The 57,255-nt window shown below is 69.0% G+C and carries 55 protein-coding genes (2 of these 55 running past the window's edge); 33 read left to right on the top strand and 22 right to left on the bottom strand.

Features of this window, described 5'->3' with window-relative positions; genetic code table 11:
- From RM423_RS11080 to RM423_RS11035, 10 genes are all read left to right on the top strand, one after another.
- A protein-coding gene (locus tag RM423_RS11080) for a nucleoside 2-deoxyribosyltransferase (protein WP_311423092.1) crosses the window boundary here: on the top strand, window positions 1-68 show its final stretch. It extends 424 nt beyond the left edge of the window; 68 of the gene's 492 nt are visible here — the last part of the coding sequence; its start codon lies off the left edge, out of view; it ends in the stop codon at window positions 66-68.
- A 299-nt stretch (window positions 69-367) separates the two neighbouring features.
- On the top strand, window positions 368-2,467 hold the full coding sequence (locus RM423_RS11075; RefSeq protein WP_311423091.1) for an iron-containing redox enzyme family protein: 2,100 nt from the start codon (window positions 368-370) through the stop codon (window positions 2,465-2,467).
- Window positions 2,464-3,393 (top strand): phosphotransferase family protein, encoded by a 930-nt coding sequence (locus RM423_RS11070; protein WP_311423090.1) that lies wholly within the window; start codon window positions 2,464-2,466, stop codon window positions 3,391-3,393. The genes RM423_RS11075 and RM423_RS11070 overlap by 4 nt, the downstream gene beginning before the upstream one ends.
- 6 nt (window positions 3,394-3,399) lie before the next feature.
- A complete protein-coding gene (gene menC / locus RM423_RS11065) occupies window positions 3,400-4,518 on the top strand; it encodes an o-succinylbenzoate synthase (protein WP_311423089.1) in 1,119 nt (372 codons plus the stop codon).
- Window positions 4,515-5,231 (top strand): TenA family protein, encoded by a 717-nt coding sequence (locus tag RM423_RS11060; RefSeq protein ID WP_311423088.1) that lies wholly within the window; start codon window positions 4,515-4,517, stop codon window positions 5,229-5,231. Before menC ends, RM423_RS11060 begins: the two co-directional genes overlap by 4 nt.
- Window positions 5,171-6,193: a cupin-like domain-containing protein gene (locus RM423_RS11055; RefSeq protein ID WP_311423087.1), complete on the top strand. Its 1,023-nt coding sequence runs from the start codon at window positions 5,171-5,173 to the stop codon at window positions 6,191-6,193. The genes RM423_RS11060 and RM423_RS11055 overlap by 61 nt, the downstream gene beginning before the upstream one ends.
- Entirely contained in the window at window positions 6,190-7,611 is a 1,422-nt protein-coding gene (gene hydA / locus RM423_RS11050; RefSeq protein WP_311423086.1) for a dihydropyrimidinase, read from the top strand. Before RM423_RS11055 ends, hydA begins: the two co-directional genes overlap by 4 nt.
- Window positions 7,612-7,618: 7 nt before the next feature.
- On the top strand, window positions 7,619-8,794 hold the full coding sequence (locus RM423_RS11045; protein WP_311423085.1) for a hypothetical protein: 1,176 nt from the start codon (window positions 7,619-7,621) through the stop codon (window positions 8,792-8,794).
- A 46-nt stretch (window positions 8,795-8,840) separates the two neighbouring features.
- Complete coding sequence (locus tag RM423_RS11040) at window positions 8,841-9,734, top strand: HAD family hydrolase (RefSeq protein ID WP_311423084.1); 894 nt, start codon at window positions 8,841-8,843, stop codon at window positions 9,732-9,734.
- Window positions 9,735-10,289: 555 nt separating this feature from the next.
- Entirely contained in the window at window positions 10,290-11,435 is a 1,146-nt protein-coding gene (locus RM423_RS11035) for a C40 family peptidase (RefSeq protein ID WP_311423083.1), read from the top strand.
- Between the two features lie 21 nt (window positions 11,436-11,456).
- Here the strand turns inward: RM423_RS11035 and RM423_RS11030 are convergent, their stop codons facing one another.
- Window positions 11,457-12,134 (bottom strand): NADPH-dependent F420 reductase, encoded by a 678-nt coding sequence (locus tag RM423_RS11030; protein WP_311423082.1) that lies wholly within the window; start codon window positions 12,132-12,134, stop codon window positions 11,457-11,459.
- A 276-nt stretch (window positions 12,135-12,410) separates the two neighbouring features.
- On the opposite strand from RM423_RS11030, the gene RM423_RS11025 reads away from it, so the two are divergent.
- Complete coding sequence (locus RM423_RS11025; RefSeq protein ID WP_311423081.1) at window positions 12,411-13,439, top strand: helix-turn-helix transcriptional regulator; 1,029 nt, start codon at window positions 12,411-12,413, stop codon at window positions 13,437-13,439.
- Window positions 13,440-13,478: 39 nt separating this feature from the next.
- On the opposite strand, the gene RM423_RS11020 is transcribed toward RM423_RS11025, so the two are convergent.
- Entirely contained in the window at window positions 13,479-14,000 is a 522-nt protein-coding gene (locus tag RM423_RS11020) for a PH domain-containing protein (protein ID WP_311423080.1), read from the bottom strand.
- Window positions 14,001-14,044: 44 nt separating this feature from the next.
- The gene (locus RM423_RS11015) at window positions 14,045-14,848 is read right to left on the bottom strand and encodes a biotin--[acetyl-CoA-carboxylase] ligase (protein ID WP_311423079.1); all 804 of its coding nucleotides are present in this window, start codon (window positions 14,846-14,848) and stop codon (window positions 14,045-14,047) included.
- Between the two features lie 73 nt (window positions 14,849-14,921).
- On the opposite strand from RM423_RS11015, the gene RM423_RS11010 reads away from it, so the two are divergent.
- Together RM423_RS11010 and RM423_RS11005 are read left to right on the top strand one after the other, a co-directional pair.
- Window positions 14,922-16,550, top strand: coding sequence for an acyl-CoA carboxylase subunit beta (locus RM423_RS11010; protein WP_311423078.1), 1,629 nt, complete (start codon window positions 14,922-14,924; stop codon window positions 16,548-16,550).
- A complete protein-coding gene (locus tag RM423_RS11005) occupies window positions 16,547-16,795 on the top strand; it encodes an acyl-CoA carboxylase subunit epsilon (protein WP_311423077.1) in 249 nt (82 codons plus the stop codon). The genes RM423_RS11010 and RM423_RS11005 overlap by 4 nt, the downstream gene beginning before the upstream one ends.
- Window positions 16,796-16,880: 85 nt before the next feature.
- On the opposite strand, the gene RM423_RS11000 is transcribed toward RM423_RS11005, so the two are convergent.
- Window positions 16,881-17,696, bottom strand: coding sequence for an S-methyl-5'-thioadenosine phosphorylase (locus RM423_RS11000; RefSeq protein WP_311423076.1), 816 nt, complete (start codon window positions 17,694-17,696; stop codon window positions 16,881-16,883).
- Between the two features lie 114 nt (window positions 17,697-17,810).
- On the opposite strand from RM423_RS11000, the gene RM423_RS10995 reads away from it, so the two are divergent.
- Both RM423_RS10995 and RM423_RS10990 read left to right on the top strand, forming a co-directional pair.
- On the top strand, window positions 17,811-18,959 hold the full coding sequence (locus RM423_RS10995) for an acyl-CoA dehydrogenase family protein (protein WP_311423075.1): 1,149 nt from the start codon (window positions 17,811-17,813) through the stop codon (window positions 18,957-18,959).
- A 42-nt stretch (window positions 18,960-19,001) separates the two neighbouring features.
- Window positions 19,002-19,616, top strand: coding sequence for a Maf family protein (locus RM423_RS10990; RefSeq protein WP_311423074.1), 615 nt, complete (start codon window positions 19,002-19,004; stop codon window positions 19,614-19,616).
- 49 nt (window positions 19,617-19,665) lie between these two features.
- On the opposite strand, the gene RM423_RS10985 is transcribed toward RM423_RS10990, so the two are convergent.
- Window positions 19,666-21,147: an acyl-CoA carboxylase subunit beta gene (locus RM423_RS10985; RefSeq protein WP_396327686.1), complete on the bottom strand. Its 1,482-nt coding sequence runs from the start codon at window positions 21,145-21,147 to the stop codon at window positions 19,666-19,668.
- Window positions 21,148-21,248: 101 nt separating this feature from the next.
- The gene (locus RM423_RS10980; protein ID WP_311423072.1) at window positions 21,249-22,433 is read right to left on the bottom strand and encodes an acyl-CoA dehydrogenase family protein; all 1,185 of its coding nucleotides are present in this window, start codon (window positions 22,431-22,433) and stop codon (window positions 21,249-21,251) included.
- A 64-nt stretch (window positions 22,434-22,497) separates the two neighbouring features.
- Between RM423_RS10980 and RM423_RS10975 the strand changes: the two genes are divergently transcribed.
- Both RM423_RS10975 and RM423_RS10970 read left to right on the top strand, forming a co-directional pair.
- Window positions 22,498-22,896, top strand: a complete 399-nt coding sequence (locus tag RM423_RS10975; RefSeq protein WP_311423071.1) for a MerR family transcriptional regulator — start codon at window positions 22,498-22,500, stop codon at window positions 22,894-22,896.
- Between the two features lie 109 nt (window positions 22,897-23,005).
- Complete coding sequence (locus tag RM423_RS10970; RefSeq protein ID WP_311423070.1) at window positions 23,006-24,769, top strand: acetyl/propionyl/methylcrotonyl-CoA carboxylase subunit alpha; 1,764 nt, start codon at window positions 23,006-23,008, stop codon at window positions 24,767-24,769.
- 92 nt (window positions 24,770-24,861) lie between these two features.
- On the opposite strand, the gene RM423_RS10965 is transcribed toward RM423_RS10970, so the two are convergent.
- From RM423_RS10965 to RM423_RS10955, 3 genes are all read right to left on the bottom strand, one after another.
- Complete coding sequence (locus tag RM423_RS10965) at window positions 24,862-25,419, bottom strand: YceI family protein (protein ID WP_311423069.1); 558 nt, start codon at window positions 25,417-25,419, stop codon at window positions 24,862-24,864.
- 192 nt (window positions 25,420-25,611) lie between these two features.
- The gene (locus RM423_RS10960) at window positions 25,612-25,959 is read right to left on the bottom strand and encodes a hypothetical protein (protein ID WP_311423068.1); all 348 of its coding nucleotides are present in this window, start codon (window positions 25,957-25,959) and stop codon (window positions 25,612-25,614) included.
- 8 nt (window positions 25,960-25,967) lie between these two features.
- Complete coding sequence (locus tag RM423_RS10955; protein WP_396327685.1) at window positions 25,968-27,389, bottom strand: NAD(P)H-quinone dehydrogenase; 1,422 nt, start codon at window positions 27,387-27,389, stop codon at window positions 25,968-25,970.
- Between the two features lie 85 nt (window positions 27,390-27,474).
- On the opposite strand from RM423_RS10955, the gene RM423_RS10950 reads away from it, so the two are divergent.
- Window positions 27,475-27,927 (top strand): gamma-glutamylcyclotransferase family protein, encoded by a 453-nt coding sequence (locus tag RM423_RS10950; protein ID WP_311423066.1) that lies wholly within the window; start codon window positions 27,475-27,477, stop codon window positions 27,925-27,927.
- A gap of 20 nt (window positions 27,928-27,947) precedes the next feature.
- On the opposite strand, the gene RM423_RS10945 is transcribed toward RM423_RS10950, so the two are convergent.
- From RM423_RS10945 to RM423_RS10930, 4 genes are read right to left on the bottom strand one after another with little or no spacing between them, the layout of a single operon-like run.
- The gene (locus RM423_RS10945) at window positions 27,948-29,147 is read right to left on the bottom strand and encodes an amidohydrolase (RefSeq protein WP_311423065.1); all 1,200 of its coding nucleotides are present in this window, start codon (window positions 29,145-29,147) and stop codon (window positions 27,948-27,950) included.
- Between the two features lie 60 nt (window positions 29,148-29,207).
- Window positions 29,208-30,191: a methylmalonyl Co-A mutase-associated GTPase MeaB gene (gene meaB, locus RM423_RS10940; protein ID WP_311423064.1), complete on the bottom strand. Its 984-nt coding sequence runs from the start codon at window positions 30,189-30,191 to the stop codon at window positions 29,208-29,210.
- Window positions 30,191-32,380, bottom strand: coding sequence for a methylmalonyl-CoA mutase (gene scpA, locus RM423_RS10935; protein WP_311423063.1), 2,190 nt, complete (start codon window positions 32,378-32,380; stop codon window positions 30,191-30,193). Before scpA ends, meaB begins: the two co-directional genes overlap by 1 nt.
- The gene (locus RM423_RS10930; protein WP_311423062.1) at window positions 32,377-34,269 is read right to left on the bottom strand and encodes a methylmalonyl-CoA mutase subunit beta; all 1,893 of its coding nucleotides are present in this window, start codon (window positions 34,267-34,269) and stop codon (window positions 32,377-32,379) included. The genes scpA and RM423_RS10930 overlap by 4 nt, the downstream gene beginning before the upstream one ends.
- 76 nt (window positions 34,270-34,345) lie before the next feature.
- On the opposite strand from RM423_RS10930, the gene RM423_RS10925 reads away from it, so the two are divergent.
- Genes RM423_RS10925 through RM423_RS10915 form a run of 3 tightly spaced genes read left to right on the top strand, consistent with a single transcriptional unit; the run spans window position 34,346 to window position 37,700 of the window.
- Window positions 34,346-35,167 carry a purine-nucleoside phosphorylase gene (locus tag RM423_RS10925; protein ID WP_311423061.1) on the top strand — a complete coding sequence of 274 codons (822 nt, stop codon included), beginning with the start codon at window positions 34,346-34,348 and terminating at the stop codon, window positions 35,165-35,167.
- Complete coding sequence (locus tag RM423_RS10920) at window positions 35,164-36,021, top strand: NAD-dependent epimerase/dehydratase family protein (RefSeq protein WP_311423060.1); 858 nt, start codon at window positions 35,164-35,166, stop codon at window positions 36,019-36,021. The genes RM423_RS10925 and RM423_RS10920 overlap by 4 nt, the downstream gene beginning before the upstream one ends.
- Entirely contained in the window at window positions 36,021-37,700 is a 1,680-nt protein-coding gene (locus RM423_RS10915) for a phospho-sugar mutase (protein WP_311423059.1), read from the top strand. The genes RM423_RS10920 and RM423_RS10915 overlap by 1 nt, the downstream gene beginning before the upstream one ends.
- Before the next feature lie 80 nt (window positions 37,701-37,780).
- On the opposite strand, the gene RM423_RS10910 is transcribed toward RM423_RS10915, so the two are convergent.
- Window positions 37,781-38,074, bottom strand: coding sequence for a hypothetical protein (locus tag RM423_RS10910; RefSeq protein WP_311423058.1), 294 nt, complete (start codon window positions 38,072-38,074; stop codon window positions 37,781-37,783).
- A gap of 126 nt (window positions 38,075-38,200) precedes the next feature.
- Here RM423_RS10910 and RM423_RS10905 point away from each other — a divergent pair, with 126 nt between their 5' ends.
- On the top strand, window positions 38,201-38,488 hold the full coding sequence (locus RM423_RS10905) for a hypothetical protein (protein WP_311423057.1): 288 nt from the start codon (window positions 38,201-38,203) through the stop codon (window positions 38,486-38,488).
- A 101-nt stretch (window positions 38,489-38,589) separates the two neighbouring features.
- On the opposite strand, the gene RM423_RS10900 is transcribed toward RM423_RS10905, so the two are convergent.
- The 3 genes from RM423_RS10900 to upp all read right to left on the bottom strand — a co-directional run bounded on the left by RM423_RS10900 (window position 38,590) and on the right by upp (window position 41,456).
- Window positions 38,590-39,381 (bottom strand): hypothetical protein, encoded by a 792-nt coding sequence (locus RM423_RS10900; RefSeq protein WP_311423056.1) that lies wholly within the window; start codon window positions 39,379-39,381, stop codon window positions 38,590-38,592.
- A gap of 152 nt (window positions 39,382-39,533) precedes the next feature.
- Window positions 39,534-40,520 (bottom strand): hypothetical protein, encoded by a 987-nt coding sequence (locus tag RM423_RS10895; RefSeq protein ID WP_311423055.1) that lies wholly within the window; start codon window positions 40,518-40,520, stop codon window positions 39,534-39,536.
- 312 nt (window positions 40,521-40,832) lie between these two features.
- Window positions 40,833-41,456, bottom strand: a complete 624-nt coding sequence (gene upp / locus RM423_RS10890) for a uracil phosphoribosyltransferase (protein ID WP_311423054.1) — start codon at window positions 41,454-41,456, stop codon at window positions 40,833-40,835.
- A 103-nt stretch (window positions 41,457-41,559) separates the two neighbouring features.
- Here upp and deoC point away from each other — a divergent pair, with 103 nt between their 5' ends.
- The 6 genes from deoC to RM423_RS10860 all read left to right on the top strand — a co-directional run bounded on the left by deoC (window position 41,560) and on the right by RM423_RS10860 (window position 47,360).
- Window positions 41,560-42,525 (top strand): deoxyribose-phosphate aldolase, encoded by a 966-nt coding sequence (gene deoC / locus RM423_RS10885; RefSeq protein ID WP_396327684.1) that lies wholly within the window; start codon window positions 41,560-41,562, stop codon window positions 42,523-42,525.
- A 49-nt stretch (window positions 42,526-42,574) separates the two neighbouring features.
- Complete coding sequence (locus RM423_RS10880; RefSeq protein WP_311423052.1) at window positions 42,575-44,008, top strand: aldehyde dehydrogenase family protein; 1,434 nt, start codon at window positions 42,575-42,577, stop codon at window positions 44,006-44,008.
- Window positions 43,998-44,909 (top strand): aldehyde dehydrogenase family protein, encoded by a 912-nt coding sequence (locus RM423_RS10875; protein ID WP_311423051.1) that lies wholly within the window; start codon window positions 43,998-44,000, stop codon window positions 44,907-44,909. The genes RM423_RS10880 and RM423_RS10875 overlap by 11 nt, the downstream gene beginning before the upstream one ends.
- 24 nt (window positions 44,910-44,933) lie before the next feature.
- Entirely contained in the window at window positions 44,934-45,599 is a 666-nt protein-coding gene (locus RM423_RS10870; protein ID WP_311423050.1) for a hypothetical protein, read from the top strand.
- Window positions 45,596-47,011, top strand: coding sequence for an amidase family protein (locus RM423_RS10865; RefSeq protein WP_311423049.1), 1,416 nt, complete (start codon window positions 45,596-45,598; stop codon window positions 47,009-47,011). Before RM423_RS10870 ends, RM423_RS10865 begins: the two co-directional genes overlap by 4 nt.
- Before the next feature lie 136 nt (window positions 47,012-47,147).
- Entirely contained in the window at window positions 47,148-47,360 is a 213-nt protein-coding gene (locus RM423_RS10860; protein ID WP_311423048.1) for an ANTAR domain-containing protein, read from the top strand.
- Window positions 47,361-47,387: 27 nt separating this feature from the next.
- Here RM423_RS10860 and RM423_RS10855 read toward each other — a convergent pair whose 3' ends face one another.
- Window positions 47,388-48,497, bottom strand: a complete 1,110-nt coding sequence (locus RM423_RS10855) for an adenosine deaminase (RefSeq protein ID WP_311423047.1) — start codon at window positions 48,495-48,497, stop codon at window positions 47,388-47,390.
- A gap of 50 nt (window positions 48,498-48,547) precedes the next feature.
- Between RM423_RS10855 and RM423_RS10850 the strand changes: the two genes are divergently transcribed.
- Window positions 48,548-50,071, top strand: a complete 1,524-nt coding sequence (locus RM423_RS10850) for an aminopeptidase P family protein (protein ID WP_311423046.1) — start codon at window positions 48,548-48,550, stop codon at window positions 50,069-50,071.
- A 13-nt stretch (window positions 50,072-50,084) separates the two neighbouring features.
- A complete protein-coding gene (gene arfB, locus RM423_RS10845) occupies window positions 50,085-50,555 on the top strand; it encodes an alternative ribosome rescue aminoacyl-tRNA hydrolase ArfB (RefSeq protein WP_311423045.1) in 471 nt (156 codons plus the stop codon).
- A 20-nt stretch (window positions 50,556-50,575) separates the two neighbouring features.
- On the opposite strand, the gene RM423_RS10840 is transcribed toward arfB, so the two are convergent.
- Complete coding sequence (locus RM423_RS10840) at window positions 50,576-50,851, bottom strand: hypothetical protein (RefSeq protein WP_311423044.1); 276 nt, start codon at window positions 50,849-50,851, stop codon at window positions 50,576-50,578.
- Window positions 50,848-51,717: a mycothiol conjugate amidase Mca gene (mca, locus tag RM423_RS10835; RefSeq protein WP_396327683.1), complete on the bottom strand. Its 870-nt coding sequence runs from the start codon at window positions 51,715-51,717 to the stop codon at window positions 50,848-50,850. The genes RM423_RS10840 and mca overlap by 4 nt, the downstream gene beginning before the upstream one ends.
- Window positions 51,718-51,938: 221 nt before the next feature.
- Between mca and greA the strand changes: the two genes are divergently transcribed.
- Genes greA through RM423_RS10820 form a run of 3 tightly spaced genes read left to right on the top strand, consistent with a single transcriptional unit; the run spans window position 51,939 to window position 55,861 of the window.
- Window positions 51,939-52,433 carry a transcription elongation factor GreA gene (gene greA / locus RM423_RS10830; protein WP_311423042.1) on the top strand — a complete coding sequence of 165 codons (495 nt, stop codon included), beginning with the start codon at window positions 51,939-51,941 and terminating at the stop codon, window positions 52,431-52,433.
- Between the two features lie 3 nt (window positions 52,434-52,436).
- Window positions 52,437-53,912, top strand: a complete 1,476-nt coding sequence (locus RM423_RS10825) for a sigma 54-interacting transcriptional regulator (protein WP_396327682.1) — start codon at window positions 52,437-52,439, stop codon at window positions 53,910-53,912.
- Window positions 53,909-55,861 (top strand): VWA domain-containing protein, encoded by a 1,953-nt coding sequence (locus tag RM423_RS10820; protein ID WP_311423040.1) that lies wholly within the window; start codon window positions 53,909-53,911, stop codon window positions 55,859-55,861. Before RM423_RS10825 ends, RM423_RS10820 begins: the two co-directional genes overlap by 4 nt.
- Before the next feature lie 94 nt (window positions 55,862-55,955).
- Here the strand turns inward: RM423_RS10820 and RM423_RS10815 are convergent, their stop codons facing one another.
- Window positions 55,956-56,714, bottom strand: a complete 759-nt coding sequence (locus RM423_RS10815) for an HU family DNA-binding protein (RefSeq protein WP_311423039.1) — start codon at window positions 56,712-56,714, stop codon at window positions 55,956-55,958.
- A 304-nt stretch (window positions 56,715-57,018) separates the two neighbouring features.
- Window positions 57,019-57,255 carry the end of a bifunctional acetate--CoA ligase family protein/GNAT family N-acetyltransferase gene (locus tag RM423_RS10810; RefSeq protein WP_311423038.1) on the bottom strand. It continues 2,424 nt past the right edge of the window, so the window shows 237 of its 2,661 coding nt (coding positions 2,425-2,661); the start codon falls outside the window, past its right edge; the stop codon is at window positions 57,019-57,021.

Genomic DNA, 57,255 nt, shown 5'->3' with positions numbered 1-57,255 from the left:
TTCTGGACCGCGCGATCGAAGAGCTTCTTCTGGCGGCGTCCGACCGCCAGAGCAGCACGGTCGGCTAGCCGCAGGGTTTCAGGGCCGGTCGAGCGGATTCAGCAACCGCAACAGAATCGATTGGACAGCGTGAAAATGGATTGGAATAGCAGCGTCATCATCCCGACGGCGGACCGACCGGACTCGCTGCCGTACACGCTGGCTGGCCAACTACGTCCCGTCGGCGGCCCTCACCATGCGGCGCGCCTGCCCCGACGGCCCGGTTCCACACCAGCATTCAGCCCGCCGAGTCGGAGGTGGACACCGCCCCGCTCAAGGCGGTGTCGGGTTGGACAAGGGCCGGCACGTGCGCAAAGGAGCAATATCCATGATCACAGCTAGCGACACACTGACTCGGCTCTACCGCGGGCTCGCAGCCGTTGAGCCAACGCCCGAGGACGTGGGGCTCGGCGATGCCTTTCTCGACACGGTCATCGCACGGCCGATCGTCGCGGGCGACGCGCTCGATGCGCTGGAGGGGAACTTACGTGGTGTGGCGCCACGGTTCGCCGACCTCGGCCCGGACGAGATCCGGGTGGTCGCCGCGGCGGCCGCCCGGCACCTGGCCGTCCTGGCCGATCAGGACGGCGTCTGGCTGGCGCCGTTCGCCCGAGCGCCGTACTGCCACATCGCCACCGGCGCGCGCCTGGGCGAACTGAGCCACGAGTACCGGCGATCGCCGGGGCAGGAGGGCCGCTTCAAGCGCATGGCCGACGGACTGCTGCACGTGCTGGGCCAGCCGAGCGGCGACGTCGGCAGCAAGGCGTATGTGCAGGCCCTGCGCCTCGGCGAGGCGGCGTACGTCCTGCCAGACATGCTGCTCACACTCTCGGTCTCGCCGAACAGGTACGTCCCCGAACTGCTGGCGGCCGTCGAGCCGACTCTGACCGGGGCTCTGCTCGAGATGCCGGAGTGGGTCGCCGAGTGCGTCCGGTCAGCCGCTGCCGGCAGCCCCGGCGTCGAGTGGCCCACGCTGTCGTGGAAGGGGACCGAGGATGTCACCGGTCACGTCGACGCGGCGCTGCGGCAGTTCACCGAACTCGGTCTCGCCCCGCACGGAGCCGAGCGTTTCGCAGCGTTCGGGCAGTTGCTGCGCGACGCGATCCGTCTGCACCGGGCTGAGCTGGAACGGTCCTGTCTGAACGCGCTGCGGACACCCGTACTCGGCATGATCAACCTGGTCGAGAGGAAGACGCCCTCGGCGCGCCGGGCGCACGGCACCGCAGTGCTGGACGGCAAGCTGCTGGACGACCTGTTTGCCGCGTCCCCGGAGAAGAGCCGCGACGTCGTGGAGGCGCTCGGCAAGTCGCGTTGGATCGAGCCGGGTGCCCCCGACCGCAGCTTGTTCGTTACGTCCCTTACCCAGATTCCCGGGCCGATGGGCAAGATCTTCAGCGCAGAGGACACCAGCATCATCCGGCGCTGGATCACTTGGCTGGCCGAACCCATGCAGGTTGCACCCATCGGCGCGGCACCCGTCACCGTCCCGGACCTCGACGCTCAGCCGGACGAGCCGGCGCCGTCCACGTTCACCGGTCCGCAGACGCGCGAGCTGTTCTACGACCTCGTCGCAGGCCGGGAGCGGGCCCGGAGCCTTCGTCGGGCAGCCGCCTTCGTCGAGTGCTGGCTGGACGCGGCTCAGGTGATCGAGAAGCCGGTGTTCAGCTGGGAGCTGCCGGAGCGCTACGTCGCCGACGAGTTCCCGGAGTGGATGCACAAGACCTACCAGGACATGGCCTCGGCGCCGGTTTCCCCGGTGGCCGACGACGGCAAGTCGCACCGGGACCGCTCCTTTCACGGCGCAGCCGACAACCTGGTCGACGGCGCGTGGCTGCAGGGCCTGACTCGCCGCGTCGTGCTGTCGGAGGCCGAGCAGTTGCTCTACGACATCTACTGGGACGAGATCGGCAACGGCAAACCCGGCCACAGCCACGGGGTGATGTACGAGGACCTGGTCACCGGGCTGGGCTACCAGCTGCCGAAGTTCTGGACGCGGGCGTTCATCGACGAGGTTCCGTTCCTTGACGAGGGTTTCGTTGCTCCGGTGTTCCGCCTGGCCATCGCGGACTTCCCGGTGAGCCGGTTTCCCGAAATCGTAGGTGTGAACATGGTGTGCGAGTTCCACGGCCTCGGCACTGCAGGCATCTCCAAGGCCGACGGTCTGACCGACCTCGGGTTCGACACCAGCTTCACCCGGCTGCACATCGCCGACGACAACGTCGAGATGGGGCACTCCGCGCGGTCCCGTGACGCCGTCGTGTTCCTGATGGCCCAGGCGGCTCGTCTCGGGGTGACCGACGAGGTGTGGGAGCGGGTTCGGCGCGGCGCCACCGCGATGCGCATGGCGTACGTCGTGCTGATGCAGGGCAGGCTCGGGATCGCGCCGACGCAGGTGCCGGCGCACCTGCTCAATGCGAGCGGGCGGTGACGGCGATACCGACCGACGTCGAGACCACGATCCGGGGCCTCCTGGAGCGGGCGTGCCCCGGCGTACACATTGAAGCGGTGTATCCCCTGCATGCGGGTTACACCAGCAGGCAGTGGGTGGCCGACACCGACGAGGGCCGGCTGCTGGTCAAGGTGCCTCAGCGCAACCGGGATCCCCAGCACTTGCGGCGGCTCATGGCCAGCGTGCAGGTGGCCGGCGAGCATGGCATTCCGGTGGTGCGGTACAGGCGGCTCGTGCCGCATGACGACGCGCTGGGCGGCCCCGTGCTCATTCAGGAGTTTCAGGACGGTGACGCGGCGGGCGACCTGTGGGAGTCCCTCGACGAGGGGCAGCGGAAGGTTCTGTGCCGCGACCTGGGGGACATCGTCGGGCGACTGCACCTGATCACGGGGCCCGCGTTCGGCGACGTGCTGGGCGGCGGCAGGGCCGCGATGCTGGAAGAGGCGGTCGACGCCGAGCTGACCGGGCTACTCGAGGCGGCCGACTCCGACATGCTCGGCGATCCCGCGGCCCTGCGAAAGGTGGTCAGGACGGCGGTGTCGCGGCTGGACGGCACGGCGAACCAGCCGACGCTGAATCACGGCGACCTGTGGCTGCCGAACTTCCTGGTGACCGGCGGACGAATCACCTGTGCACTGGACTTCGAACATGCCACCTACACGGAACGGTTTCGCGACTTCGGCAAGTTGAACGAGCACGTCTTCGACAAGTTCCCGGAAGGGCGCGGCGCTTTCCTCGAGTCGTACGCCGCCGCCTGCGCGCTGCCGGCCGACTGGGAGCAACGCGTCGACCTCGCCAACGTGCTGCACGCCCTGACCATGCACGTGTACTTCCTGCAATGGAACCCGGAGTGGGCGCCGCAGTACGCCCAGCAGGCCCGGGATTGGCTGGCACAGCGTGCGTGACGGCCGATGAAGATTGCTTCCGCGCGTGTGGTCGCGCTACGGATGCCCTTGAAGGACCCGTGGAAGACGTCCTTCGGCGCGCAGCCCGACATCACCACGGTGCTGGTGCGCCTGACCGGTTCCGGCGCAGCCGGCTGGGGTGAGGCCGCACCGGGCACCTGGCCACTGTTCTGCGGCGAATGGGCGAGCTCGACGTTCACGTTGGTGCGTGAGCTCATGCTCCCCCGCCTGGTCGGCGCAGACATCGACGACGTCGGCCGGTTGACCGAGATGTTTGCCGACATCCGTGGCAACACGTTCGCGAAGGCGGCGGTGGAGACGGCGTGGTGGTCGCTGCGCGGAGCTGTCGAGCAGTACCCGCTGAGCCACTACGTCGGCGGCAGCCGGTCGGCGGTGACCGCGGGCGCAGACTTCGACCTGCATGCCGATACCGACGAGCTGCTGGCCAAGGTCGGCGACGCGGTCGGCTCCGGATGCCCGCGCGTGAAACTGAAGGTGGGCCGCCAGACGAGGATCGAGCAGTTGAGGCAGGTGCGCAGCGCCTTTCCGGACGTTCCGCTGCACGTCGACTGCAACGGCGTCTTCTCCCGCGACGATGCGGATTTTCTGACGCTGCTGGATTCCCTGGAACTTGCCATGATCGAGCAGCCTCTGGCCCCGGACGACTTCCTGGGCCACGCCGAGATTCAGCGACGACTGCATACGCCGGTGTGCCTCGACGAGTCGATCCGCTCCTCGAACGATCTCGAACTCGCGCTGCGGCTCGGGAGCTGCCGCTTCGTGAATGTGAAGCCTGGCCGGGTCGGCGGCTTCTGGAACGCTGCGGCGATCGGGCAATTGGCGCAGCGGGCGGGCATCGGCGCAGTCGTCGGCAACATGCTCGAAAGCCCCATCGGGGCACACGTATGCCTCGCTCTCACCTCGTGCGAATGGGCGACCTACCCGGCCGACCTCTTCCCTTCCGAACGATTTTTCCCCCTGCAGCTCACCGACAACGACATCCCACGGTCCGCCTCCGATGGCTGGACGTTCGACGTGCCAGAGACCCCCGGCAATCCCGCTGTTCCACTCGACGACGTGCTGTCGCAGTGGCTCGTGGCAGATAGCAGAGAGATGACGACGTGACCTTCACTGACCAATGTCGGGCCGCTACGGCGGACGGATGGAAAGCGTACGAAGAGCACCCCTGGCTCACCGACCTCGAACAAGGCCGCTTGACCGTCGAACGGTTCCTGGCTTTCCAGAACGACGACGCACCGTTCATCCCGTACATTCACCGCACCCTCGCCATGGGGCTGGCGAAGGCGCCGAGCGGATCCGCATGGTCCCGGACGGCCGCGAACCTGCTGTCCAACTACTTCGTTTCGGCGGAGACAGACTTCAAGCGCTCACTGCTCGAAAGCCTCGGACGAGCCTCGGTTCGCTTCGACGCGGGAGCCCTGACACCAGCCCGCGAGGCGTATGCCAATCACCTGCTGCTGAACGCGTTCGACGGCAGCATCGGAAGCATTGCCGCGGCGCTCTATCCCTGCGCCATGTTCACCCGAGTGGTCGGTGAGCGGTTCAGGGACGTCGACATTCAAGGACCGCCCGCCTTCGCCGCATGGGCCACCTACTACGCCAACAAGCAGGGCAGTCAGATGGCCGAGGCCCACGCCGACGTGATGAACGAGATGGCAACGACGGACGAGGAGCACGCGAAGATGATGTTCGCTTACGCGCGAAGTCTGCAACACCAGATTCGCGTGTTCGACGCGGCATATCGAAGCTATCCCGGATGGCCGGCGACGGGCTGGGCCGCAGTGGACGACGACGCCGAAGAGAGGACGATGCCTTGACTTCCCCAGAAGCCACCCGTGTCGACGCACTGCCCCTGCGGGGCGGCACGGCAAACCGACCGATGATCGGCGCGGCGCCCCTGCTCATCACCGGGGTCGCAACGAACTGGGCGTGCTGCGGCACCTGGGACCGCGCATCGCTCACCCGGCGGCTGGGGGAGCTCGACGTCGCCCCGTTCATAACCGGGAACGGACCGCGCAACACGGTGTTGAAGCAAGTCAATGCGACCAAGTCCATGACGTTCGGCCAGGCCCTCGCGCACCTGTTCGGCGTGCAACGAATCGTCGATGGGTCTCTCTACCTGCGCATCGGGGCTGAGTCGCCTGGCTTCGACGAGCTGGCGCAGGACTTCGTGGTGCCGGATGTCGGCGTCGAGTACGAGGCCGCCGCCACCGGTGTCTGGTTCAGTCAGACCGGCAACGTCACCCCTGCCCACCACGACTGGTGGCACAGCTTCCTGATCCAGGTGCGCGGCTCGAAACGTTATACGCTCATCCATCCGCTCGACGCCGTCAGCGTCCAGCAGAATTGGCAGGCGAGCGAGCGTTTCGACCTTTCCCCCGCGCCCGAGCTCAGTACGGCGGCCACTCCTGACTGGGACGGCGAGGTCCGTTACGAGGGAATCCTTTCGGCGGGGGAAATCCTCTACATACCGCCGTTCTGGCTGCACGAAGTCGAGACGCTGACTGAGGGCAACATTTCTATCCCGATGCGCTTCGCCACCACCCAGTCGGTGGCATCGAACCTGCACCAGCTCAGTCAGGACGGCCTGCTGCGCAGCGTTACCAACACACCCACCCGGAACGTCGCGACGATCATCAACGTGCTGCGTCGTAATCGCCGGGTATTCCTTGCCCGGGAGGAAGAGTTCGTTCGTGCCCTCGTTGCCACGCGAGAAATCGATGTCGATGCCGCGCGTCTGCTGGCCGACGTGCGGCACGGCGACGGTGTCGACCGATGACCACATCGGTCGTGCGGGGCGGCACGGTCCTGTCCGTATCGGGGGCACACGTTCTGGACCTGGTGATGCGCGACGGCCTCGTCACATCGTGGTGTGCGCTGGGGACGGTGACCGCTGCCGACGAGGTCATCGACGCCACGGGAATGCACGTGGCGCCCGGTTTCGTCGACGTACACACGCACCTGGAGACCGTCGTCGCGGGCATCTCGACCGCGGACGACTTCGTGACGGGCACCAGGGCGGCCGCCTTCGGCGGCACTACGACGGTGGTTGACTTCGTTCGCCAAGGCCCCGGGGAGGATCTGCTGGAGAGGCTCCAAGACGCCGGTGCGCGCGCCCGCGGACGCTGCGCGGTCGACTACGGGTTCCATCAGATCGTCGGCGACGTTCGGGAGTCCTCACTCGCGCAGTTCGAGAAGCTCATGGCGGCCGGGGTTCCGAGCATCAAGCTGTTCATGGCCTTCCCGGGCGATCTCTACAGCGACGACACCCAACTGCTCAACGCGATGGAGCACGCCGCCGGTCTCGGCCTCACGGTTATGGTGCACGCAGAGAACGGCCTGGCGATGGAGTTCCTCAGGCGCCGTGCCCGGGACCGTGGACACGTCTCGCTGCCTTGGCACGCCAGGACCGCGCCACCGGCCGTGGAGGGCGAGGCCACTCGCCGGGCCATTTTCCTGGCGGAGCTCGCCGGAATGCCGACTCTCTATTTCGTCCACGTGTCGTCCGCTGAGGCGCTGGACGCCATCGCGGACGCCCGCAGACGCGGACTTCCCGTCTTCGCCGAGACCTGCCCGCACTATCTCTACCTCGACGTCGCCGAGCTCGACCGTCCCTGGGAGGAAGGCACCGACTTCGTCTGTGCGCCACCGCTGCGCACCCGGGAACATCGCGACCGGCTGTGGTGGGCCCTGTCGGCGGGCGATCTGTCTGTCGTGTCGTCCGACCACTGCCCGTTCTGCCGGTCCACGCTGTTCTCCCCGGATCAGCGAGACTTCTCGAAGCTGCCCGGCGGAATCGCCGGGATCGAATATCGCGTACCGCTGATCTATGACGCCGCGCTTCGCGGAAGGCTGTCGCTATCGCGCTTCGTGGATGTCACAGCGACGTCCCCGGCGCGCCTGTTCGGCCTTTCCCCCGAGAAGGGATCGCTGGAGCCCGGATCGCACGCCGACTTCACCATCCTCGATCCGAACGGGGTGACGCCCACCGGCGCCAAGGATCACCACATGAACGTCGACCACTCGGCGTTCGAGAGCGTGACCTTGCGCGGTTCCGTCCACGCGGTCTACCTCCGGGGCCAGCGGCTGGTTGACAGGGGCCGGTGGGTCGGGCCGGACGATCTCGGCCAATTTCTCCACCGGCGGCCGGGCACGGACCTTACGTCCGGCGTTCTCCGACCGGCCACGACGGCGTGATCACGTCGTGACCGTCGTGGTGGCCCTGACTACCCGGCTCAGTGAGCTTGCGCTGGGAGCCTTGCGCGAGGTGCTTCGCGAGCGAGGCCTTTCCGTCTCGGACGACGCAGAGCTCGTCGACCCGGCTTCGGCTTCGGTCGAATCCGGCTTCGCAGTGATCCCGCCGGTTCTCGACCGCCTGGTGCGAGAAATGCAGAAGTACGACGTCGTCGTAGCGACGTTGGCGAACCCGCGCGAGTGGTCCCGTGTCCTCGATACTTTCCTCGGGCCCGACTTCCGTCTGTGGGCCTGCTCCGACGAGCCGCCGGAGCAGAACCTCGCGTTGGCCGCGACCGACTTCGTCGTCGACCTGACGCTTGGCGTCCGGTCCGGGCTCGACCCCGCGGTCGCAACGCTCGTCGGCGGGCCGGAGCTACGGCCCAACCGGTACGAGCTGGCGCTGTTTCTCGCGGAGGCACAGGCGAGTCGGTCCGCCGGCCTGCGCGGTGGCGTCGGTTGCGCCCTTCTCGACGGCGTCGGGGACGTCGTGGCGTTGGGAGCCAACGAGGTTCCTCGTGCGGGCGGTGGGCAGTACTGGGCGGACTCCCCCGACGACGCCCGTGACGTGCACAACGGCATGGACCCGGCCTGGACGTCGAAGATGGCACTGGTCCAATCCGTCCTGCAGTACACCCAGGGAGAACGGGGTGCGGAGTTCGGCGACTTGACGTCGTTGGCCGCGCGTTTCCTTGATCACCTGGACGGCGACCTGCCGAGTCACCACCGCGCCGCGCAGACGTTGGAGAGCCTGGGCAGGGTGGTCCACGCCGAGTTGGCGGCCCTGGCGTCGGCGACCCGACACGGCGCCGCCGTCGTGGGCTGTGAGGCCGTGGTCACCCGGCCTCCGTGCCGCCAGTGCCTGCGGCAGCTCATCATCAGCGGTGTGTCGACGGTCCGCTTTCTCGGCCACGCCGACGCAGCGCACTATCCGTTCCACGCGGACGCCATCACGCTCGACGGCACGACACCGGCCAAGGTCCATGTCGCGCCGTTCTGCGGGGTGACGCCGCGTGGCTACGACAAGGTCTTCGGGACCGGGCGCTCCGGCTCCGTCACCCTGGGATCCGCGCTTGCCGCGGTGATGGCGGGGGACGCACCCGTATCACTGGCCACCCTGTTGGGCACGCTCGTCGATCGGCCGTGATCGGCGGACACCCCGTCTGGCACCTCGGACTTGGAGAGTATGAACCGTGACACGACAGGAATGGCGGCCGCGGCTCGTGGCGATCGACGTCGACGGCACGCTCCCGGCGTGGGCCGAGGTCGAAGAGCAGGCGCCGGAGCCACCCGGCAGTAGGTTAGGCCGAGCATTGCAGGGCGCCCTGGACGCCGGCGCCCACGTCGTGCTCTGCTCCGGTCGTTCGCCGCACGGCATCACGCGCGTCGTGGATCGCCTTCGGCTCGTCGGCCAGAACGGCGAACGGATGTGGATGGTGGCCAGTAACGGGTCGGTGGTGTGCCGCTATTCACCGTTGGAAGTCGTGTATCGGGAGAGTTTCGATGCGGGTCCGGCGGTGCGGGCATTCGTTGATCGGTGTCCGTCCGCTCTGGTGGCGGTCGAGCATGAGCTGGGTTATCGCCTAACCGGTCGCTTTCCGGCCGGTGAGCTGCCCGGTGAGATGATCGTGACCAAGCTCGCCGAGATCATCGCGCAGCCAGCGAATCGAGTAATCATCCGGGACCCGGCCGCGACTCCGGAGGAGTTCGCGCGCCTGGCCGCCGAGCTCGACCTGCCGAACGCGGACCACTCCGTCGGCTGGACGGCATGGCTGGATCTCACGGCCGTCGACGTTACCAAGACGTCCGGCCTACGGTACGTCTGCGGCGAGCTCGGACTGACCGCGGTCGACGTGCTCGCCATCGGCGACGGGCGCAACGACATCGAGATGCTGCGCTGGGCCGGCCGAGGCGTGGCGGTCGGACAGGCGCCCCAGGAGGTCCGTGACGCTGCTGACGCGGTAACCGCGGCCGCAGAGGACGACGGCGTGGCCCTCGAACTCGAGCGATGGTTCGGACTGGCCGACGCGGACGCACCGGTCGACCGGGTTGCGGGTGCGGAAGCCGGTGGACCGGCCACCTGCTGACCTGCCGAGGCGGTCCGGGCACGGTGCACCCGGTCAAGCCGACGCGGCGCCCAACACGGTCCGGCGCGGTGTCCCAGTCGAGCCCCGCGACCGTGGCGAGAACGTCCGCACCGTAGCGTGCCCACTTGTCCCACAGGTCGGTGTCGGCCAGCGGGCCGCCAGGCGCGGCGCAGCGATCAATCCTGGCGCACACCGACCGACGCTGCGCACGGTAACCCTACGTCCGCATTGCACCGATTCGGCATCGAGCTCGACCAAAGTTAATAACGTTTCCGTATACCGAGTGTTGCGGAACCGGTAAGGTCTCGCAGGTCGCTCCGATCTTGAGAGTAAGGGAGTCGACAGGACTGCGTGATCGACTTTCTGTTGTGCGGCTATGCCTAATGTCTGAGTCACAGCGTTGTGATTCGCGGCCACGACTGCTGTCGTTGCCACCCGCTCGCCGCCGCCGCCGCTCCCGGACGGCGGTTTCGCACCATCTACAGCACCGACTACAGCACCGACTGCAGCACCTATCCACAGCACCGACTACAGCAGCGAGAGGCAGACCGATCGATGACCCGCCATACGAAGCCGACGGCACAGCTCGGACGGACAGCAAGACTGGCCTTACTCACCAGCGCAGCCTCCCTCACGGCAGCCGCCGTCGGCCTCGCGGCAGCATCGTCGGCACAGGCCGCCACCTCGCACGATCCCTTCGGCCGCCTCGACTCCCTGACGGCCTCGGTCTCAACGACGACCATGACCGCCGCCGGGTGGGCCGCTGACCCGGATGCTCTCCGCCGGGCGCTCATCATCGAGATCCGCGTCGACGGCAGGGCCGTGTCCCGGACCACAGCCAACATCCGCCGCCCCGACGTCGCGGCAGCGCATCACACCGGCCCGGTCACCGGCTACAAGGTGACCGTGCGCACCGGCTACGGCACGCACACCGTCTGCGCGCTGGCCTCCAACGTCGGCGCCGGTGCATCGGTTACCCTGGGCTGCGCGTCGCGGACCATCGTCGACCCGAACAATCCGATCGGTTCCATCTCGCCGGTCCAGGTCGCCGGCACGAAGGCGACCATCACCGGCTGGGCGTTCGACCCCAACAGCAGCAAGACCGCGCTCGCCGCGCATACCACCGTCGATGGCACCAGCACGGTGTCGGTGCCCGCCAACCGTGCCTACGCGGCAGTGAACACGAAGTACCACATCTCCGGCGGACACCAGTTCGTCAGCGTGCGGACGCTGACCGCCGGACGGCACACGGTGTGCGCGTACGCCATGAACATCGGCGCCGGGTCGGCCAACCCCCAGCTCGGCTGCGCGACGGTCACCATCGGCTCGACCCTCACCACCAACCAGAAGATCGCCGAGGACGCGGCCCGCTACGTCGGTTATCGCTACGCCGACGGCGGCGCCTCACCCGCGACCGGCTTCGACTGCTCCGGCCTGACCAGTTACGTCTACCACGAGGCGGCCGACATCACGCTGCCGCACAACGCCGCCGGCCAGGCGCAGCTGGTGCGCTCGCTGACGCAGGCCCGCGCGCTGGCCGGTGACCTGGTGTTCTTCCACACCAGTTCGGGCAGCGTCTACCACGTCGCCGTGTACGCCGGTGCGAACAAGATCTACTCAGCGGCCACCCCGGCTGACGGCGTTCGCTACCAGGCCATCTGGTCCACGGCGGTGACGTTCGGGACGGTCACGCACTCCTGATCCGTCTCGGTCCTCAGTTGCTCACATGTCGCGGTATCGCCTGGCCGCCGCCAGGTTCCCGGTGAGTTCATCGGAGTTCTGCCGCACGACGTAGGCGGGCGTGTCGCGCTGGAAGCGCCATCCCTCGGACAGCGGCCCGGCGTCCACCACGTCGAAGCCGAACCGCTCGACCAGTGCCGCAACGGTGGCCTTCGCGTCCTCGTCGTCCCCGGCTATGGGTAGCGTCCTGCGGTTCGCGGTGCCCGCGGGAGTCCCCTCCTCGGTCAGGTCCGCGGCCATGATGTTGTTGAAGGCCTTGACAACCTTCGACGTGGGCAGGTGCCGCTGGCTGAGCTCCGCGGTGGTGGTGCTCTCGTCGTCCAGCTCCGGGATACGCCCGTCGCGCTCCGGGTAGTAATTGTTGGTGTCGATCACGACCTTGCCGGCCAGCGGTGCCACCGGAACGTCGCGGTAGTTCTTCAACGGGATGGTCACCACCACGAGGTCACCCGCCTCGCCTGCGCCTTCGGCGGTCGCCGCGCGAACCGTCGGCCGGTTCCCGGACTGGCCGGATACCGCGGTGCCGAGTTCCGCCACCAAGCCGGTCAGCGTCTCGGGGCCACGCGAGTTGCTGAGAACGACGTCGTATCCGTTCGCCAGCGCCAATCGAGCGAGCTGCCCGCCGATATTACCGGCGCCGATAATTCCAATAGTTGTCATGTTTCTGACAACCCCTTGACTGTGACTGCCATTCCACTAGTACCCCTCGCACCCGACCGGGGCCGTATCTTGCGATTCACCGTGATCCGTGGCGGTCTTATGCATAGATTCAGTCAGTGACGCACCTTTTGTCCCGACCGGCAGTCACGGCAGAACTTCCCGAGATATGTCATTGCGAATACAAGTATTTATATCCGGCCAAACGTGGAATTACCGGGGTATATGTATCACAATAAGCAGGCTCCGCTAGTAACTGTCCAGTTAGATGAGGCACCCATGAATGACCATGCCGCCTACTCGAGCGCGCGCACGTCCAAGCTCAACGTGTTGGGCCTGGGCGAGGTGGATGCTGCCGTCTACCAAATCCTGCTCCAGACGCCGCACCGCGCCCCGGACGACCTCGCGGACCACCTCAACACCTCGTCCGAGGCGATCTGCCGGGCGCTGGGCAATCTCGAACGACTCTCGCTGGTGCGGCCCTCACCGAAACATCCGGGTGCTCACCGATCGGTCAGCCCGGAGGTTGGCCTGGCCGCACTGCTCGACAAGCACGAGGCAGATCTCGTCAAGCGCTACCGCGAGGTGGACGAGACCCGGCGCGCGATCAACAGCCTGGCGGCCGACTACGCGCAGTGGCGAGCGGCTCGCAGCAAAGGCGAGACCGAGATCATCGACACCATCGATGACGGTCACGACCAGCTGGAGAATCTCACCGCCGGGGCCCAGAGCGAGATCCTGTCATTCCGCCCCGGTGTCTTCTCTACCGGAGCGATGGACGTCTGCCGTGCCGTCGACACAGACCGCATCAAACCCCAAGTGAAGCGGCGGACGCTCTATCTGGACAGCATCAACAACAGCGCCGACGGCACCGGTTATGTCCGGCAGCTGATCGCCGGTGGCGCCGACGTCCGGGTCACGCCGGTGCTGCCGAGCTTCATGGTGGTGTTCGACGCACGGGTCGCGGTGCTGCCCGTCGACGTGGCCGAGCCCCGGCGGGTGATGGTGATTCGCAGCGAGGGTGTGCTCTCGGTACTGATCGACCACTTCGAACAGGTCTGGTCCGGCGCGCTGCCCTTCGGTTCGGCTGAGGCGGAACCGGACGCCACGCCCGCCAGCGAGCTGAGCGCCACCGAGCTGGCGGTGTTGAAGATGCTCGCCTCGGGCTTCACCGACGAGGCGGTAGCGCGCCGGCTCGACGTCTCGCTGCGAACCGTGCGCCGGATGATGTCCCGGCTGATGAAGATGCTGGGCACCCGCAGCCGGTTCGAGACCGGGGCGCGCGCGGCCGAACGCGGCTGGATCTGAGCGATCGGTGTTTTCGCCGGAGCGCGGCATTGACGGTGTTCAGTCCCTCGGCCGGTAGTGCTGACGCCAACCGGAATCGTCGGCGATGAGTCGATTGAGCGTCTGCTGCACCTGGTTGGCATGCGGGATGTCGACCAGCGTCTCTTGACCGTTCTCGCCGGCGGACTCGATGTGCAACGTGCCCGACCGCACGATCCGGTCCGCGAGGGTCTGCTCGTAGCCCACGTCGGTGATCCGCCCCAGCATGATGTCGCGGCCGACGTGCCGCAGCACGCCACGGCGGATCAGCACCCGCCGGGTGGTGATCACGTAGTGGGTCGACTGCCGCCTGATGACCGGGGCGAGTGTCAGCCACAGCAGCAGCACGAGGGCACCCACCAGCACCAGGGGCAACACGACCTGGCTCGCGTCGCCGGCCCTGGGTGCCAGCGCGATGCCGACCCCCGCGGCCGCACAGATGACGATGAACGCCGCCACCGCCGGAGCGACCGTGAGCCAGTGCGGGTGCAGGTGCTCGACGATCTCTTCATCGTCGGCGAGCAGCTTGTCTGGATAGGGCACCCTGCGCTCCACTCCTCGGCGGTCGGGAACCGGTCGGCCCCACGTTAGCGAGCGGCATCCCGCAGGTGGGTGACATCGCCCGCGGCGAGCGCGATCGCCCCCGGCCGGCCCTCGGGACGGACCAGCAGCCGGCCGGCCGGATCGATGTCGACCGCCAGACCCCGCAGCGTGCTGGCGGGCAACTGCACCGACACCTCGCTGCCCAGGGTCGCGCAGGCCTGCCGGTACGCCGCAGCCAGCCCACTGCGGCCGGCGTCGCCCGACTCCGCCAGCCAGGCGGCGTACCGGGCGTCGAATTCAGCCAGGAAGGCGCGCAGGATCACCGCCCGGTCCCGTTCGTCTATCCCCTGCAGTGCAAGGGAAGTGGCGGTCGGAACGGGCAGCTCGGCAGCCGTCGTCGTCACATTGAGACCGACACCGATGACAACCGCCGATCCGCTGCTCTGCACCAGGATGCCCGCAGCCTTGCCGCCCTCCGGTCCGAGCAGCAGGTCATTCGGCCACTTCAACCGCGCCTGCGGGCCGATCGCCTGTGCCAGCGCCAGACCGGTGAGCAGCGGCAGCCAACCCCAGCCGCGGACGTCGGTGTCCGGCCGCACCAGCAGTGAGAAGGTCAGGCCAGCGCCGGGTGGGGAGATCCAGCTGCGCTCCAGCCGTCCCCGGCCGCCCGTCTGCAACTCCGCCACCCGGACGACGCCGGTCTCCGACGTCTCGGCACGCGCCAGCAGGTCTGCATTGGTGGACCCGGTTTCGGCAACCACCTCGACCCGCCAGCCGGAGGTGGTGTCGGCCAACTCAGCCGGGTTCAGCGGCTCCCGACCCGGCTCGATGCTCTCGACGTCGGTCATGGCACCATTGTGACGCCCGCGAACTGGATCACCTTCCGATCTGAGAACGTGCCACCGGGTTAGGCTCCGGGCCATGAGCGCTGAGTCCGCCACACCAGCCGGTACCGGTGCGACGCCGGCCGGCAGCGATTCCCACAGCACCGCGGCCAAGCTCGCCGAACTGGAGCGCCGCTACGACGAGGCGGTGCACGTCGGCTCGGCACGGGCGGTCGAGAAGCAGCACGCCAAGGGCAAGCACACCGCCCGGGAGCGGGTCGCGATGCTGCTCGACGACGGCTCGTTCGTGGAGTTCGACGAGCTGGCCAGGCACCGTTCCACGATGTTCGGCCTCGAGGCGAACCGGCCGTACGGCGATGGCGTGGTGATCGGATACGGCACCGTCGACGGTCGCCAGGTGTGCGTGTTCAGCCAGGACGGAACCGTCTTCGGTGGTGCCCTCGGCGAGGTGTACGGCGAGAAGATCGTCAAGATCCAGGAGTTCGCGCTCAAGACCGGCTGCCCACTGATCGGCATCAACGAGGGCGGCGGCGCCCGCATCCAGGAGGGTGTGGTGTCGCTGGGGCTGTACGGCGACATCTTCTACCGCAATGTGCTGGCCTCGGGCGTGATCCCGCAGATCTCGTTGATCATGGGCGCGGCCGCGGGCGGTCACGTCTACTCCCCCGCGCTCACCGACTTCGTCATCATGGTCGACAAGACCTCGCAGATGTTCATCACCGGGCCGGACGTCATCAAGACGGTCACCGGCGAGGACGTCAGCATGGAGGACCTCGGCGGTGGCCGGGTGCACAACACCACGTCGGGCAACGCGCACTACCTGGGCGCCGACGAGCAGGACGCGATCGACTACGTCAAGGCACTGCTGTCCTACCTGCCGAGCAACAATCTGGACCTGCCACCGGTGTTCGACGCGCCGGCCGATCTCGACGTCACGTCCGAGGACCTCTTTCTCGACACCTTCGTTCCCGACTCGGTCAACCAGCCCTACGACATGCACGGCGTCATCGAGCGATTGGTCGACGACGGCGAATTCCTCGAGGTACATGCCCTGTTCGCGCCCAACATCATCTGCGGCTTCGGTCGGGTCGAGGGCCAGCCGATCGGCGTGGTGGGCAACCAGCCGATGCAGTTCGCCGGCTGCCTGGACATCGACGCCTCCGAGAAGGCGGCCCGCTTCGTCCGGACCTGCGACGCCTTCAACATTCCGGTGCTGACCCTCGTCGACGTCCCGGGCTTCCTGCCCGGCACGGACCAGGAGTGGCAGGGCATCATCCGGCGCGGCGCCAAGCTGCTCTACGCCTACGGCGAGGCCACCGTTCCCAAGATCACCGTGATCACCCGCAAGGCCTTCGGCGGTGCCTATGACGTGATGGGGTCCAAGCACCTCGGAGCCGACGTCAACCTCGCGTGGCCTACCGCGCAGATCGCCGTGATGGGCGCCCAGGGCGCGGCCAACATCCTGCACCGCAAGCGGCTGACCGATCTGGCCGGTGATCGGGCGGCTCAGGAGGCGCTGCGCGCCGAGCTGGTGCGCGAGTACGAGGACACCCTCGTCAACCCCTACGTCGCCGCCGAGCGCGGTTACGTCGACACCGTCATCCCGCCGTCGCAGACGCGGGCCATGATCGTGCGTTCGCTGCGCATCCTGAAGAACAAACGACAATCTCTGCCGCCGAAGAAGCATGGGAACATGCCGCTGTGAACGACACGGACATCGTGGCGTCCGCGAATCCGCCCGTCGAGCAACGCCCGGCGCTGCGCGTGGTCTCGGGCAACCCGACCCCTGAGGAGATCGCGGCGCTGGCCGTCGTGCTGGCCGCGGTCGCCGACGCGGGCCACACCGCGCCATCGGTTGCTCCGGCGGGCGGCTGGGCCGATCCGTCGCTGCGGCTGCGCCGACCGGTGCCACCCGGGCCGGGTGCCTGGCGCGCATCGGCCTGGCACTGACCGGGCATCAGCCTGCTGGGTGACACCCGGCGGCGACGTCCGGCGGTAAAGCGCACAGCCGGAAAAACGCTACGCGTGGCGGTCGCTACGGCAGGTCGAAGGCAGCCGGCAGGCCGGCGTACACCTGGCCGCAGCTGCAGTCGCCCTGTTCCGGGGGCAGCTTCGACAGGGTGGCCACCAGCAGTTCGCGCAACCTCGGCAGGTTGTCGGCGAAGGTGGCCAGCACCTCGGCGTGGGTGACGCCGTGTCCCGCCTCGACGCCGGCGTCATGGTCGGTGACCAGGCACAGCGAGGTGAAGCACAGCGCCAGCTCGCGGGCCAGTGCCGCCTCGGGCATGCCGGTCATGCCGATGATGGTGCCACCGCTGCGCTGGTGGTCCACCGACTCGGCCCGGGTCGAGAAGCGTGGGCCGTTGATGACCAGCAGTGTGCCGCTCTCGGTGAGCGGAACGCCGCCGGACGCCGCGGCGGCCCGCGCGGCGGAGCGTCCGGTCGGGCAGTACGGATCGGCGAACGGCAGGTGCGAGACGCCGTCGTCGGAATCGCTGTAGGTGGACGGGCGTCCCCAGGTCCGGTCCAGGATCTGGTCGGGCACCACGAGCGATCCGGGTCCGAGCTCAGGCCGGAGTGACCCGACCGCCGAGGCGGCGACGATCTGGCGCACGCCGATCGAGCGCAGCGCCCAGAGGTTGGCCCGGTAGGGCACCCGGTGCGGCGGGAAGCGGTGGCCGGCACCGTGCCGGGGCAGGAAGGCCACTCGCCGGCCGGCCAGCACGCCGACGGCCAGCTCGTCGCTCGGGTTCCCATAGGGTGTCTCGACCTTGATCGACTCGGCGTCGGTGAGCAGTGAATAGAAGCCGGAACCGCCGATGACCCCGAGGTCTGCGTGTGTCGTCGTCACGGCGCATACCGTATCGGCTTTGCCTCGGCCCCTGGAACGAGAGATAGTAGGACGTCATAGCATCGGCTCCTGTCCCTGGGGCCACCCGCCAGGCCACCGTTCAGGAGCCCCGCCATGCAGCGCAAGCACTTCGACTCCGACCACCTCGCCTTCGGCGATGCCGTCCGGACCTTCATCGCCAAAGAGATGCTGCCGGACTACACCTCCTGGGAGCGGGCCGGCCTGGCGCCACGCGAGCTGTTCAGTGCGGCCGGCGCGAACGGCTTTCTCGGCATGCAGATCCCCGAGGAGTACGGCGGCGGGGGCGTGACCGACTTCCGCTTCAACCAGGTGCTCGGCGAGGAGCTGATGCTGGCCGGCGTGGGCGGTGCGGGCCTGGGCGTCACCCTGCACAACGACATCTGCATGCCGTACTTCCTGCACTACTGCACGGACGAGCAGAAGCAGCGCTGGCTGCCCGGCATCGCCTCGGGTGAGCTGATCACCGCGATCGCGATGACCGAGCCGGGTGCCGGCTCCGATCTCGCGGGCATCCGGACCTCGGCCGTCGCCGACGGCACCGACCTGATCGTCAACGGCTCGAAGACGTTCATCACCAACGGCATCAACGCCGACCTGGTCATCACCGCGGTGCGGACCTCACCCGAGAAGCACAAGGGCCTGACGCTGGTGATCATCGAGCGGGGCATGCCCGGCTTCGAGCGCGGGCGCAACCTGGACAAGCTCGGCCTGCACTCGCAGGACACCGCCGAGCTGTCCTTCACCGACGTCCGGATTCCGAAGGAGAACATCCTCGGCGAGGTGGGCCACGGGTTCCTCGGCCTGGTGTCCAACCTGCCGCAGGAGCGGATGTCGATCGCGATCGCGGGCGTGGCCGGCGCCCGGGCGGCGCTGGAATGGACGACCAGTTACGTCCGGGAGCGCAAGGCGTTCGGCAGCTCGATCGGCACGCTGCAGAACACCCGCTTCGTGCTCGCCGAGGTCGCGACCGAGGTGGACGTGACGCAGGCCTACGTCGACCGGTGCATCGACGCACTCGGAACCGGTGATCTCACCGTCGAGGACGCCGCGAAGGCGAAGTGGTGGGCCACCGAGCTGCAGGGCCGGGTGGTCGACAAGTGCCTGCAGCTGCATGGCGGTTACGGCTACATGCAGGAATACCCGATCGCACGCGCGTACGCCGACGCGCGGGTTACCCGGATCTACGGCGGCACGACCGAGATCATGAAAGAGATCATCGGGCGCTCGCTCAAGCTGGGCTAGCCGCTCTGCCTTCGTCGAGTTCGGAACGCTAACCTCGACGCCGTGCGCTTCGTGCTGGCCTCGGCCTCCCCCGCCCGGCTACAGACCCTGCAGTCGGCGGGCATCGAACCTGAGGTTCTGGTCTCGGGCGTGGACGAGGACGCCATCACCGCCCCGTCGCCGGCCGAACTCGTGCAGGCGCTGGCACGTGCCAAGGCCACCGCCGTCGCCGATGCGCAGACCGGCGGGGTGCTGGTGCTGGGCTGCGACTCGATGCTCGAATTCGACGGACAGGTGCTGGGCAAGCCCGCCTCGGCAGCTGAGGCAGTCGCCCGCTGGAAGCGGATGCGCGGCCGGTCCGGGGTACTGCACACCGGTCACACCCTTCTCGACGTCGGGTCGTCACGAACGAACTCAGCGGTAGACCCAGCCGCCGCCGAGGCTGTCGCGAGCACCACGGTGTACTTCGCCCAGCCCTCCGACGACGAGATCGAGGCCTACGTGGCCACCGGTGAACCGCTCGCGGTTGCCGGGGCATTCACCATCGACGGCCTCGGTGGCTGGTTCGTCGACCGCGTCGAGGGCGATCATCACAACGTGGTGGGACTGTCGTTGCCCTTGTTGCGCAAGCTCATTCTCGATCTCGGGTACACCCTGGCGGACCTGCCGCGACTCTGATCAGCGTCACCCTGCCGGCCGAGCCCGCTGCCGGCTGCTAGCCGACGGGTCAGACCGGTGGGACGCCGTGCCGCTTGTCGGCCAGGGGCCTGGCCTTGCCGGCCAGTGCGGCGAAGCGCCTGCTGATCTCGGCCCGGAGCTCGGACGGGTTCAGGATGACGTCGATCACCAGGTCCGATGCCAGCCGGAGCAGGTCGACGTCCTCCTCGTACTCCGCACGCTTGGCCTTGACGAACTGGGACCGCTCCTCCTCGTCCGCGATCTCGGCGATCTTGTTGGCGTACACGGCATTGACGGCCGCCTCGGGTCCCATCACGGCGACCCGGGCGGTGGGCAGCGCGATGCAGGCGTCGGGCATGAAGCCGGGACCGTCCATCGCGTAGAGCCCGGCGCCGTAGGCCTTGCGCACCAGCACCGACAGCTGCGGGACGTTGGCCTCGGACACGGCGGTGATCATCTTCGCGCCGTGCCGGATGATGCCCTGGCGCTCGACCTCGGAGCCGATCATGAACCCCGGCACGTCGGCAAGATAGAGCAGCTCGATGTTGAACGCATCGCACAGCCAGATGAAGCGGGCGGCCTTGTCCGCGGAGTCGGTGAACAGCACCCCGCCGCGCACCGCCGAGTTGTTCGCCACCACGCCGACCGGCCGGCCGTCGATCCGGCCCAGCCCGGTGATCAGCTCGGCGGCGAACTCAGGTTTCACCTCGAAGAACGAGTCGGCGTCGATCAGGCCGTCGATGATCAGGTGCATGTCGAAGGGCATCGACTCGGCGATCGGGACCACATCGTCGGTCAGCTCCCACGGCGGCGGCTCGGACTCGTAGGTAGGGGTGGCCATCCGCCAGTTGAGCGGGAAGTAGGAGAAGAACAGCTTCGCCTGCTCGATGGCGTCGGCGTCGTCGGTGGCGAGATTGTCACCACAGCCCGAGACGGTGGCGTGCATCCTGGCGCCACCCATCTCTTCCAGTGTGACCTTCTCGCCGACGACCATCTCGGCCATCCGGGGCGAGCCGAGGTACATCGACGCGTTCGCCTCGACCATGATGACGATGTCGCAGAAGGCCGGGATGTAGGCGCCGCCCGCCGCCGAGGGCCCGAACAGGCAGCAGATCTGGGGCACCTTGCCCGACAGCGCGACCTGGTTGTGAAAGATGCGCCCTGCGCCGCGACGACCGGGAAACAACGCCACCTGGTCGGTGATCCGGGCGCCGGCCGAATCGATCAGCCAGAAGATCGGGAGCTCCTCGGCCAATGCCCGCTCGGTGATCCGGATGATCTTCTCGACCGTCCGGGCGCCCCACGAACCGGCTTTCACGGTCGGGTCATTCGCGACCACGAGGCAGGGCCGACCGTCGACCAGGCCCTGTCCGGTGACGACGCCGTCGGCAGGCAGTCCCATCGCGGTCGCGTTGGCCAACTGGGAGTCCTCGACGAAGGAGCCGTCGTCGAACAGCAGCGCGATCCGGTCGCGGACGTAGAGCTTGTTGGCTCCGGCGAGCTTGGCGGCAGCCTTCGCCGCGGGCGCCATCGTCAGCTCCCGCGCTGCTTTCACCTTGTCGGCGTCGCTCACCTGCTACGTCCTCTCGTTACGGGGGGGTTGCTCGGTCGCGGGTCGCCGCGCCGCGAAGGCTATTCGACGGGCAGTCCGAGGCCGCGGGCGATGACCATCCGCTGCACCTCAGAGGTTCCCTCACCGATCTCGAGAATCTTGGCGTCGCGGTAGAAGCGCGCCACCGGGTATTCCTCCATGAAGCCGTAGCCGCCGAAGACCTGGGTGGCGACCCGGGTCGCGGACACCGCCGCCTCGGTCGAGTACAGCTTGGCGATGGCCGCGGCCTGCTTGACCTCTTTCACGGAGCGGCCGGCATCCTTGAGCCACGCTGCCTTGTAGGTCAGCGTGCGGGCTCCCTCGACCGCCACAGCCAGGTCGCTGATCGCGAACGCGATGGCCTGGCGCGCGCCGATCGGCTTTCCGAAGGTGTGCCGCTCCTTGGAGTAGCGGATGGACTGCTCCAGGCAGGCCTGGGCCAGTCCGACGGCGAGTGCCGAGATCGCGATCCGGCCGTCGTCCAGGATTGCCAGGAACTGCTTGAAGCCCGCCCCCTCGGTGCCCACCAGGCTCGACTGTGGCACGTGGCAGTCGTCGAAGATCAGGCCGTGGGTGTCAGAGATGCGCCAGCCCAGCTTGTCGTAGGGCGGCTGCACCTCGAAGCCGGGAGTGCCACTGGGCACCAGGATCGCCGAGATCTGCGGCTTGCCGTCGACGGTGCCGGTGCGTGCGGTGACCGTGACGACTGAGGTGATGTCGGTTCCGGAGTTCGTGATGAACGACTTGGCGCCGTTGACAACCCACTCGGCATCGACCAGTTCGGCCTTGGTGCGGGTCGCGCCGGCATCGGAGCCGGCCTCCGGCTCGGTCAACCCGAACGCGGCGAGGGTGCGTCCGGCCACCAGATCGGGCAGCCAACGCTGCTTCTGCTCGTCGTTGCCGAACGTCAGGATCGGGTTGATGCCCAGGCCGACTCCGGCCGACAGGGTGATCCCGATCGACTGGTCCACCCGTCCGAGCTCTTCGATGGCGATGCACAGGGACGTGAAGTTCTCGCCCTTGCCCGCGTCCGCGGCCACGGCGCCGCCGTACTGCTCGGGCACGACCAGACCGAACAACCCCAGCTCACCCATCTTGGGAATCAGTTCGGTCGGAAAGTGATGGTCGCGGTCCCACTGGGCCACGTGCGGGGCGACCTCGGACTCGGCGAAGTCCCGGACGACCTTGCGGAACAGCTCGTGGTCGGCTGACAACTCGAACGACATGTCCACTCCCAGGACGGCACCGGCGATGGTTGACGTTTACGTCAACGTTAAGGACTATAACCGGGTGCCCTCTACGACGGAAGCCTCGCGGACCTGGACGGTGGGGAAACTCGCCGACGAGCTTGGCGTGACGACCCGAACCCTGCGCTTCTACGAGGCCGAGGGGCTCGTGACGCCCGCCCGCGCGGGCACCTCCCGGGTCTATGACCACCGCGACCGCGCTCGGCTGCGGTTGATCCTGCGCGGCAAGCGCTTCGGCATGTCACTGTCCGAGATTCGCGAGATCGTCGACATGTACGACGGTGCCGCCTCATCCGAGCGGCGGCAGCTCGAGACGCTGCTGGCCAGGCTCGGTGAGATCACCACCGACCTGCAGGCGCGCCAGCGTGACCTGGCGCGAACCCTCAGCGAGGTCGGTGACGTGGCTGCCCAGTGCCGGCAGCGACTGGACGAGCTGGGCTGAACTGATTCCGGGAGTGGGACGCGCGACACTGCAGAGCAGCGGGAGTGGGCTATCGGTAACGTGCGCAAGAACCGCCGGCGAGGTTGCCCGGCCGCATCAGGAGGAAAACATGCGCAAGGTGCTTATCGCCAATCGGGGCGAGATCGCCGTCCGGGTCATTCGGGCGGCCAAGGACGCCGGTCTCGGCTCGGTGGCGATCTACGCCGAGCCCGACCGGGACGCCCTGCACGTCCGGATGGCGGATGAGGCCTTCGCGCTCGGCGGCACCACACCCGGGGATTCCTACCTGGTGATCGAGAAGGTGATCGACGCGGCCGTCCGGTCCGGTGCCGACGCGGTGCACCCGGGCTACGGGTTCCTGAGCGAGAACGCCGACTTCGCCGAGGCCGTCGGACTGGCCGGTCTCACCTGGATCGGTCCGTCACCGCAGGCAATCCGCGATCTCGGCGACAAGGTGACCGCCCGCCACATCGCCTTGCGGGCGGGCGCGCCGCTGGTCCCCGGCACCAAGGACCCGGTCAGCGGCCCCGACGAGGTGCTGGCCTTCGCGCAGGAGTACGGCCTGCCGGTCGCCATCAAGGCTGCCTTCGGCGGTGGTGGCCGCGGACTGAAGATCGCCCGGACGTTCGACGAGATCCCCGAGCTGTATGCCAGCGCGGTCCGCGAGGCGGTCAGCGCCTTCGGCCGGGGCGAGTGCTTCGTCGAGCGCTACCTCGACCGGTCCCGGCACGTCGAGGCGCAGGTGCTGGCCGACACCCACGGCAACGTTCTCGTGGTCGGCACCCGGGACTGCTCACTGCAGCGCCGCAACCAGAAGCTGGTGGAAGAGGCACCGGCACCGTTCCTGACCGACGACCAGCGCGAGCGCATCCACTCCTCGGCCAAGGCGATCTGCCGTGAGGCCAACTACACCGGCGCCGGCACCGTGGAGTACCTGGTCGGCAGCGACGGCGTGATCAGCTTTCTCGAGGTGAACACCCGGTTGCAGGTCGAGCATCCGGTGTCGGAAGAGACGACGGGGCTGGACCTGGTGCGCGAGCAGTTCCGGATCGCGGACGGGGAACCGCTGCGCCACACCGAGGACCCGGAGCCGCGCGGCCACGCGATCGAGTTCCGGATCAACGGCGAGGACCCGGGACGCAACTTCCTGCCAGCACCCGGCACGGTCACCACGTACCGGGAACCGGCCGGGCCCGGTGTCCGGGTCGACTCCGGCATCGAGGGTGACTCGGTGATCGGCGGCGCCTTCGACTCGCTGCTGGCCAAGCTGATCGTCTGGGGCGAGACCCGGGACGAGGCGCTGGCCCGGGCCCGGCGAGCCCTGGACGAGTTCACCGTGGACGGCATGGCGACCGCACTGCCGTTTCACCGCGCCGTCGTACGCGACCCGGCCTTCGCACCCGCAGCCGGCGCGCCGTTCACCGTGTTCACCAGGTGGATCGAGACCGAGTTCGACAACCAGATTCCCGCGTTCACCGGCGGTGCGGCCGACGGGACCGGCGCGGACGAGCCGCGCCAGAGCGTGGTCGTCGAGGTGGGCGGCAAGCGCATCGAGGTGTCACTGCCGGCTGGATTCGGCATCGGCTCCCCGGCAACCTCGGCGAAGAAGGCCGCCCCCAAGCGATCGTCGTCCAAGCGCGCCGGTGCTGCGGTGTCCGGCGACGCGCTGGCCGCCCCGATGCAGGGAACCATCGTCAAGGTCGCGGTCAGCGACGGCGACACGGTCGCTGCCGGTGACCTGATCGTGGTGCTGGAGGCGATGAAGATGGAGCAGCCGCTGAACGCGCACAAGTCCGGCACGATCACCGGGCTCGGCGCCGAGCCAGGTGCCGTGGTGACATCCGGCTCGGTCATCTGCGAGATCAAGGACTGATTCATCGTGCTGAGGCGCGAACGCTGAAACGGCGGGTCGGTGCTGGAAAGCACCGGCCCGCCGTCCGCGGTCGATCAGGGTGAGCGCTGGGCTCAGGCCTGGTTGAGCACGGCCTCGATCTCGAGGGTAATGGTGATCTTGTCGCCGATGACCACGCCACCACCGTCCATCGGCATGTCGATGTCGACGCCGAACTCCTTGCGGCTGATCTCGGTGGTGACGGTGAAGCCGGCGCGGGTGCCGCCGTAGGCGTCCGGGCCGATGCCGTTGAGCTCGACCTTGAGCGCGATGTTCTTCGTGATGCCCTTGAGCGTCAGGTCGCCGCGCACCAGGTAGTCGTCACCGGCGCCTTCGAGCGAGGTCGAGGTGAACGTCATGCTCGGGTACTTCTCGACCTCGAAGAAGTCGGCGGAGCGCACGTGCCCGTCGCGCTGGGCGTTGTTGGTGTCGATCGAGCTCAGGTCGATCTCGGCAGTGACGGTCGAGTCGGCCGGATTCGGGGCGGTGACGATGCTGCCGGAGAAGGAGCCGAAGCGGCCCTTGACCTTGCTGACCATCATGTGGCGAACCGAGAACGAGACGTCCGAGTGGGTGGCGTCGATGGTCCAGGTTCCGACGATGTAACCGGGGATCGTTGCTGCGAGGGTCATGACTGACTCCTATCTGATTTAGTGTTCAACTATTGTTGAAGGAACTATCGCAGGTCGGATTCCATTCCACAAACTCTCGCGGCGCGACGGCTCACGCGGGTACCGGCGCAGCGGCAGCGTCTGCAGCTCAGGCGCCCACGGCCCCGCACAGGCGCCGCCGCTGCCGTCCGAGAACCGGAACGAACGGCGTCCTCAGCTGTCCCGGCGCGCGGCGATCCGCTCGATCATCTCGATCCGCTTGCGGGCCAGCGCGACCATCTCACTCGTCCGCGCCTCGACGTGGTCGCTGTCGGCGCCCTGGGAGAACACCATCGCCCAGCCGTTCTCGCCCTCGAGTGCCGGCACCCGCTCGACGAGTTCGGTGCGCGAGACGTGGTGCACCCCCGCGAAGACGTGATCCTCGGTCACCACGGCGACCACCACGTGATCCTCGGGAAGCTCGGTGACGTGACTGACGATGGCGTCGGAGTTGTCGGCGAAAACCCCGGCGGCCTTGATGGTCCGTCGGGATTTCGCTATCTGTTCAGGCGAGACGTCCATGGGTTCCTCTAATCCAGATCGTCGGAATGCATGAGCTGACGAGCAGCCTCGGTCACCGAGCCCGAGATGGACGGGTAGACGGTGAAGGTGGCGGCGAGTTCGTTGACGGTCAGACCCAGCTGCACCGCCATCGCGATCGGCTGGATCAGCTCGGAAGCCTGCGGGGCCACCACCGACCCGCCGATCACCACCCCGGTCGCGGGGCGGCAGTACATCTTCACGAAACCCTCGGCGACGCCCTGCATCTTGGCGCGGGCGTTGCCGGCCAGTGGCAGCAGCACGGTCCGGGCCGGCACCGCGCCGGACGTGACGGCCGCGTGCCCGATGCCGACGGTGGCGATCTCGGGATGGGTGAAGACGTTGGCCGCCACGGTCTTGAGCCGCAGCGGCTGGACGGCCTGCCCGAGCGCGTGCCACATCGCCACCCGGCCCTGCATCGCCGCGACCGAGGCCAGCAGCAGCACGCCGGTGCAGTCACCGGCGGCGTAGATGCCCGGAACCCGCGTTCGCGACACCCGGTCGACGGAGATGAAGCCGGAGTCGGTCAGGTCCAGACCGACATTCTCCAGGCCCAGGTCGGCGGTGTTCGGAACCGACCCGACGCACATCAGCACGTGTGAGCCCGACACCGTCCGGCCGTCGGTCAACTGGACCTCGACACCGTCCCCGGTGCGCTCGACCTTCTGCGCGCGGGCCTGCTTCATGAGCGCTCCGCCGCGCGCGGTGAACACCTTCTCAATGACGTCCGCCGCGTCCGGGTCCTCACCGGGAAGGACCTTCTCGCGGCTGGAAACGAGCGTGACGGGCGCGCCCATCTCGCTGTAGGCGGAGGCGAACTCGGCTCCGGTGACCCCCGAGCCCACGACGATGAGGTGGCTGGGCAGCTCGTCGAGGTCATAGACCTGACGCCAGGACAGGATGCGCTCGCCGTCCGGCTCGGCTCCGGGCAGCACCCGAGGCGTGCCGCCGGTGGCGATCAGCACCACATCGGCCTCGACCTGCCGGGTGGCAGGGGGGCCGGACTCTTCGGACTCGTGCTCGATCACCTCGAGGGCGAACGTCCGTCCCGGCTGCGCCTCGGTGAAGCGCGCCCGGCCGAGCACGACGGTGACGCCCTGGCGCAGCAGTCGCGTGCGGATGTCGGCGGACTGGTTCGCCGCAAGCGCCAGCACCCGGTGGTTCACCACCGACAGCTGCACGCTGACGTCGCTGGCTGCCTGCGCGCACACCCCGAGGGTGGGGGCATCACGGAAGGCGGTCACCTTCTCCGACGTCGCGATCAACGTCTTCGACGGAACGCAGTCGTACAGCACGCAGGCGCCGCCGACCCCGTCGGACTCGATCACCGTGACGTCCGCGCCGAGCTCGGCCGCGACCTGGGCGGCCTCGTATCCGGCAGGGCCGCCTCCGACAATCGCGATACGTGTCACGACGGCCATTGTCCCTCCTTGCGCGGAGCGCTGAGCCGGCCGGGGCTGACAGGGCCGAGACGGGCAGTCGGTACGCTCGCCTACCGTGCCCCTCTACGCCGCGTACGGATCGAACATGGACCCGTCCCAGATGCGCAGCAGATGCCCGCACTCGCCGTTCGCCGGCACCGGCTGGCTACCGAACTGGCGGCTGACCTTCGGTGGCGAGGACCTCGGCTGGGAAGGCTCGCTCGCCACGCTCGTCGAAGAGCCCGGAGCGTCGGTCTTCGTGGCGCTGTACGACATCACCGCGGCAGACCGGGTCGCGCTCGACAAGTGGGAGAGTGCCGACTCAGGCCTCTACCGGACGTCCCGGCTGCGGGTTTCCACCCTGGACCGCGACGTGCTCGCGTGGACGTACGTCCTCAACGGCTACGAGGGCGGCCTGCCCTCGGCGCGTTACCTCGGCCTGATCGCCGAGGGCGCGGAGGCCGCCGGCGCGCCGGCCGACTACGTGAATGAGTTACGCGGTCGACCCTGTCGCTCCATCGGCGCCTGACGGCCCGTCACGCCTGGAAGTCAGTCCGCAGACGGGCTCTCGGCCGCGGCCTCGTCGAACAGCTGGTCGAGGATCGCGGTGGTGAACCGGACGCCGACCGCCAGCGCGTCCTCGTCGATGTCGAAGCTTGACTGGTGCAGGTCGCCGCTCTGGCCGCCGGGTGAGCGAACCCCGAGCCTGGCCAGCGAGCCGGGCACGGTCTGCAGGTACCAGGCGAAGTCCTCGCCGCCCATGGACTGCGGGGTGTCGGACACCGCGTGCGGCCCGAACGCGGCCAGCGCCGCCCGGGTCTGGATCGCGACCAGGGCACCGTCGTTCGTCACCGCCGGAACGCCGGAGTCGTAGTCGATCTCGATCTTGACGTTCGTGGCCGCGACGGTCTGCTCGGCAAGCTCCCGGACCACGCCTTCGAGCTGGTTCCACAGCTGCCCATCGAGCATCCGCAAGGTGCCGCGCAGGATGCCGGTCGGTGGGATCGCGTTCGCGGCGGCCCCGGCATTCACCGCGCCCCACACCAGGGACACCGCCGAGCGCGGGTCCACCCGCCGCGACAGCAGCCCCGGCAGCTCGGTGATGAGCTTGCCCAGGGCGTAGACGACGTCAACGGTGAGGTGCGGACGGGCCGTGTGACCGCCCGGACCACTGAGCCGGATCTCGATCTGATTGAACGACGCGGTGATGGGGCCGACGCGCAGGCCCACCTGCCCGGCGTCCAGCTTCGGATCGCAGTGCAGCGCGAACATCGAGCTGACACCGGCCAGACCGCCCTCATCGACGACAGCTTCCGCACCGCCGGGCATCCGCTCCTCAGCCGGCTGGAAGATCAGCCGGACGGAACCAGCGAGCGGCTGCGCCCGCGCCAGGGTGGCGGCCACACCCAGCAGGATCGCGGTGTGGGCGTCGTGGCCGCAGGCGTGGCAGCTGCCCGGGTTCTGAGACGCGTACTCCACGGTCTTGGAATCCGGCAGGGGCAGCGCGTCGATGTCAGCCCGCAGGGCCACGAACTCCGGGCCGGCGCCGATATCGCAGACGACCCCGGTGCCGATCGACAGCGGCTTCGGCTCGAGCCCGAAGCTGGTCAGCAGGGCGACGATCCGCTCGGTCGTCCGGTGCTCGGCGTAGGCGATCTCGGGATGGGCGTGCAGATCACGCCGCCAGTTCACCAGCTCGGCGTCGTTGCCTGCCAGCCAGTCCACCGCGTGGTCGTGAAGCGTTGCCATCTGCACGCCGAAACCTTAGCCGCCTCACGGGACGGCCCGGTTCGCGTATCGGTCCACTGCTCAGGCAGTGCCGTCCACGGCGGTGCTGTTCACGGCGGCCAGGATCCGGCTCGCGGCCTGGTCGGCGGTCAGCTCCCCGGCCAGCACCGCCCGCTCGCACGCCTCGACGACCTCGCGGTTTCCAGGTGCGTTCAGCTGGTCCAGCAGCCGATCGGCGACCATCGCGCGGGTCCACTCCACCAGCTGCTGACGCCGAAGCTCGGCGAACCGGCCCTCGGCCACCAGCTTGTCGCGATGGCGGCACACGTGCTTCCACACCCGCTCCAGGCCGGTGTTGTTCAGCGCGCTGCAGGTCAGAATGGGTGCCTGCCACTCGTCCCGGCTGCCACGCAGCAGTCGCAGCGCTCCGGACAGCTCGCGCGCCGCCCGCTGCGACTCGTCCTCGTGCGGGCCGTCCGCCTTGTTCACCGCGATGACGTCGGCGATCTCAAGAATGCCGCGCTTCATGCCCTGCAACTGGTCGCCGGTGCGGGCCAGCGTCAGGAAGACGAACGTGTCGACCATGTCCGCTACCAGGTACTCCGACTGCCCCACGCCGACCGTCTCGACGAGCACCACGTCATACCCGGCCCCCTCCATGATCAGCAGCGTTTCGCGCGTCGCCTTGGCGACCCCGCCGAGCGTGCCTGAGCTGGGCGAGGGCCGCACGAACGCGGCCGGATCGGCTGCCAGCCGGGTCATCCGGGTCTTGTCGCCGAGGATGCTGCCCCGGCTGCGGGTCGAGGACGGGTCGACGGCCAGCACCGCCACCCGGTGACCCCGTGCCGTGAGGTTGCTGCCGAGGGTGTCGATGAAGGTCGACTTGCCGACGCCGGGCACGCCGGTGATGCCGACCCGCTGGGCTCCGCCGGTATGCGGCAGCAGCTCCTTCAACAGCTGCTGCGCCTGCTCGCGGTGGTCGGCCCGCCGCGATTCCACCAGCGTGATCGCGCGGGCCACCGCCGCCCGGTCGCCGGCGAGCACCCGCTCAGCGAGACCGCCCATCAGCCGTCGGACTGCTGAGCGTTCAGCAACGCCAGCAGGTCCAGCGCCGCCGTCGCGATCACGGTGCCCGGCGGGTAGATGGCCGCCGCTCCGGCCGCGTGCAGCTCGTCGAAGTCCTGCCGCGGGATCACGCCGCCCACGACGATGAGGATGTCCGAACGCCCATACGCCGCAAGCTCATCCCGCAGTGCCGGCACCAGCGTCAGGTGGCCGGCGGCGAGGGAGTTCACCCCGACGACGTGCACGTCGGCCTCGACGGCCTGGCGCGCGACCTCGGCCGGCGTCTGGAACAGCGGGCCGACGTCGACGTCGAAGCCGAGGTCCGCGAACGCCGTGGCAATCACCTTCTGGCCGCGATCGTGGCCGTCCTGCCCCATCTTCGCGACCAGGATGCGCGGCCTGCGGCCGTGGTCGTCGGAGAACCTGTCGGTGGCCGCCCGGGCCTCGTCGATCGCACTCACCTTGCCCGCCTCTTCGCTGTAGACACCGGAGATGGTTCGGATCTGGCTCGCGTGCCGGCCGTACACCTTCTCCAACGCGTCCGAGATCTCGCCGACGGTGGCCTTCGCACGGGCGGCGTCGATGGCCAGCGTAAGCAGGTTCTGCTCCAGCCCGGCCGGTCGGCTGCCGTCCGCCGCGGCCTTCGCCGCGCGGGTCAGCGCAGCCAGCCTCGCCTCGACCTCGGACGGGTCGCGGTCCTCACGCAGCCGCCGCAGCTTCTCCGCCTGCGACTGCCGGACGGCGGAGTTGTCGATCTTGAGGACGTCCAGATCCTCCTCCTGCGCCAGCCGATACTTGTTCACGCCGATCACCGGCTGGCGACCCGAATCGATTCTGGCCTGCGTCCGGGCGGCGGCCTCTTCGATACGTAGCTTCGGCAGGCCCAGCTCGATCGCCGCGGCCATCCCACCGGCCTTATCGACCTCCTGGATGTGGCCCCAGGCGCGCCGCGCAAGGTCGTAGGTGAGCTTCTCGACGTAGGCGCTGCCACCCCATGGATCGATGACCTGAGTGGTTCCGGACTCCTGCTGCAGCAGCAGCTGAGTGTTGCGCGCGATCCGCGCCGAGAAGTCCGTCGGCAGCGCCAGCGCCTCGTCCAGGGCATTGGTGTGCAGCGACTGGGTGTGGCCCTGGGTTGCGGCCATCGCCTCGACGCAGGTCCGGACGGCGTTGTTGAAGACGTCCTGGGCGGTCAGCGACCAGCCGGACGTTTGAGAATGGGTTCGCAACGACAGGGACTTGGGGTTGCGGGGATCGAACTGTCGCAGCAGTTTCGCCCACAGCAAACGGGCCGCTCTGAGCTTGGCCACCTCCATGAAAAAGTTCATGCCGATGGCCCAGAAGAACGACAGCCGGGGTGCGAAGGCGTCGATGTCCATGCCCGCGGCCAGGCCGGCCCGGATGTACTCCACGCCGTCGGCGAGGGTGTATGCCAGCTCCAGATCGGCCGTCGCGCCCGCTTCCTGGATGTGGTAGCCGGAGATCGAGATGGAGTTGTACCGGGGCATCCGCGCGGACGTGTACGCGAAGATGTCGCTGATGATGGTCATGGACGGAGTGGGCGGATAGATATAGGTGTTGCGGACCATGAACTCCTTGAGGATGTCGTTCTGGATGGTGCCGGTCAGCTGCTCCGCCGCCACACCCTGCTCCTCGGCCGCGACCACGAACAGCGCCAGGACGGGCAGTACCGCGCCGTTCATGGTCATCGACACGCTCATCCGGTCCAGCGGGATGCCGCTGAACAGCTCGCGCATGTCATAGATCGAGTCGATGGCGACACCGGCCATGCCGACGTCGCCGATCACCCGCGGGTTGTCGCTGTCATAGCCCCGGTGCGTGGGCAGGTCGAAGGCGACGGACAGCCCCTTCTGACCGGCTGCCAGGTTGCGGCGGTAGAACGCGTTCGACTCCGCCGCGGTGGAGAACCCCGCGTACTGGCGGATCGTCCACGGCTGGTTGACGTACATCGTCGGGTACGGACCGCGCAGGAACGGCGCGATGCCGGGATAGGTGTCGAGAAAGTCGACGTCGACCAGGTCGGCCCCGGTGTACAGCGGGGCGACGTCGATGCCCTCGGGCGTCGCCCAGTGCGGGACGCCGGACTCAGCTGTTCTGGCTTCCCCCGATGTACTTTCCCCCGATGTACTGGCAGGGCCGAGGGGTAGGTTGCTGAAGTCGGGAATCACACCGGTACCCCCACATCGCTGAGCATCGAGCGCAGGACCGCGACCGCGTCGCACCCCGAGTACAGCGCGGCGTCGATCGCGCCGGACTGTTCTCCAGAGCCGTCCCTGACCAGCAGGTCGGGACTGCCGGCTATCCACACCGTCCGGGCGCCGGCCGCCTTCAGGGCCGTAGCGGCAGCGCTGGCCTCGCCGGCATAGATCCGGTCCGAGGAGCACAGGCACGCCACCACCGCACCGCTGGCCGCGAATCCCGCCAGCAGGTCGGCCAGCTCGCCGGTTGCCACCACCGGTTCCAAGCCGCCGGCACCCAGCAGGTTGCGGGTGAAGCTCAACCGCCCGGTGTGGGCCGCGACCGGCCCGAGGGCAGCCAGGAACACCCGCGGCCGGGCTCCGGTCGAGGCCAGCCAGGCGTCACTCGCATCGCGCAGCGCCTCGAACGGCTCCGCCGCCCGCAGCCGCGGCAACCCACCGGACGGCGCGGCCGGAGCCGGCCGGCGGCTGAGCAAGGTCTCGGAGTTGACGGCGTACTCACTGACGCCGGTAATCGGCGTCCGGCGGTGCGCGATGTCGTCCTGGCGACGTTGCCGGGTGCTTGCCAGCAGGCTCGCTATCGCACCGGATTCCAGTGCGGCCACCGCTCCACCGGCTCGCTCCAGCGCGGTGAACTTCTGCCACGCCGCCTCGGCCAGCCGCTCGGTGAGCGATTCGACGTACCAGGAGCCACCGGCAGGGTCGATCACCCGCGCGAGGCTGGCCTCGTCGTGCAGCACGGCGGAGGTGTTGCGGGCGATCCGGCGGCCGAAGTCGTCCGGCAGCCCCAGCGCGGAGTCGAACGGCGCCACGGTGATGGCCTGAGCGCCCCCGACGGCGGCGGCGAAGCAGCCGATGGTCGTCCGGAGCAGGTTCACCCAGGGATCGCGGCGGGTCAGCATCGAGGCCGCGGTGACGGCATGCTGTTGCTGGCCGCGGTCCTCGCCGGCGGCGCCGCTCAGCTCACCGACGCGGTTCCAGACCCGGCGCGCGGCCCGCAGCTTGGCGATCGAGGCGAACTGGTCCGCCGACACCGCATAGCGAAACTCGATCATGCCCAGTGCGGCGTCGAGCGGTACCCCCGCGTCGGTCAGCGCCCGAAGGTAGGCCACCCCCACCGCCACGCTGATAGCGAGCTCGTCACCGTCGCCGCCGCCCGCGTCGGAGTAGACGGTGGCGTCCACGGTCACCGGACGCAGCTTGGGATGGCCCGCGGCCAGCCCGGCGAGGTCGACGACCAGGGTGAGGTCGGGTGTCGAGCCGGTCCGGGCCGCGTACCCGATCGGGTCGCCGCCGAGCGAGCCAGTCAGGTCGGTCGCCGGGGTGCCGTGATCGGCCGCCAGCCGCAGCAGGGTCTCGGCTGCCGCACGGGAATCCGGACCGGCGTCCAGGACGATCGGGGCGAGATCGAGATGGACGCCGTCGAGCACTCGGGGCAAGTCCGCGGCGGTCAGCCCGGCACTGTGATTTCCGCTGCCGCCGAGCACCAGCCACAGTGACGAGACGCCGTTGCGCAGGTCGTCCAGAACGGCGCGGTTGGCAGCGAGCGGGTCGGGGTCGAGGTGCCGTGCGCGTACGTCCCAGCCGGTGCGGGCGGCACCCTCGGCGGTAGCGCCACGGGTGAACGGCGGGCTGCCCGGCACGCCGGCGGAACCCGCCGGCGCATCGGCCGCGGTGTAGAGCGGAGCGATCTCGATACCGTCGTAATTCCGCGCGGCCAGAGCCGTCTCGGGCGGGGCGTCGGAAGGCACCGGACGGCCCGACTTGGTCAGCACGGCCGCGACCAACTCCTGCCACTGCGCACGCGACGCTGCCGGGAAGTCAGCCGCGAGATCGAGATGTGCCGGGGGCGCCGTCATAGCGCGAATGTTAGAGGTGTGTCCGCTTCGCCGGGCGCTGGGCGTGGGGCAAGTCTCGCCACTAGGCTCATCCCCCGTGACCGAGACCTCCGATACCTCAGATCCCCAGCAGGCGGCGCGCGCGGCCGCCAAGGCGCTGGCTGCGAGAACCGGCGCGGCACGGCACGATGTCGCGCTCGTTCTCGGCTCCGGCTGGCTTCCGGCGGTGGACGCGCTCGGCTCCCTCGCCTCGGCGGATCTGGAGTTTCCCACTACCGACCTGCCCGGCTTCCTGCCGCCGGCGGTGGCGGGGCATGCGGGTGTCATCCGGTCACTGGAGGTGCACGGCAAGCGGGTACTCGCCTTCCTCGGCCGCACCCACTTCTACGAGGGCCGGGGCGTGGCCGCGGTGGTGCACGGCGTCCGGGTCGCAGCCGCTGCCGGGTGCTCGGTCACCGTGCTGACCAACGGCTGCGGCGGGTTGCGCCAGGACATGTCGGTCGGCGATCCGGTGCTCATCTCGGACCACCTGAATTTGACCGCAACGTCCCCGCTCGTCGGGCCGCGATTCGTCGACCTCACCGATCTGTACTCGCTACGGCTACGCCAGTTGATGCGCGACATCGACCCGTCGCTGGCCGAGGGCGTGTACGCCCAGTTCCCCGGACCGCATTACGAGACTCCCGCCGAGGTGCGGATGGCCCGGACGATGGGCGCCGACCTGGTCGGCATGTCGACCGTGCTCGAGGCCATCGCGGCCCGCGCCGAAGGGTGCGAGGTGCTCGGCATCTCACTGGTCACCAACCTGGCCGCGGGCATGACCGGGCAGCCGCTGAATCACGAAGAGGTGCTGGCCGCGGGCAAGGCGGCGGCCACCCGGGCGGGTGGCCTGCTCGGCGAACTGGTGGCCCGGCTGTGACGATCCTGCTCACCGGCTCGAGCGGCCGGATCGGCACGTCCCTGCGGGTCTCGCTGCCCGAACTCGGCTGGAAGCTGCGGTGCCTGGACCGGGTGCCCGCCGAGCCGCCCTCCGGTTCCTCGGCCTCCTCTGCACCATCGGACTCTGCGCCATCGGACTCTGCACCATCGGACACGGACGAGATCGTCGCGGACCTCAGCGACCTCGCTGCCCTGGATCGCGCGATGGCCGGAGTCGACGCCGTCGTGCACCTGGCCGGCCAGCCCACCGAGGCGCCGTGGCCCACCGTGCGGGACTCCAACATCGAGGGTGTGTACCAGCTGTTCGAGGCTGCCCGCCGGGCCGGGGTGGCCCGGGTCGTCTACGCATCCTCGAACCACGCGGTCGGTTTCACCCCGCACGGCACGACCGAACTGGCCGCCGACACCCCCGCTCGACCGGACACCCTGTACGGCGTCAGCAAGGTGTTCGGCGAGGCGCTGGGCCGCTACTACGTCGAGCGCTACGGCATGCGGGTTGCCTGCTTGCGGATCGGGACCTTCGCCGACGCGCCACCGGACGACCGGGCGCTGGCGACCTGGCTGTCGCCGGGTGACTGCGCGCGGCTGGTGGACGCCTGCCTGCGCAGTGAAGATCTCACCTTCGCCCAAGTCTGGGGCGTGTCGAACAACCGTCACCGGTGGTGGTCGCTGGCCGCCGGCGAGGCCTTGGGCTACCACCCGATGGACGACGCCAGCCAGCACCGATCCGATCCGGGAAACGCGGGCGCCGTGGATGCCTTCGTGGGTGGCGGTTTCACCCATTCGGCTTTCGGCATAGCTGAAATCCTGGACGCCGCGGGGAAGAGGTCCTGATGGCTACCGACCACGCGGTCGAACGGTCGGTCGAGCTGTCGGCCCAGGTGCGGGACTGGATCGCCGACGATCCGGACGAGGACGCGGCCGGCCGGCTGCGGTCGTTGCTGGACCGCGCCGAAGCCGGGGACGAGGCCGCCGCCGCTGAGTTGGCCGAGCGGTTCGCCGGCCCGCTGACGTTCGGCACCGCCGGCTTGCGTGGCCCACTGCGAGAAGGCCCCAATGGCATGAACACCGCGGTGGTCCGGCGGGCCGCTGCCGGGCTCGCCGCCCAGCTGATCGATGCCGGAAAGGCCGGCGGCATCGTGGTGATCGGCTACGACGGCCGGCACGGGTCGCAGTCCTTCGCCCGCGACTCCGCCGCGATCTTCGCCGCAGCCGGCTTCGATGCCAGGCTGCTGCCCCGGATGCTGCCCACCCCGCTGCTCGCCTTCGCAGTCCAGCGGCTGGGCGCGGTAGCCGGGATCATGGTGACCGCGTCACACAATCCGCCGCGGGACAACGGCTACAAGGTGTACGCCGGTGACGGCGCCCAGATCGTCTCGCCGATGGACCGCGACATCGAGGCGCACATCCGGGCGGTGCCACCCGTACGCGCGATAGCCCTGGCCGAGAGCTTTCACACCATCGACGAATCCCTCGTCTCTGACTACGTGAACGCCATCGCTGGCCTCGTGCGGCCGGATACCCCACGCGAGCTGGACATCGTGCACACGTCGATGCACGGGGTGGGCGCGTCCGTCGTCCGGGCGGTGTTCGCCGCGGCCGGGTTCGCCGCACCCGTCGAGGTTCCCGAGCAGGCGGAGCCCGATCCCGACTTCTCCACGGTGGCCTTTCCGAACCCCGAGGAACCGGGCGCGATGGACCTCGCCCTGGCGCTGGCCCGCGAGCGACACGCCGACCTGATCATTGCCAACGACCCGGACGCCGACCGGTGCGCCGTGGGCGTGCCGTTCCCGGACGCCGCCGGTTCCAGCTCGGATAGTGCCGGGTGGCGAATGTTGCGCGGGGACGAGGTCGGTGCCCTGCTGGCGGACTGGCTACTGCGCAACGGGGTCCGTGGCACCTATGCGACCACCGTCGTGTCCTCCACGCTGCTCTCGTCGATGGCGGCCAAGCATGGCGTGCCGTTCGCTGAGACCCTCACCGGATTCAAGTGGATCTCCCGTGCGGCACCGGACCTGGTGTTCGGCTACGAGGAGGCGCTCGGCTACGCGGTGGCGCCCTCGCTGGTGCGGGACAAGGACGGAATCTCGGCGGCACTGCTGATCGCGGAGCTGGCGGCCAGCCTCAAGGCCGAGGGCTCCTCGCTGCCGCGGCGGCTGGCGGAACTGGCGGCCGAGTACGGACTGCACGCCACCCGGCAGCTGTCCTGGCGGCTGGCCGACGTGGCTGACATCAGCGCCGCCATGAGCCGGTTACGCGGCAATCCGCCCGCGCAGCTGCTGAGCAGCGCGGTGACCGTCATAGACCTTGCTCCGGACAACGACGTGCTCATCCTGCGGTTCTCCGGCGGCCGGGTGGTCGTGCGTCCCTCAGGCACCGAGCCCAAGTGCAAGGCCTACCTGGAGCTGGTGCTCGGCGCCGACGCAGCCGCCGACGAGGCAGCGCGCGAAGCGCAGGCCGACCGAGCACTGAGCCGATTGGGCGACGAGGTCACCACCGCGCTCGCGCTGTGACCGTCGCGAGTGGGTGTCCGAAGGGGGTTGGGGTCACGTCGGCCCACCGGCGACTCGCCGACGACCAGTCGGCGGCGACATCAGAATCGGTAGTGGCGGGTCACGGGGCCGACGATCCAGACGCCAGCGCCACCACGAACTTCGGGCCGCACCATGATTCGGACCCCTGTGCCCGGAGGCTTGGGTGGCGTCACTGACCACCACGGTTTGAGGTCCACCTGCATTGCATGCAGCCGGATCTTGCCCGGAGCCTCTGTCGGCGCGGCGTCCAGGATGTCCAAGGCATCCATGACGCCGTCGAACTCCTCGTCAGAGAAAATGAAGGCACCGTCGGTGGTTTCAGATGCGAGGGAGAGCTCGAAATCGGGAGTCACGAACAGGTGCTTGTAGGCAGGCGGCTCCGTCACATACGAACCCTAGCAGCGTGCCACTCTGCCACTTTGCCATCCGATCATTCAGGCGTAGTGTCAGACACTATGAGTGCGACCACAACCCTTCAGATGGCCGCTAATGGGCGGCTGGTAATCGCGGCTCCCATCCGCAAGGAGCTCGGTCTGGACAGTGAGCCCGTGGTGTTCCTGGCTGAGGTTGTCAGCGGACGACTCGTTCTCACCCCTGCGGATGTCGTGCCACGGACCGAACGAGAGTGGCTCACAAGCCCGGAGGTCACCGCGCTCCTCGATCAGGCCGATGAGCACCTAGCGGCTGGCGAGGTTGCACCTCTGACCCGTGCCGACGTCGCGCGACTGCGACGTGAACGAGCAGGCAAGTCGAGCCAGCGGGCCTGACCCCCGCCAGCAGGGCGGGAAGGTGCACCGGCCTTGGACGCCCTCTACCCTTGACCGCCTGCGAGCCCGTTGACACCACCACGACGGAGAGCTCTGGAAACTCAGTCCGAGGGCATCATCGGGCAGGGGCCGGTCAGCAGGACCGTCGGTGCGACCTGGTGAATGGACTTCTGCGGAGTGCAACCGGTCTGGTGCAACGCGCCGCCGGTGAACCGGTAGGTCGTCCAGAAGTTGTGTCCGGTAGCGAAGTTGGGCTTGTAGTCGTTGTCCAGCCCGGCGACGTCGAGGTAGCCGTCACCGTTCAGATCGGCCGCCCTCGGCACGCCGGAGTCGAAGGTCACGCTGGTGGCCGGCGAACTGACCAGGGCGGAGCCGCGCAACTGCACCACCTCGGCGTTACCCGCATGGGAGCCCACGCTGGAGGAGACCACGCAGTTCGGATGCTGGCCGGCGGCGCAGACGAGCGTGGCCGTCCAGCCGTAGCCCAGCCGCCCGACCCACCATTGGACGTGCTGACTCGTACCGCCGGACGTCCGTACCAGTTCGAGCACCGGGGTGCTCCGCAGGTTCTGAACACCCGAGGCGGCGGTCGCGGAACTGGACCAGAGCCGGACGGCGTAGTCGGCGTTCAGCGCCACCGGTGGCTGTGGTGTGCAGGCGTACTGCTGGCAGGGTGGCTTGGCGGCGCTGGCGGGCACGCTGGAACTCTGCGAACTGGAGTTCTGGGAGCTGGAGTTCTGCGAGCTGGAATTCTGGGCCGCGGAGGTCGCCGCCGACCCCGGGCCGCCGTGCGTAGAACAGCCCGCTGCCAGCACCATCCCGATCAGGCCGGCGACCGCCAGCATCGAAAGATGGCGCCGTCCGTGCAGCGACCTGCTCGCGAGCTTGCTCATGCACTTCTACCTTCTCGACGCGGCGACCGGATGCGGGAACGGCCGAGTCAGTGAGTCTCGCTAGAGGAACGCGGGTCCGGTCAGAACCGTTTCCGGTCCCGGCATCAACTCGATAACAAGTGCGTGCTGCCGCACCACCGGCACAGCAGTCCTCAGCCCCGACCAGACGCACTCGGCGACGCGGACGGTACCGATGACGCGGACGGTACCGATGACGCGGCCGGCGGGGAGCCGACCAGAGCGGGAGCTGACGGGGAGGGCGGTGCGCCGCTCCGTTGCGGAGCCACCGGCGTCGCGGTGCTGTCCCGCTCGATCACCGCCTGCAGCTGGCCACTGGAGTCGATGGCCACCTCGGCGAAGAAGCCCCGCACCGAGGCCGCGATCAGCTGCGCCGGAGTGCACCGGCTGTCGGCCGGTGGGCAGATCGTGCCGCCGGAGATCACGACCACCGAGGCCGCAATCCTCGCGCTGAACCGCTGCGGCGAACTGACCCGGTAGCGCGTGCTGCCGTCCGACGCTGTGCTGACATCGGCGAACTCGTACCGGATGCGTCGCGTCGCGGCGTGGTAACCGCTGACGTACACCAGGGCGTTGCCCTCTGGGCGGGTGACCGGCGGCGGCAACACCGGAGACGCGCTGGCGGAGGTCGTGGAGGGGGTCGCGCTGGCGAGGACGGCCGAGGAGCGTGGATCGGTCGTCGCCGTGGGCGCTCGGACCGGCCGCCGCCTCGACTCGACGGGTGGCGCACCGGTGACCGACGGCGTCACCCCAAGGGAGCTCGACTGCGGACGCGACGGATCGGTAGCCGGCGCCGTCAACGGCTGCGCTCCGGCCAGCGTGGTGCGGTGGCTGCTTCCAGGCGCTATACCCGCTGGGGCGGTCCTGACAGCGGCGGCGGCTGGGGTGGTGGCGACGGGGATGGTGGTAACAGCGGCAGTGGCACGCGCCGTCAGGTGCGACGGGGGCGGCACATCCGACAGCCGGATGGTCGAGGCGGTGATCACCGTGGCAGCTATTGCCACCGAACCGCCGATGGCCGCGAGCAGCACACCCCCGCCGACGACGAACGGCCCCAGCACCACGTGCCGGGCGGTCACACCGGCAATGCCGCGCCGCCTGGGCGGAACCTCTTCGAACATGCGCTGACTCCTGACAGCTGCGGTGGACCGGCCCGGCCGCATGGACGTCGCTACTGCTCATGACGTCCTGGCGAGCCGATTCGTTGCACCATCCCGGCACCGTCTCAGCACCTGGGACTGCTGAGGCGGCCGGAGTGAGGAGCGGCGGAAAGGCACGCTGATACCAGACCCGCTACCGCGGTCCACAGTGCTTATCGTTCGGACCCGCTACCGCGGTCCACAGTGCCTGATGGTTCGGACCGCTAACGCGGTCCACAGTGCTTATCGTTCGGACCCGCTACCGCGGTCCACGGTGCTTATCGTTCGGACCCGCTAACGCGGTCCGAACTGCCGGTCGCCGGCGTCGCCGAGGCCCGGGACGATGTAGGCGTTGGCGTTCAGGCCCTCGTCGATGCTGGCGGTGAACAGCCGGCTTGCCAGCCCACTGCGCTCCACGGTCGCCAGCCCTTCCGGCGCGACCAGGGCGCAGATGACGGTGATGTCGGCGGCTCCCCGCGAGGCCAGCAGCCCACAGCAGTGCACCAGCGAGCCTCCGGTGGCCAGCATCGGGTCCAGCACCAGCACCGGACGGCCGGCGAGCGTATCGGGCAGCGAGGACATGTACGCCTCGGGCAGGTGGCTCTCCTCATTGCGGGCCAGGCCCACGAATCCCATCTGGGACTCGGGAAGCAGGTTGAACGCGGCCTCCGCCATGCCCAGGCCGGCGCGCAACACCGGCACCAGCAGCGGCGGGTTGGCGAGCGTGGTGCCCAGCGTCGGACCGACCGGCGTGGTGACGGGCAGTTCGGTGACCGGCAACTCCCGGGTGGCCTCGTACACCAGCAGTGTCGACAGCTCACGCAGCGCGGCACGGAACTCGGCGTTGCTGCTGGTCTCGTCCCGCATGACCGAAAGGCGGGTCCGGACGATGGGATGGTCTACCACGACGGTCTGCACGCGGGGAGCCTATCGGCCAACGGGAGCCTATCGACGAGAAGCCGCCCGACGAATGTCGGGCAAAGCCAGCGCACCGGCCTAAGATATTGCGGTGAGCGCAACCCTGACACCGCCTGACACCGCCGTACAGCTCCCGGTACAGACGTCTGACCTCACGCGGGACAACGCCACGCTCCGCCGCTTCCTGCACGGCCTGCCGGGTGTCGACCAGGTCGGCGCCGAGGGCCGCGCCGCGGCCCTGGCCACCCGCAGCATCAAGACCACCGCGAAGGCGTGGGCGATCGATACCGCGATCCGGATGGTCGACCTCACCACCCTGGAAGGCTCGGACACCGCAGGCAAGGTCCGCTCGCTGTGCGCCAAGGCCGTCCGGCCGGATCCGAGCGACCCGACGGCGCCGCCGGTCGCCGCCGTCTGCGTGTATCCCGACATGGTTCCGTTCGCGGTCGAGGCGCTCGAGGGCAGCCCCGTCCAGATCGCCTCGGTCGCGACCGCGTTCCCGTCCGGGCGCGCGGCGCTGAAGACCAAGCTGGTCGATGTGGCGGAGGCGGTCAGCTATGGGGCGACCGAGATCGACATGGTGATCGACCGTGGCGCTTTCCTGTCCGGGAACTACCTGCGGGTCTTCGACGAGATCACCGCCGTCAAGCGCGCCTGCGGGACGGCGCACCTCAAGGTGATCCTCGAGACCGGCGAGCTGGCCACCCTGGACTCGGTGCGCAGGGCGTCCTGGCTAGCCCTGCTGGCCGGTGGCGATTTCATCAAGACGTCCACCGGAAAGATCTCACCGGCCGCCACACCGCCGGTCGCGCTGGTGATGCTGCAGGCGGTCCGGGACTTCGCGGCGCGCACCGGCGACGTGCGCGGGGTGAAGCTGGCCGGCGGAATCCGCACTACCAAAGAGGCCATCCGCTACCTCGTCATGGTGAACGAGGTGACCGGCGAGCGGTGGCTGACCCCCGACAAGTTCCGTTTCGGTGCGTCCTCGCTGCTCAATGACCTGTTGCAGCAACGGCACAAGCTGTCCACCGGCGCCTACGACGGCGGCGACTACATCTCGATCGACTGATGGTGGCTCGGCTGAGGTTCACGCTATCGACTTATCGGAAAGGTCCCCAGTGAGCGCGTTCGAGTACGCCCCCGCTCCGGAGTCCCGCGACATCGCGCGGCTCAAGCCGTCGTACGGCATCTTCGTGGACGGCGAGTTCCGGGCCGGTCGCGGTGAGGCCATCAAGACCATCAACCCCGCCGACGAAGAGCCGCTCGCCGAAGTCGCCGAGGCCGACGCCACCGACGTCGACGACGCGGTGGCCGCTGCCCGCCGGGCCTATGACGGGACCTGGTCGAGGCTGCCGGGATCCGAGCGGGCGAAGTACCTGTTCCGGATCGCCCGGGCGATCCAGGAGCGGGGCCGCGAGCTGGCCGTGCTCGAGACGCTCGACAACGGCAAGCCGATCAAGGAATCGCGCGACGTCGACGTCCCCACCGCCGCCGCGCACTTCTTCTACTACGCCGGCTGGGCCGACAAGCTCGGCTACGCGGGCTACGGGCCGAACCCGCGTTCGATCGGCGTGGCCGGTCAGATCATCCCGTGGAACTTCCCGCTGCTGATGGCGGCCTGGAAGATCGCGCCGGCGCTGGCCACCGGCAACACGGTCGTGCTCAAGCCGGCCGAGACGACGCCGCTGACCGCGATCACCCTTGCCGACATCATCGCCGAGTGCGACCTGCCGCCGGGCGTGGTGAACATCCTGCCCGGCGGACCAGCCGTCGGACAGGCCCTGGTAGACCATCCGGACGTGGACAAGATCGCGTTCACCGGCTCGACCGCGGTGGGGAAGGCAATCCAGCGCTCGGTGGCTGCCTCGGGCAAGCGGGTGTCGCTGGAGCTGGGCGGCAAGGCGGCAAACATCATCTTCGACGACGCCGCGATCGACCAGGCCGTCGAGGGAATCGTCAACGGCATCTTCTTCAACCAGGGCCACGTCTGCTGCGCCGGGTCCCGGTTGCTCGTGCAGGAGTCCGTGCACGACGAGGTCGTCGCAGCCCTGCAGGACCGGCTGCGCACGCTGCGCCTGGGCGACCCGCTGGACAAGAACACCGACATCGGTGCGATCAACTCGGCCGCCCAGCTCGTCCGGGTGCGCGCGCTGGCCGACTCCGGTGACTCCGAGGGCGCGGTTCGCTGGTCGCCGGAGTGCACCCTTCCCGACAAGGGCTTCTGGTTTCCGCCGACCGTATTCACCGGCGTCAGCCAGGCCAACCGGATCGCGCGGGAAGAGATCTTCGGCCCGGTGCTGTCCGTACTGACCTTCCGTACTCCCCAAGAGGCGGTCGACAAGGCCAACAACACGCCGTACGGGCTGTCCGCCGGGGTGTGGACGGAAAAGGGCTCGCTCATTCTTTGGATGGCGAACCGGCTGCGCGCCGGTGTGGTGTGGGCCAACACGTTCAATCGATTCGACCCGACCTCGCCGTTCGGCGGCTATCAGGAATCCGGGTTCGGCCGCGAGGGTGGCCGGCACGGGCTGGAGGCATACCTTGCCCAGTAAGTCACGCGCGCTGACCCCCCTACCGGAAGGGCTGTCGGCGGCGCCGGAGCGGCTGGCCGTCCGCAAGACGTACAAGCTCTACATCGGCGGGGCGTTTCCCCGCTCGGAGTCCGGACGCTCGTACCCGGTGACGGCGGCCTCCGGCGAGCTGCTCGCGCACGCGGCGCAGGCGTCCCGCAAGGACCTGCGCGACGCGGTGACGGCGGCCCGCAAGGCGTTCGGCGGCTGGTCCCGGGCGACCGCGTACAACCGCGGCCAGGTGCTGTACCGGATCGCGGAGATGCTCGAGGGACGGCGGGAGCAGTTCGTCGCCGAGATCGCCGCGGCCGAGGGCGTGCCCGCCGGGAAGGCGGCCACCCAGGTGGACGCCGCAATCGACCGGTGGGTCTGGTACGCCGGCTGGACGGACAAGTATGCCCAGGTCGTCGGTGGCGCGAACCCGGTGGCCGGACCGTATTTCAACTTCTCGATGCCCGAGCCGTCCGGAGTGGTCGGCATGATCGCGCCCCAGGAGTCGTCCCTGCTGGGGTTCGTCTCCGTGGTGGCGCCGGCGATCGCGCTGGGTAACACCGTCGTCGTGATCGCGTCGCAGGACCGTCCGCTGTCCGCGGTGTCGCTGTCCGAGGCGATCGCGACCTCGGATCTGCCCGGTGGGGTGGTGAACCTGCTCACCGGATCGGTGTCGGAGCTGGCGCCGTGGCTGGCCAGCCACCGCGATGTCAACTGCCTGGACCTGACCGGTGTCGAACCCGCCGCCCGTGTTCCGCTGGCGCAAGCCGCGGCCGACACGGTCAAGCGCGTGTTCGCGCCGCACGGTGTGGACCTCGACGCCGACCCCGGTACGGCGCGGCTCACGGCCTTCGTCGAGACCAAGACCGTCTGGCACCCGCTGGGCATCTGAGGGTGAGGCGGTAAGTTCGCTGCCATGCCGTTCTTCGTTGACCCCATCGCCGCCGTCTCCCTCACCGCCAACGGGCGAACGGGCATCACCCTCTTCGCGCCGCCGTGGCAGGACAGCGACGGCGAGGAGTGGCAGGGATTCCTCGGCGACGGGGCCAAGATCGTCCTGCTCGGCACCGCCGACGAGCTGAACACCTGGCTGGGTGACAACCCCGACCACGACCTCGCCGATCATCCGGCGTGGAAGTCCTTCGCGAACAAGGGCAAGGCCGCCCTCAGTCCCGCGGCCAAGGCTCATTACGACTTCGACGCCGTGTACGAGCTCGCGGCGGCTGAGGGGGAGCCGGAGACGGTGTCCAAGCTGGCCGACACGGTCGACGTCGCGGCACGGATCGCGGACTGCTGCGAGGACGGCAAGCTCCGCTCACTGCTGAACGGCACCCGCGAGTACGCGCTGCTCGTCGAGGGCGACACGAGCTACCACGGCAAGGACGGGGCCGCGGAATGGTCCCGGCTCGGCGACGTGATCGCCGAGTCGTGGGAGCGGGCACTGGTGCGGATCGAGTCCTGGCTGCGCTGGGAGGGCAGCAGCGCGGCGGCTGCCACAGCCGGTGAGTCGGTGGCCGGTAAGGCGGTTCCTGGCGGGGCCAGCGCTGCCGATGTGGTCGGAGAAGACGGGGCGATCCGGTGACCCCGCCGACCGAGTTCACCGCCGCCGAGGCACGCCGCCTGCTGGACTCAGGCGCCGCCTCCGCGCGCGAGCTCGCCGACTTCTACCTGGCACGCATCGAGCGGTTGAATCCGGAGCTCTGCGCCGTCATCGCGGTGGACGTCGAGGGCGCCCGAGCCGCCGCCGCAGCCAGCGACGCCCGGCGGCCCGACGGCAAGTCGCTCGGCGAGCTGGACGGCGTTCCCATCCTGATCAAGGACAACATCGAGGCGGTGGGGCTGCCCGGAACCGCGGGTTCGCGCGCCCTGCTCGGCTCGCCGCCCACCGCTGACGCTCCCCTGGTGACCGCTCTGCGCGACAGCGGACTGGTCGTGCTCGGTTCGACCAACCTGTCGGAGTGGGCGAACTTCCGCTCGACGACGTCGACCAGCGGCTGGAGCGCGGTCGGTGGCCAGACCCGCAACGCCTTCGACACCGGCCGCAATACCTCGGGGTCCTCGTCCGGATCAGGCGTGGCGGCCGCGGCCGGGCTGGCTCCGCTGACGATCGGCACCGAGACCGACGGCTCGATCGTCTCGCCCGCGGGCGTGTGCGGAGTGGTGGGGTTCAAGCCCACCCGCGGATCGGTACCTGGCACGGGCATTGTCCCGATCAGTTCCCAGCAGGACGTGGCCGGCCCGATGACCCGCTCGGTCGCGGACGCCGCGAGCCTGTACGCGGTGATGTCCGGGCAGCCCTCGGCCGGCTCGGTGGCGCCGTCAGGCCTCGGCGACCGGCCGATCGCGGTGTGGCGCCCAGCGGGACTGGTCGGCGACGTTGCCGCCGTGTTCGACGCGGCCGTCGCCAGGCTGGCCGACGCCGGCTGCTCGCTGCGAGAAACCCAGGGCGCGCTGGCGAGCCCGTTCCAGGACGCCGAGTTCGACGCGCTGGTGGCGGAGTTCTCCGTGCAGCTGCCGGCCTACCTCGCCGGACGGCAGGGAGCCCATCCGCGCGACTGGGACGAGCTGCTCGCCTTCAACCGCGCGGACGATGTGGAGCTGTCCCGGTTCTCCGACGAGATCTTCCAGCTCTGCCGGGATACGGCCGCTGCCGGTGGCACCGATACCGACAAGTACCGCAAGGCGCGCGAGGACGCCAACGCCTCGTGTGCCCGAGCACTGGAATCGGTCCTGGCTGACTGCGACTTCGCGATCGCTCCGACCAACGCACCGGCCTGGCCCATCGGCTACGGCGAGCTGGAAGAGCCTGGCCTGCTGACGTCGTCGCTGTGCGCGGTGACCGGCGCGCCCTCGATCAGCCTGCCCGCGGGACTGGTCGACGGCTTGCCGATCGGCATCAGCGTTCTCGCCCGGCGGGGTCAGGACCAGCAGCTGCTCGGCTTCGCGGCCGCCTTCGAGGCGCTGCTGCCGGACCAGCGTTACCCGTACTCGTAGGACTGACCCAGCAGCCAGTGCGGTCACTCACCAGAGAAGGCGTCACTCAGCGTAATTCCACAATCGGCGTAGAGTCACGGGAGCCAAGCCACATCCTCCCGAACGGGGCGCGCTTGCTCTCATTGGTCGTCGCAATATGGTCATCGCCTTTCCCTCGCAAGACCCCCGATACGTCTTCGCGGCGCTGGTGGAATCCGAACGGGTCATCAACATCTCTGTCGGCGTGATGATGGAACGCTCCGACGTGACCGAGGACGAGGCTCGCACGCTGCTGTCCGACGCCGTCCGCCGGACGGGATGCAAGCAGTCAGCCGTGGCCAAGCAGTACATCGAAACCGGAACGCTCTAGTCCTGACGGCAACCCGAACGGCAGAACCTACACGCTCAACGCGGTGTATCCCGGCTTGATCTGGGAATTGATGATCGCCAGCCGGTCATCGAACGGAATGAAGGCACTCTTCATGGCATTGACCGTGAGCCATTGCAGATCCGACCAGCTGTAGTCGAATACCTCAGCGAGCAGCCCCATCTCGCGAGTCATCGTCGTCCCGCTCATCAGGCGGTTGTCGGTGTTCACCGTCACCCTGAAATGGAGCCGGCGCAGCAGGCCGATCGGGTGCGCGGCGATGGATGTCGCCGCCCCGGTCTGCACATTCGACGACGGGCACATCTCCAGCGGAATCCGCTTGTCCCGCACGTACTGGGCCAGCCTGCCCAGCTGAGCGGAGGACACCCGTTCCTCCAGCGTGCCGCCCGATGAGCTGAGGTCGTCGATGATGCGGACGCCGTGCCCGAGCCGGTCCGCGCCACACCACTGGATGGCTTCCCAGATCGACGGCAACCCGAACGCCTCGCCGGCGTGAATGGTGAAATGGAAGTTCTCGCGTCGCAGGTACTCGAACGCGTCGAGATGGCGGGTGGGCGGAAAGCCTGCCTCGGCACCGGCGATATCGAACCCCACGACTCCCCGGTCCCGGTACGCCACGGCGAGCTCGGCGATCTCACGCGAGCGAGCGGCGTGCCGCATCGCCGTGGCAAGGGTGCCGATCCGGATCTGCTGTCCCTTCTCGGACGCGGCCTGGACCCCGTGCGCGAAACCTTCGAGGGTCGCGTCCACCGCCTCCGACAGGCTCAGCCCGCCCGCCACGTGCTGCTCCGGTGCCCAGCGGATCTCGGCGTACACCACGCCGTCGTCGGCGAGGTCCTGCGCGCACTCGCTGGCGACGCGGTGCAGGCCCTCCCTCGTCTGCATCACGGCGACGGTGTGATCGAAGGTCTCCAGGTACCGCACGAGCGAGCCCGAGCTCGCGGACTCGATGAACCACTGGCCCAGTTCCTCGGCGTCCGTACTGGGCAACTGGTCGTCGTAGTCGATCGAGCGGGCGAGGTCGATGATCGTCTGCGGGCGCAGACCGCCGTCGAGATGGTCGTGCAACACCACCTTGGGAGCGGTGCGAATGGTCGTCGGATTCAATTCGGCAGGCATGCTCACACGCTATCGACTCCGCCGGCCGGCACGAACATAGACTGGCCCTCATGAGCGCCGACACCGAGTTGACACCGCTGAGCGAGACGACCGAGCAGGACGACGCCGAGGGCACCACCTCGCACGACCTCCCGCTGTCCGCGGGCCTGGCCAAGGCCATCTCCGAGAACTGGGAGGCGGCGCCCCGGATGCCGCACCCGGCGAACCGCAGCGGTCAGGTCACACCCGGCGCCGACACCTACGCCCGCAACCGGGCCGCCCTGTCCGCCGCCTTTTCGGGCGAGCTGGTGGCGGTTCCGGCCGGGGTGCTGAAGGTGCGGGCCAACGACACCGACTACGAGTTCCGCGCCTGGTCGGGCTTCAGCTGGCTGACCGGTGAGACGGTCGAGGGCGCCGTCCTGGTGCTGGCTCCGGCCGCGAACGGCACGGGGCACGAGGCGGCTCTCTACATTCGCGAGTACGCCGGTCCCGGCGAGACCGGCTACTTCACCGACCGGCTGTACGGGGCGCTCTGGGTCGGCAACGTCCCGACCGTCGAGGACACCGCCACGGTGCTGGACCTGCCGGTTCGCCCGCTGTCCGAACTGGCCCGGGACCTGCGCGCGTACGGCGGCCCGGTGGCAGCACCCCGGGGCATTGACCCGCAGCTGGACGCCCTGCTCCCGGGCGCCCGCGCGGAACGGCTGGAGCAGGTGATCGACGAGCTGCGCCTGACCAAGGACGCCTGGGAGATCGAGCAGCTTCAAGCGGCCTGCGATGCCACGGCCCGGGGCTTCACCGATGTGGTCGGCGAGATCCCGGCCGTGCTCGCCGCCGGCGGCCGCCGGGGCGAGCGCTGGCTCGAAGGGACGTTCTGGCGACGGGCCCGGATGGAGGGCAACGAGGTCGGGTACGGCTCCATCCTGGGCGCCGGCCGGCACGCCACGACCCTGCACTGGTGGCGCAACGACGGGAACCTGGACGCCGGCCAACTGCTGCTCGCCGACATGGGTGTCGAGGTCGATTCGCTGTTCACCGCCGACGTCACCCGGACCATGCCGGTCGGCGGAGAGTGGAGCGACACCCAGCGCACGCTCTACAACGCCGTCCTGGAGGCACAAGAGGCCGGCATCAGCGAGGTCAAGGCGGGCGCAGAGTTCCTGTCAGCGCACAAGGCCGCCATGTGGGTACTCGCCGACCATCTGCACTCGTGGGGCATCCTGCCGGTGACGGCCGATGTTGCCTGTGCCGAGGACCCCGAGGCCCCGGGAGCGGGCCTGCACCGGCGCTACACGCTGCACGGCGTCAGCCACATGCTGGGCATCGACGTCCACGACTGCGCCGCCGCGCGCGACGAGACCTACCGCAACGGTGCACTGAGCGCCGGCTACGTCCTGACGGTGGAGCCGGGCCTGTACTTCCAGCCGAACGACCTGTCCGTGCCGGCCGAATGGCGGGGCATCGGCATCCGGATCGAGGACGACATCCTGGTCACCGACGGGGCACCGGTGAACCTGTCCGCGTCGCTGCCCCGGGACCCCGACGAGATCACGGCGTGGATGCGGGACGCGCAGTCCCGTCCCGTCGCGCCGTAACCAGGCACCGTCGATGCCGGCCAACGACCGGGTCAGCACCACCGGTGACCTGCTCGTCCCGGCTGGCAGCGGCATCCCGGGCGGTCTGGTGCTGCCCGCCACGGAGCTCGTCGAGCGGTTCTCGCGCTCGTCCGGGCCCGGCGGGCAAGGGGTCAACACCACCGACAGCCGGGTGGAGCTGCGCTTCGACATCGCCCGGTCGGCGGCGTTCACGGACCTGCAGCGCTCCCGGGCGTTGCAGGAACTGGCGCCACGGCTGGTCGACGGGGTGCTCACGATCGCGGCGTCGGAGCACCGGTCCCAGCTGCAGAACCGGATCGCCGCGCGGGCACGCCTGGTGAACTACCTGCGGGACGCACTCCTTCCGCCGCCGCCACCTCGCCGGGCCACCAAGCCGTCTCGTCGGGCGCGGCAGCGCCGGCTGGACTCAAAGAAACAGCGGGGCGAGCTCAAGGCCGGCCGGGCGCGGGTTCGCGATGACTGACAAGGCTCAGCTGAGCAGATTCAGGGACGCGGACCTGCGAGTGGCGGCTGTGGTGGCGACTGCTCCTCGTTCGTAGGCTGGTCGACCAGCTGTTCAGCGGAGGCCGCCGGCTGCTCGGCAGAGGTGGCCGCCCGGTCGAAGCTCGGCGGCACCCTGCGGATGTGGCGCGACATCGAGCGGTACAGGAAGTACACCGCCACGACGAGCAGCAACAGGACGAACAACCCGATCGGGCTGCCCTTGCCGGTGTCGGAGTCGGCGAGCACGACCGAGGCTGACAGCAGCGGCGCGGTCACGATCTCTCGGCCTTCTCGCGCACCCCGGCGAACAGGTCGTCCTCGGGAAGGTCGGTGTCGACCAGCGACCGCGCGAGCTCGAACTGCTCCCAGGGGAACACCTCGCGCTGCACGTCCAGCGGGATCTTGAAGAACCAGCCCTCCGGGTCGACCTGGGTGGCGTGCGCCAGCAGGGCCGCGTCCCGGCGGTCGAACTGATCGGCGCAGTGCACCTTCGTCGTCACGGTGGGCACGCGCCGGTCCTTCGCGCGCTCCTCCCAGTTGGCTATCCACTCCTCGTACGGGGACTCGATGTTCCGCTCGACCATGGCGTTGTGCAGCGCCTCGATGCGCTCGCGGGTGAACGTCACGTCGTAATACAGCTTCAACGGCTGCCACGGGTCACCGGCATCCGGGAACGCCTCGATGTCGCCCGCCGCCTCGAACGCCGCGACCGAGACGTTGTGGCACATGATGTGGTCAGGATGCGGATACCCGCCGTTCTCGTCATAGGTGGTCATGACGTGCGGACGGAACTGGCGCACCAGCTCGACGAGCGCCCGGGTCGACTCCGCCAGCGGAACCAGCCCGAAGCAGCCCTCGGGCAGTGGCGGCAGCGGGTCGCCCTCGGGCAGGCCGGAGTCGACGAACCCGAGCCAGTGATGCTTCACGCCCAGGATGCGCTGCGCCTGAGCCATCTCGGTGCGCCGGATCTCACGGATGTTGGCCTCGATCTCGGGACGGTCCTTCAGCGCCGGGTTCAGCACGTCACCGCGCTCGCCGCCGGTACAGCTGACCACCAGGACCTCGACACCCTCGTCCACGTACTTGGCCATGGTTGCCGCGCCCTTGCTCGACTCGTCGTCGGGATGGGCGTGCACGCACATCAGCCGGAGCGGCTCACGGGCGTCGGTGGGTGGAACAGCGGCGGGTGGAACAGCGGCGGAGTTGTCGGACACAGCTCCATTGTCCCCGATGCTGCCGGATTACGGGAGCGCCGGGGTGGGAAGCATCGCGGCCAGGTGGCCCAACCAGCCCGGCCGGTGTTACGTTTTGAAGCTTCTGGCACCTGCCAGACCCGTGATTGACCGCATTTGGGAGTTTCACCGTGAGCACCGACTCTTCCTCAACGAGCTGGCTGACCCAGGAGGCTTTCGACCGCCTCTCGAAGGAGCTGGCGGAGTTGGTGGCCAACCGGCCCGCCATGGCGCAAGAGATCAACGACCGCCGCGAAGAGGGCGACCTCAAAGAGAACGGTGGCTACCACGCCGCCCGCGAGGAGCAGGGCAAGCAGGAGGGCCGCATCATGCAGCTCACCCAGCTGCTGCGTGAGGCCAAGGTGGGTGAGGCCCCGACCACCTCCGGGCAGGCCGGCCCCGGCATGGTGGTGACCGTCCGCTTCGACGGCGACGACGACACCGAGACCTTCCTGATCGGCTCCCGCGAGGAGTCGGGCACCACCGAGCTGGACGTCTACTCCTCCGCCTCGCCGCTGGGCAGGGCGCTCACCGGCTCGAAGGAGGGCGACACCGTGTCGTACCCGACGCCGACCGGAAAGACGCTGAGTGTCACCTTGCTGAGCGCGAAGCCATACACTCCGTAGCCGATCGGGCGTTCGCTGCGTAGCGTCGTTGGGGTGACTGAAGCTCCCGACATCTCCACGCTGGGCGCGCTGCGCGCGTCCGGTCACGTCCACCGTGTCGTCAAGGCCGAAATCCGGCAGAACCTGATCGCCCGCCTGGCCGCGGGCGAGCTGACCCTTCCCGGCATTGTCGGTTTCTCCGACACCGTCATCCCCGAGGTCGAGCGGGCCCTGCTGGCCGGCCACGACATCGTCCTGCTGGGCGAGCGCGGCCAGGGCAAGACCCGGCTGATCCGTACCCTCGTCGGGCTGCTCGACGAATGGACGCCGGTTCTCGCCGGCTCCGAGATCAACGAGCACCCGTACGCCCCGATCACGCCCGCCGCGCACCGGCTGACAGCCGAGCTGGGCGACGACCTGCCGATCAGCTGGAAGCACCGCAGCGAGCGCTACGGCGAGAAGCTTGCGACGCCGGACACCTCGGTCGGCGACCTGATCGGCGACATCGACCCCATCAAGGTCGCCGAGGGCCGGTCGCTCGGAGACCCCGAGACGGTGCACTACGGGCTGGTCCCGCGTACCAATCGCGGCATCTTCGCCATCAACGAGCTGCCCGACCTCGCCGAGCGAATCCAGGTCGCCATGCTCAACGTCCTGGAGGAGCGCGACATCCAGGTACGCGGCTACCAGCTTCGGCTGCCGCTGGACCTGCTGCTGGTGGCCAGCGCCAACCCCGAGGACTACACCAACCGCGGCCGCATCATCACCCCGCTCAAGGACCGGTTCGGCGCCGAGATACGGACCCACTACCCCCTCGAACTGGACGACGAGCTGCGCCTGATCGCGCAGGAGGCGGCCGTGCTCTGGGGCGACGAGACGGACGGGGACGGTACCGCGCACGCGGCCCCGCTCGTCCCCTCGCACCTGATCGAGGTGGTCGCCCGGTTCGCCCGCGCGGTCCGGGACGCGCCCCAGGTCGACCAGCGCTCCGGCGTCTCGGCCCGGTTCGCCATCGCCGCGGTCGAGACGGTGGCCGCCTCCGCGGTCCGGCGGGCGGCCATCAACGGTGAGCCGATCGCCGTCGCCCGGGTCGCCGACCTGCCCGCCATCGTTCCGGCCTCCCGCGGCAAGGTCGAGTTCGAGGACGCCGACGAGGGCCGGGAGTTCGAGGTGCTGGAACACCTGCTGCGGCGGGCCATCGCCGAGACCTACCGCGCCCGGCTGGCAGGACTCGACCTGCGCCCGCTGCAGCAGAAGTTCGACGCCGGCCTGCTGGTGGAGTCCGGTGACACGGTGTCGGCCGACCGGTTGCTGGAACAGCTCGGAACCATCCCGGGGCTCTCGTCGCTGCTGGAGCGCCTGGAGCCGGACAGCGTGCACGAGGGACCGGCCACGGTCGGCATCGCCGCGGCCGCCGTGGAGTTCGCGCTGGAGGGGCTGTACCTGAACAAGCGGCTGGCGAAGGATTCCGCGGGCAGCAGGACGGTGTACGGCGCATGAGTATCCGGTACGGGGCCTGGCAGGGCGGCGCCGACCCATTGGAGTCGCCGTACGACATCCGCGGCGCCCTGGACGACATCGGCGAGGACGTGCTGGCGGGGATGTCGCCCCGCAACGCGCTGAATCGACTGATGCGCAAGGGGTTGTCCGGACGCGACGGGCTCGACGCGCTGCGCCAGCAGGCCCGCAACCGGGCTCGCCAACTGCGCAAGTCGAGTCGCCTGGACGGCACGCTGGAGCAGGTGCGCGCTCTGCTCGACACCGCATTGGAGAAGGAACGCGCCGCGCTCTTCCCCGATCCCGGCGACGCTGCCCGGCTGGCCGAGAGCGAACTCGACGCGCTGCCCCAGGACACCTCCCGGGCCGTCCGGCAGCTCAGCGACTACCAGTGGCGCTCACCCGAAGCGGCCGCGGCGTACGAGGAGATCTCGAACCTGCTGCGGTCAGAGGTGCTGGACGCCCAGTTCGCCGGTCTGCGCGACGCTCTGTCCAATCCCGATCCGCGGGCGATGGAGCAGATCAAGCAGATGCTCGCCGACCTGAACGAGCTGCTGGACGCCGATGCCCGTGGCGAGCACACCCCCGAGCAGTTCGACGAGTTTCTGGCCAAGCACGGGGCCTTCTTTCCCGAGAACCCCGCCGACCTGGCCGAGCTGGTGGATTCCCTGGCGCGCAGGGCAGCCGCCGCGGAACGGCTGATGAACTCCCTCACTCCCGAGCAGCGCGCCGAGCTGGGGGCGTTGATGGATCAGGCGTTGGGGCAGGCCGGCCTGGCGGATCAGCTGGCCCAGCTGCAGCAGTCCCTGCGCTCGGCACGGCCGGACCTGCCCTGGGGCGGCTCCGAGCGAATGACCGGGGATCAGCCGATGGGCTATGCCGATGGCACCGAGGCGTTGTCCGAACTCGCCGACCTGGACGAGCTTGCCGAACTGGCCCAGCAGGACTATCCCGGGGCCAGCCTGAGTGACATCGACGAGGAGCTGGTCGAACGTGCCCTCGGACGCCAGGCGGTCGAGGACCTGGAGCAACTGCGCCGGATCGAGCGTGAGCTGCAGCGGCAGGGCTACCTGAAACAGAACGGCAACGGGCTCGAGCTCAGCCCCCGCGCACTGCGCAGACTGGGATCCACCGCGCTGCGCAAGGTGTTCGCCACCCTGGAGGCAGCCGGGCGCGGTGAGCACGACGTCCGCGACGCCGGAGCGGCGGGTGAGATCACCGGGTCCAGCAGGGAATGGCGTTTCGGTGACGAGCAACCGCTGGACGTCGTCCGCACCGTTCGCAACGCGGTGCTCCGCACCGGGCCCACCACCGGACGGGTGCGACTGACCGCCGACGACTTCGAGGTGATCGAGACCGAGCGACGGTCCTCGGCGGCGGTGGCCCTGCTGGTCGACATGTCGTACTCCATGGAATTGCGCGGGGCCTGGGGCGAGGCGAAGACGACCGCCCTTGCCCTGCACGCCCTGGTCAGCACGAAGTATCCGCAGGACGCCATCGAGATCATCGGCTTCTCCGACTACGCCCGGACGATGACCCCGCGCGATCTGGTCAACCACGACTGGCAACGGGTGTACGGCACCAATCTGCAGCACGCGCTCATGCTGGCGCGCAGGCATCTGGACCGCCACCGTGGCGCGGAGCCGGTGATCCTGGTGATCACCGATGGTGAACCGACCGCACACCTGGCCGCTGACGGCTACTCCGACTTCGCCTGGCCGCCGTCGATGGAGACGGTGGCCGCGACCCTGGCCGAAGTGGAGCGGTGCACCCGCCGCGGCGCCACCATCAACATTTTCATGCTCGACAACGAGCCGCGCCTGGTGGACTTCATGCAAGAGGTCGGCCGCCGCAACGGTGGCCGGGTCTTCTTGCCCAAAAGCGGATCGCTCGGCGAGTACGTGGTGGCCGACTACCTCAAGAACCGAGGCGGTCGCCGCCGCGTCGGCTGACCGGCCACGCACCTTCCAGCGGCCAGCTCGTCAGCTGGCCGCTCACCCCTGCCAGGTGGCCGGCCCGGCACTTTCCTTGCCGGCCACCGGTGTCTTAGCGGGCGCTCTTGGCGGCCGTCTTGCGAGCGGTGGTCTTGCGTGCCGCAGCGGTCTTGGCGGGAGCGGCTGCCTTCTTGGCGGGAGCGGCCTTGGCGGTTGCCGTCTTCGCCGGGCTGGCCTTGCGCCCGGTCGACTTGGCCGCCGACTTGGCCGGTGCGGACTTGGCTGCGGTGGTGGTCTTGGCGGGGGCCGACTTGGCAGCCGTGCTCCCGGTAGCGGTGCTCTTGGTGGCCGTGCTCCCGGTAGCGGTGCTCTTGGCAGCCGTGCTCTTGGTGGCCGTGCTCCCGGTAGCGGTGCTCTTGGCGGCGGGAGCGGCTGCCTTGGCGGTGCGCGTGCTCTTGGCCGGAGCGGCCGACGCGTCCGGTGCGGCGGTCTTCGCGGCACCGCGGGTCGCCCGGGTGCCGTTCGTGGCCGGAGCAGCCTGGGCGGCAGCCGTCCTGGACGCGGCCTTCTTGGCCGGAGCCTTGGTGACCTTGCGGCGGCCGGCGATGATCTCCTTGAACTCCGTGCCGGGACGGAACGCGGGGACCGAGGTCTTCTTGACCCGGACCTTGTCCCCCGTCGCCGGGTTGCGACCGATGCGAGCGGCGCGATCGCGCTTCTCGAACGCGCCGAAGCCGGTGAGGATGACCTTCTCACCCCTCACCACGTTCGCGTAGATCTCGTCGGTGATGGCGTCGAGGATCCGCGCCGTGGACTTGTGATCGGCATTCAGTCGAGCCGCGACGGCGTCGATGAATTGGGTCTTGTTCAAGCTTCTCTCCCTAATGTGTTGTGTTACCAGCGGAAAGTGTGACACCAATCGATCTTGAATGTGAAATGACACCGCAAGGACGTGTCGAAAACTTTCCCCAGACCCTGCTCGGCTGTCGCAATTGCCGCGATCTCTCCTGGTAATACTGCTCTCCGCCGGCCCCGGGCGCACCCTGACCGCGAGACGGATCTGCGCAGCCACGGCGCGAACCCGCTCATAGCAAGGCAGATCGCGGCGTGCCAGGGCCGGACCGGCCGGGTTCCTTCGTAGCGGCAAGGGTAAATCCTCGCCGGATGAATGGCGCTCAGAGCCCGCGCAGCCGACGAGCGCCCAGATCGTCACGGGTGGACACCCGAGCCAGCACGATCCTGGCGCTGAGCACGTGCGCGCCCTCGGCTGCTGCCACCAGCGGCTCCAGCGTGCATCCGACCACCTCGGGCAGCTCATCGGCAAGCCGGGACAGCCGCAGGGCCATCTCCACCAGCGCGGGCACGTCAGCCGGTTCGGCGCCCCCGTACCCGGTCAGCAGCGGGAATGCCTT

The organism is Jatrophihabitans lederbergiae (assembly GCF_031845305.1).
GTDB lineage: Bacteria > Actinomycetota > Actinomycetes > Mycobacteriales > Jatrophihabitantaceae > Jatrophihabitans_A > Jatrophihabitans_A lederbergiae.
The sequence above is the reverse complement of the archived record's forward strand: the minus strand, read 5'-3'. Positions and strand labels throughout refer to the sequence as shown.

Excerpts from the sequence above, each read along its gene's own strand:
- RM423_RS10870 (WP_311423050.1), top strand. The coding sequence starts at position 44,934 with ATGCCGTTCTTCGTTGACCCCATCGCCGCCGTCTCCCTCACCGCCAAC.
- RM423_RS10820 (WP_311423040.1), top strand. The coding sequence starts at position 53,909 with ATGAGTATCCGGTACGGGGCCTGGCAGGGCGGCGCCGACCCATTGGAG.
- RM423_RS10995 (WP_311423075.1), top strand. The coding sequence starts at position 17,811 with ATGCAGCGCAAGCACTTCGACTCCGACCACCTCGCCTTCGGCGATGCC.
- RM423_RS10850 (WP_311423046.1), top strand. The coding sequence starts at position 48,548 with ATGAGCGCCGACACCGAGTTGACACCGCTGAGCGAGACGACCGAGCAG.
- RM423_RS11015 (WP_311423079.1), bottom strand. The coding sequence starts at position 14,848 with ATGACCGACGTCGAGAGCATCGAGCCGGGTCGGGAGCCGCTGAACCCG.
- RM423_RS10900 (WP_311423056.1), bottom strand. The coding sequence starts at position 39,381 with ATGAGCAAGCTCGCGAGCAGGTCGCTGCACGGACGGCGCCATCTTTCG.
- RM423_RS11010 (WP_311423078.1), top strand. The coding sequence starts at position 14,922 with ATGAGCGCTGAGTCCGCCACACCAGCCGGTACCGGTGCGACGCCGGCC.
- hydA (WP_311423086.1), top strand. The coding sequence starts at position 6,190 with ATGACCACATCGGTCGTGCGGGGCGGCACGGTCCTGTCCGTATCGGGG.
- RM423_RS10960 (WP_311423068.1), bottom strand. The coding sequence starts at position 25,959 with ATGGACGTCTCGCCTGAACAGATAGCGAAATCCCGACGGACCATCAAG.
- RM423_RS11035 (WP_311423083.1), top strand. The coding sequence starts at position 10,290 with ATGACCCGCCATACGAAGCCGACGGCACAGCTCGGACGGACAGCAAGA.
- RM423_RS10855 (WP_311423047.1), bottom strand. The coding sequence starts at position 48,497 with ATGCCTGCCGAATTGAATCCGACGACCATTCGCACCGCTCCCAAGGTG.
- arfB (WP_311423045.1), top strand. The coding sequence starts at position 50,085 with ATGCCGGCCAACGACCGGGTCAGCACCACCGGTGACCTGCTCGTCCCG.
- RM423_RS10930 (WP_311423062.1), bottom strand. The coding sequence starts at position 34,269 with ATGACGGCGCCCCCGGCACATCTCGATCTCGCGGCTGACTTCCCGGCA.
- RM423_RS10965 (WP_311423069.1), bottom strand. The coding sequence starts at position 25,419 with ATGACCCTCGCAGCAACGATCCCCGGTTACATCGTCGGAACCTGGACC.
- menC (WP_311423089.1), top strand. The coding sequence starts at position 3,400 with ATGAAGATTGCTTCCGCGCGTGTGGTCGCGCTACGGATGCCCTTGAAG.
- RM423_RS10905 (WP_311423057.1), top strand. The coding sequence starts at position 38,201 with ATGGCCGCTAATGGGCGGCTGGTAATCGCGGCTCCCATCCGCAAGGAG.
- mca (WP_396327683.1), bottom strand. The coding sequence starts at position 51,717 with ATGTGCGTGCACGCCCATCCCGACGACGAGTCGAGCAAGGGCGCGGCA.
- RM423_RS10895 (WP_311423055.1), bottom strand. The coding sequence starts at position 40,520 with ATGTTCGAAGAGGTTCCGCCCAGGCGGCGCGGCATTGCCGGTGTGACC.
- RM423_RS10980 (WP_311423072.1), bottom strand. The coding sequence starts at position 22,433 with ATGTCGTTCGAGTTGTCAGCCGACCACGAGCTGTTCCGCAAGGTCGTC.
- RM423_RS10970 (WP_311423070.1), top strand. The coding sequence starts at position 23,006 with ATGCGCAAGGTGCTTATCGCCAATCGGGGCGAGATCGCCGTCCGGGTC.
- RM423_RS10945 (WP_311423065.1), bottom strand. The coding sequence starts at position 29,147 with ATGGCAACGCTTCACGACCACGCGGTGGACTGGCTGGCAGGCAACGAC.
- RM423_RS11075 (WP_311423091.1), top strand. The coding sequence starts at position 368 with ATGATCACAGCTAGCGACACACTGACTCGGCTCTACCGCGGGCTCGCA.
- RM423_RS10915 (WP_311423059.1), top strand. The coding sequence starts at position 36,021 with ATGGCTACCGACCACGCGGTCGAACGGTCGGTCGAGCTGTCGGCCCAG.
- RM423_RS10860 (WP_311423048.1), top strand. The coding sequence starts at position 47,148 with ATGGTCATCGCCTTTCCCTCGCAAGACCCCCGATACGTCTTCGCGGCG.
- meaB (WP_311423064.1), bottom strand. The coding sequence starts at position 30,191 with ATGGGCGGTCTCGCTGAGCGGGTGCTCGCCGGCGACCGGGCGGCGGTG.
- RM423_RS11055 (WP_311423087.1), top strand. The coding sequence starts at position 5,171 with ATGGCCGGCGACGGGCTGGGCCGCAGTGGACGACGACGCCGAAGAGAG.
- RM423_RS11030 (WP_311423082.1), bottom strand. The coding sequence starts at position 12,134 with ATGACAACTATTGGAATTATCGGCGCCGGTAATATCGGCGGGCAGCTC.
- RM423_RS10985 (WP_396327686.1), bottom strand. The coding sequence starts at position 21,147 with ATGGCGCCCGCGGCGAAGGCTGCCGCCAAGCTCGCCGGAGCCAACAAG.
- RM423_RS11025 (WP_311423081.1), top strand. The coding sequence starts at position 12,411 with ATGAATGACCATGCCGCCTACTCGAGCGCGCGCACGTCCAAGCTCAAC.